Consider the following 42,071-nt stretch of genomic DNA (forward strand, 5'->3'; position numbering starts at 1 on the left):
GGTCTACCGCGAGACCGGCTGCGAACATTGCAACCAGACCGGGTTCCAGGGCCGGATCGGCGTGTTCGAGGCGATCCGGATCGACGACACCTTGCGCAAGCTGATCAATGATGGCGGCGATGAAGCGCGTATCACCGCCCATGCGTTCCTGCGCCAGCCCAATCTCGGCTCCGCCGCCAGAGCCCTGGTCCGCGAAGGCCTGACCACCGCAGAAGAAGGCATCAGGATATCCCGGCGCGAAAGCGAGGCGGCCGGCTAAGGCAGGGTGCTGACGCTGGCTCTTCCCATGAAGGCATCCCGGCGTTACTATCTTGCATGACCGATACATCGAAAATGACCTATGCGCGCTATCTGGCGCTCGACACGCTGCTGGACGCGCAGCATCCCCGGTCCGATCTGGATGACGAGATGCTGTTCATCATCATCCACCAGACCAAGGAATTGTGGCTCAAGCAGATCATTCGGGAGATGCGTTTCGCCAAGCAGCAGATAGTGACGGACGCGCTCGTGCCGGCCTATAAGGCGCTGGCCCGGGTCAGCCGCATCCAGGCGGTGATGACCCTGAGCTGGGATGTGCTCTCGACGATGACGCCCAGCGATTATACGCGGTTCCGCCATGTTCTGGGTCCCAGTTCAGGCTTTCAGTCCGACCAGTTCCGAACGGTGGAATATATGCTCGGCCTGAAGGACAAGGCATTTCTGAAATATCAGGAGGATCGCCCGCAAGCGCTGGCAAAGATGCGGGCGGCACTCGATCAGCCAAGCATCTGGGATGATGCCATAGCGGCGCTGGCGCGCGCCGGTTTCGAGATTGCGCCAGAGTTGCTTGACCGGGACTTTGCCAAGCCTCACCAGCCGTCCGACCAGGTCGAGGCGGCCTTTCTGAAAGTGTACCGCAATCCCGAAACCTATTGGGAGCTCTATCAACTGGCCGAAAAGCTGGTCGATCTGGACGATGCCATGGCCACATGGCGGCACAAGCATGTGCTGACGGTCGAACGGATCATCGGCGGGAAAATGGGCACTGGCGGCACTTCCGGCGTTTCCTATCTGCAAAGCACGGTACCGAAGCGCGCTTTCCCCGAACTATGGTCGCTGCGGACGCAATTATGAGCTGGAAACATCTGTTTTCAAAATCGCTCGCAGCCAATCCGGACCGCCTGCATTTTGCCGCGCACAGCCACCATCTCTGGCCCGATGCCAGCCATGCCGGTCAGCTGGCGGCCTGGGAAGATGCCGCCGCCCTGGCCGACCATAAATGGGGCAGGATCATGGGACCGGTCTGGTCCGAAGCGCAGCAGCATGTTGCCGGTGAATTGAAGCTGCCCGACCCGGCAACAGTCTGCTTTGCGCCCAACACCCACGATTTCATCGTCCGAATTGTGTCGGCGATTCCGGCTCGCCCCGTCCGGGTGCTGGCGACCGACGGCGAATTTCATAGCTTTCGCCGGCAAATGACGCGCTGGGCAGAGGCCGGGAAGATACAGTTGGAAACAGCATCACCGGCGACCTTGCTTGAAACCGCCCGGACCGGTAAGTTTGACCTGATCTTTGCCAGCCATGTGCTGTTCAATTCCGGAACCATTATCTCCGACCTGAACGCGCTGGCTGCACTGGCCGACCCCGCGGGCCCCTGGCTGGTGATCGACGGCTATCACGGCTTCATGGCGGTCGAGACCGATCTTTCGCCGGTTGCCGACCGCATATTCTATCTTTCCGGCGGTTATAAATATGCGATGGCGGGAGAGGGAGCCTGCTTCCTGCACGCGCCGCCCGGCTTTGCCGAACGGCCGGCGGTGACCGGCTGGTATGCCGCTTTTGACGATCTTTCGCTGCCGCCCGGAGATGTCGGCTATGCTCCCGATGGCCGCCGGTTTCTCGGCAGCACTTTCGATCCCTCCGGCCTGTACCGGTTCAATGCCGTACAGAATATGTTGCGCCGCGAAGGACTGACGACGGCGACCATTTCGGCTCATGTTGCTGATCTTCAGAAACAGTTTCTCCTGGACGCACCGCTGGCAGACCTTGCCTTGCTCAACCCGATTGGTACCGGTGCCCATGCGCGCTTTCTGGCCTTCAAGGGCGACCGCGCAGCCTCGATCCATGAATCATTGGCCGAGCAAAATGTCATGACCGATGTCCGCGGCGATGTCCTGCGCATCGGCTTCGCGCTTTATCATGATGCCGGGGATGTGGCGCGCTTGACAAAAATATTAGGGCGGCTGGCCTGAGCCATCCGCCGCTACGGCTTCATTGCCCGAACGCCTTTGCCCGCCTGATAGCGCCTGCCGCTGTTGATTTTGCGATTGACCTGCAGAAAATTGCCCATAGGTTTAATTGATCGATTAAACTGATGAAGGGAAAACAGACCATGAGCATTTCCGTCGATATCCAGAATGATGTGGCCCTGATCACCTTGGACGATGGCAAGGCCAATGCGGTCAATTTCGCATTGATGGAAGCGCTCAACGAGGCGCTGGACCAGGCCGAGGCTGACGCCAGGGCGATCGTGCTGGCTGGCCGTGAAGGGCGCTTCTCCGGTGGCTTCGATCTCGGCATGATGGGCAGCTTTACCCGCGATGATTCCGTCCGACTGCTCGACCGGGCCTCCGAACTGGTCCTGCGCCTGTATGGCGGCCCGGTTCCCGTCGTCGCTGCCTGCACCGGTCATGCGATAGCCATGGGCGTCTTCCTGCTGATGGCTTGCGACACGCGGATCGGGGCGGCCGGGGAATTCAAGCTGGGTGCGAATGAATCGATCACCGGCATGACGCTGCCCGTGTTTGCGGTCGAGCTGGCGCGTACACGGCTCAGCCCGCTGCATCAGACCCGGGCCATGATTCAGGCGTTCATCTATGATCCGAAAGGCGCAATCGAGGCCGGATATCTTGATATGCTGGTGGAACCCGACCAGGTGGTCAGCGAGGCGACCGCGCTTGCCGGTCAGCTCGCCAAACTGCCGGGCCATGCCTATGCCTATCAGAAATCCGCGATGCGCAAACCGGCACTGGATGCGATCCGGGCGAGCATCGGCAACCACCCCAATTTACGGAACTGAAACAGAATCTTACCGATGCTGGTCGATCAGGATCGGATTGCCGTCCGGGTCAGTCAGCAGGATGCTGGCCGGACCTTCACTGCCTTCGGCCTGGCTGTCGAGCTGCACGCCCGCAGCCAGCAGTGATTTCTGGATCTCGCGGACATCGTCAAAATCATCGAGATTTTGTGCATCCTGATCCCAGCCCGGGTTGAAGGTCAGCATATTTTTCGGGAACATGCCTTCGAACAGGCCGATCACCGTATCGCCGTTTTTCAGCATCAGCCATTTCTGGTCTGCCTCCCCATGAAATTTGCTGAAGCCGAGCTTTTCGTAAAAGGCTCTGGAAAGGGCGAGGTCCTTGACCGACAGGCTGATCGAAAAGGCTCCGAGATTCATATCCATTCTCCTTGGTTGCATCATTGGCGAGCGGGCAGGATTTTCGGGTTCCGCAGCAGCGCTGCCGACAGAATCGCGATGATCAGACCGACCGGAAAAATCTCGAGAAAGGTCATCGGCATGCGAATATATATTTTCCCGTAACTGGTTCGCATCTCATCCAGTTCGGCAATTTCCTGCGCCAGAGTTTCTCCGGTCAGACCGGCTGCCTTTTTCGCATCGATCGCGCTGTTCACATAACTGTTGATGAAACGATAATCGCTGCTCATCAGATATAATTCCCATACGACCGTATAGATGATTGCGGCAATGACGGTGATCGCTATTCCCATGGTGGCCGCCGGAAGAAACCGGATCACCCCGCCCCTCTCCAGATCACGGAAACGCTTGATGCCGATGAATATCATCGACAGCGCGACCAGCATGGTTAGATAGCCGAACAGCTCCGATGTCAGGAAGCTGCCCCCTTCGCTGACGACCAGGCCGAGGATCAACACGGCAATGGTGATGGTGCCCGACAGCATACCATAAGTTAAGGCGATTTTCTGCATGACTTTGCCTCCGTTCTGCGCGCGGTTATGGCACTGGCGAAGGGTTTTGAAAATCACCCGGAAGGGTGATTGGGCCGGAATCACCCGAAAATATCAGGGGATCAGATGCAAGGCCCGCGCTTCCTCGATCGCCCGGACCCGGCCGCTCACGTTCAGTTTCGCATACAGATTGGCAATATGGGTCTTGACCGTATTGGGTGAGATACCCAGCGTGCGCGCTATTTCCTTGTTGGATTGGCCCCTTGCCAGCGCTTCCAGCACTTCCCGCTCCCGTAGCGATATGCCCAGCGATTGCTGCGCAGCAAAATTCTGCTGAAACGGTTCCCCCGATTCTCGTGCGGTCAACCGGTGGCCCACCCAGATGCCGAGCGCGGCAAAGCCAATGGCGACCAGAACAATATAAATTTCGATCGAATAGGCCTTGGTAAAATATTTATATTGCAGCCACTCGAGCGCGAAGGCGGCGGCAGCCAGAACAAGCGCATAGAGAACGACAGTCCGGGCCATCGACCGCCGGACCGTCACGCTACGCGCTCGACATTGGGGATGGCGTCTCGTCTCATTATCTTGCCACCGGTTTCCTATCCTATTGCGTCTGGCCCAGCAGATATTTTTGCCAGAACAGCAGGCTCGCCCAGAACTGATAATCGGCATTGGCCTTCTTGCGGAAGCCATGGCCCTCATTTTGCGCAAGCAGATGCCAGGCTGGGCGACCGTTGGCGCGGACGGCGGTGACGATCTGCTCGGCCTCGCTCGCTGGCACGCGCGGGTCATTGGCGCCGGTCACGACCATCAGCGGGATCCGGATCTCGTGGGCCCGGGCGAGCGGGCTGATCTCTTCCAGTTTGGCCCGTTGTTCGGGGTCGCGCTCGTCGCCATATTCCGCTCGCCTTAGATCGCGGCGATAGGCTTGGGTATTCTCCAGAAATGTAACGAAATTGGAAATGCCGACCACTTCCAGCCCGGCTTTCAGTTGCTTGCCATAGCGCAGCATCGCGGCAAGCGTCATATAGCCGCCATAACTGCCTCCGGTCACCGCGATGCGGTTGCGGTCAATATTCCGGTCCCCGCGCAGCCGGTCAAGAAAGGCGCCGATATCCAGCACGCTATTCTCCCGCAACCAGGGACCGTTGTCGAGCGCCACGAATCTTTTGCCAAAGCCGGTTGACCCACGGACATTGGGATAGAATAGCGCGATGCCAAGCTCATTGACCAGATAATTGTTGCGCCCCAGAAAGCGCGGATTGGCCTGTCCTTCCGGACCACCGTGGATGCTGATGATCAGGGGCCGCTTGCCCTTGTGTCTGTCCGGATCGGGACGGTAAAGAAATCCGGACATTTTTTCCCCGTCAAAACTGCTGATCTCGACCAGTTCCGGTGCCACATTGGCGGCGGCATCCAGACCGCCGGTTTCGCTTCTGGTCCAGCGTGTGAGCGCCAGCGTTTCCGGGTTGACGCTATAGGCATCGGTGCCGGTCTGGTTGCTGTTGAGGGTGATGCCGAGATCTCCCCACGGCGCGAAGCGGATGCCGCTGATCACTCCAGCCGGCAAGGCATCTACGTCGCGCACGACGCCAGTTTTCGTGTCATAAAATTTCAGGAGCGAACGTCCCGCCTGATTGACCTCATAAGCGATCCAGCGGCCGTCCTTGCTGATATCAAAAGCGCTGATATCCCAGATTTTTTCGTCAATCAAAGGCTCGAACAGCGCCGTTTCCAGATTGACCACACCCAGCCGCTTGATATCGCTGCCATCATCCGATGCTGCCCAGAGCCGCCCGTCAGGCGCAAATTGCAGCCCGGCATAGCCGACCGGCTTGCTGCTGTCGGTCAGCTTGCGTGAACTGCCTTGTGCGATATCGATCAGATAGAGCTGATTGTCGGAGACCGACACATAGTTGAACACCAGCAAATATTTGTCGTCGGGCGAAAAATCGATCGGAAACCAGCCGCCGCCGGTGGAAGCGACCAGCAGCTTCGCGCTGTCGGGATTCGCCGGATTCATCAGATAGATGTCATTATAGAGGCCGGTGCGCTTGTTCGACCCGAAGGCGAGCAACTGGCCGCTGCTCGACCAGGGGCCGAGATTGTTGCGGCTCTCGCCATCGCTGAGCAACCTGGGGCGGTCGCTTTCCAGCGCATAGATCTGGTTGACCTCGTTGCCGCCGCTGTCTTTCTCGAACAACAGCGATGATCCATCCGGCGCAAATTGGCCGGAGTACACCGGTTCGCTGGCAAAGGTCAGTTGCTCGCGCTGCCCCATCGGCGTCGCAACCCGGTGCAACTGGCTGGTATCGGCAAAACGCGTCGACACCAGCATCGCCCGGGTCTTCGGGTCCCAGTCGACAAAGCTGGCGGTGCGATATTCCATATAGGGCCGGGTCCGCTCCACCATGTCGAGCGTAATTGGCGGGATCTCATCGGCGACCAGCGCAGCAGGCTGGGGTGCGACTTCCTCCGCCAGGCTCGGTCCGTGTCCTGCGATCATTGTTGCCGCCACCAGCATCCCGGCCAACCATTTGCACGTCATATGTTCATCCCGCTGTTCTGTTTTGCGATGTTTATGGACGAAGCGTAGCAAAAGCAATTAGAGGGAGCGATGTTTTGCGCTAACCGTCCTTTTGTGCTGCTCGATGATGCGCGCGCGCATGAAGCCGCCCCGGCCCGGCTCTATCAGGATCCGGTGACGGTGCTCCGAGCCGACAACGCGACCGAATTGCAGGCCTGTCTCGGCCAGATTTCAGCCGCGCGCGATCAGGGTCTGCACGCGGCGGGCTATTTGTCTTATGAAGCCGGACTGCCGCTGGAAGCGCGGCTGGCCGAACGGCTGCCCGACATCCTGCCGACCCCCTTGCTCTGGTTCGGACTGTTTGAACGATATGAAGAACTCCCGCCCGCCGCGCTGGCGGACCTGTTGCCCCCCGCCGATGGGGCCTGGCTCGGCGCTCTGCGTCCTGCAATATCCCGCGCCGACTATGACCGCGCCTTTCGGCAGGTGCAGGACTATATCGTCGCTGGCGATATCTATCAGGCGAACCTGACCTTCCGCGCCATCGCCGGCTATGCCGGTCACCCGCTGGCCCTTTACGCCGCGATCCGCGACCGCGCCCAGGCCGGCTATGGCGGCGTGATATTCGATGGCAGCAACTGCATGCTGTCTTTCTCGCCGGAACTATTCTTTGCGATCAAGGACGGCCGGATCACCGCCAAACCGATGAAGGGCACGGCCGCGCGGCTTGCCGATGCGGAAGCCGACGCCGCCGTGCGCGCGCGGTTGCACGGGGATCCCAAGCAACGCGCCGAAAATCTGATGATTGTCGATCTGCTGCGGAATGACCTGTCACGGGTGGCGGAGCGGGGCAGCGTGCAGGTGCCGGACCTGTTCCAGATCGAAAGCTATCCGACCATCCACCAGATGACCTCGACGGTGACCGCGCAGCTGCAAGACGGCCTCGACGCGGTCGACGTGATCCGCCAGATTTTCCCTTGCGGCTCGATCACCGGCGCGCCGAAAATCCGGGCGATGGAAATTATCGACCAGCTGGAGCCGGACGTGAGAGGCATTTACTGCGGCTCGATCGGGCGGATCGACGCCAATGGCGACGCTGCCTTCAATGTCGCGATCCGGACCTTCTTCCTCGAGCAGGGCAAAGAAACCCTTTCCATCGGTCTTGGCTCTGGCATAGTGGCGGACTCGGACGGGGAAGACGAATGGCGGGAATGTCTTGCCAAGGGGAGGTTCGCAGCCGTGAAAAATGAGGGGAGCGGGGGCGTGACCGGAGATTTGATCGAGACCATGGCGTTCGAACCGGCAACCGGCATTGGCCGGCTGGAAGGGCATCTGGAACGGATGAAGGCCAGTGCCGCCGCCCTCGAGTTCGAGTTCGACCGCCATGCCGCGCGCAACACCATCCAGGCGATCACATTCCATCAGGACACACCGGCGCTTGTCCGGCTGATGCTGGCAAAATCCGGCGCGATTGCCATCGAGCTCCGGCCGCTGCCTGGGCCGCTGACCGAACCGGTCCCCTGCCAGCTGGTGCCGATGTCCGCCAACGCGCAGGACTATCGTCTGCATCACAAGACCAGCGACAGAAGAGTCTATGCCGCCGCCGGCCTGGCATACGGCACGCACCCGGTGTTTGTTGATCACGACGGCTTCGTCACCGAAGGCGCCATCTGGAACATATTCGTCGAACGTGACGGCCAGCTGCTCACGCCCAGGCTTTCGCGTGGCGTGCTGCCCGGCGTGCTGCGCGCCGATTTGCTTGAACAGGGCAGGGCGGTGGAAGCGGACCTCACAGCGGATGATCTGGCGGACGGCTTCTGGCTGGGCAATAGCGTGCGCGGACTGGTCCAGGGCGCGCTGCGCCGCAACGCTTGATCAGTCACGACAAGAGGCACTGGCACTTCATCTTCGTTATCCTGAACTTGTTTCAGGACCTCGGGAGAACGGGCGCTGCCGACAGGGGGCCTCAAACAAGTTCGGGATGACCAGCATGGTAAATCGCCCGCCCAACACACATTCGTCGCCCCGCAGCACCCGCTCGACCGATATTTCTCCGTCAAACCAAAATTTCCGCATTCTTCTGGAACGATCTGCCCGAACGGTCGTTGGTTCTGTATAGCCAGACGACACCGGCCTCCCCCACCCAAAAGGCCACCGGACGGCTAGCCCTGAAACCAAGAGGAGAGAAACATGTTACAGGAACAGACAGACAGCACAGTGATTGGCAGTGACCGCGTCGACGGCACGACCGTTTATGGCGTCGACAAGGGCAAGATTGGCTCGGTCGACAAACTGCTGATCGACAAGCGCGGCGGCAATGTCACCGATGTGGTGATTTCCGCAGGCGGTTTCCTCGGCCTCGGCGATGAGAAGCACAGCATTCCCTGGTCAAAGCTCGACTACGACACCGATCTCGGTGGCTATCGCATCGACGTGACCAAGGAGCAGCTGATGGACGCACCGCGTTTTGGCAATAATGAACCGGATCGCGCCTATGACCGTGAATATCAGACCAAGGTCTATGATTATTGGGCCGTGACCCCGCACTGGTAAACCGCTGCGATAACTTCAGAAAGCCGGGCGAAGCCATTTCGCCCGGCTTTTTGGTGCCCGGATCGCATGGCGGCAGCTGTCGCTAGTCGTCACCGTCCACTTTCTCCGGCAGATCGTCATGGCCGGTGCTGGCATAATCCTCCAGCTCCGCTTCGGTCATGCTGTCATACATGTCTTTCGATGCCCCCTTGAGGTCGCCGACCTTGGCCTCGCCGCGCTTGACGGACAGGGCCGCTCCGGCGGCACGTTGCTGGGCTTTGGATTGGGCTGGCATATCTTCCTCCTTGTTGAATGGGGTTGCTGTCCGGTTCAGGGCGCGGGTTCTTCCCTATCCTGCTCGCCCGGGTCCCAATGGGCGGTGTACGGCGCGCTGGCGATCAACACGGTCAGGACAACAAAGGTCACGATCGCGGCCAGCCAGACCTCCCCGAAGCCGCAGATCAGTCCGATCGCACCCGCAACCCAGATCGCGGCGGCCGACCCGGCACCCTGGACAAAGCTGCCTTCCCGGAACATCGCCCCGGCGCCGAGGAAACCGATACCGGTGATCACCCCTTCGAATATCCGGCTGGGATCGATCTGGGTTTGCGGATCGACTGTCGATTCAACCAGCTCCATCGCCCCGATCGCCAGCCCGCAAGCGCCGACCGAAATGATGACAAAAGGCCGGAAATCAATCGGCTTGCGGCGGATGAATCGCTCCAGCCCGATCAGGAACGGCAATAATGTCGCCGCCCCCAGCCGCCACAGCGCCTCCGCCCAGGATATCGCTTCCGGTCCGTTGAAAATATCCGCCATGATCGTCGAACGCCCCGACGGCGGATTTGTTGCATGGGGTGGGGCATGTGGAATTCCGGAGTCAATAATCCATAGTCGTCGCCCCCGACGCTATTTTCTCGCCATCGCCTTGTTCCATGCTTTTATCCCGGCCAGGGCGCCGGGCACATGGCCCTTGACGTTGAGTGACGAATGGCTCCAGATTATCGTCCCGTCGGGCGCGATAATATAGGTGGTGCGGTTGGAGCCACCCATTACCGGCAGATTGGCGTCATAGGCGCTGATCACCGCCTTGCTGCCCACTGCGACCGCAAATTTGCTGCGGCATTCCTCGACCGAGAATTTTTTCAATGTCTCGATATCGTCAGCGCTGATCCCGATCACGGTGGCCCCCAACGCGTTAAACTCATCGGTCGCCTCGGCAAACTGGTTCGCCTCGATCGTGCAGCCCGACGTGAATGCCTTGGGATAGAAATAGAGCACGACCGGACCATCCATCAGCGCCTTTTTCAGACTGAAAGTGAACGGCTTGCCGCCGAGTACCGCCTGTGTCGTGAAATCCTGGGCCTTGGCGCCGCTTTTCAACGCCGCCAGGACCGGCGATGCCGCGACCGGGGCGAGGGAACAGGTGGCCAGCGCTAGCATCAGTGCGGATCTACGAAAATTCATGATCATTCTCCGTTTCGGAAAAAGAGGGTGCAGGCACAGGTTGCGCCTGCGGGCAAGGCGGCGAGGGCACGATAAGCATGTTTCCAGACTAGAAGGGAACGCGCTGCAATCATAGCTGTATCAAAGTCCGTAATCGCTCCCTGCCGGCAAAGCCGCCTTCCCCGAACGGCCGATCGGGCGATGCGCTAAATCGCGGCGAGATTCCAGCCTGCACTGGAAAGTCGGCTTTGCTCGAAATCCTTTCCTACACCGTCCCGATTCTGGTAGAATTCACCTCATGTTTCTTCGGCATCATAACCCGGCTCGTATCATTGACAATGACACCAGTGGAACGCTGGCCGCACGTCGCACACCCCTTGCCATCAAGAGGAAACCCACGGCCACAGACCAAAATGACCCCTATTTGCCCCAGCAGCTTTTTCCGATTCAGGGGGTGTGACCCGTGTGACCCCAATTTAAATTTTCGCGGCGGACGGTCAAAGTCTCTGGTAAACCACGCAGCGATCCCATAACCCGCGAGCCACATCACCAACGGAGCCGCTCATGACCGATCCCCTAGACACCGCCCGTCTCGAAACTCTCGCTGTCCACGCCGGGACCGCGCCCGACCCGACCACGAACGCGCGGATCACGCCGATTTACCAGACGGCGTCCTATGTATTCGACGATGCCGGTCATGCCGCCGACCTGTTCAATCTCGACGCGTTCGGCAATATCTACAGCCGCATCATGAACCCGACCAACGGCGCGCTCGAGGGCAAGATTGCGGCGATGGAGCGCGGCATCGGGGCGCTGGCGGTGGCCTCGGGCCATGCTGCGCAGCTACTCGTCTTTCACGTGCTGATGGATCCCGGAGCCCATATCGTCGCCGCGAAAAAACTTTACGGGGGTTCGCTCAACCAGCTTGGCCACAGTTTCAGGAAATTCGGCTGGAACGTAACCTTTGTCGATGCCGATGATCTGATGGCGGTCGAGGGCGCGATCACCGACGACACCCGCTGCATCTTCATCGAGAGCCTCGCCAATCCCGGCGGGGTGGTGCAGGATATCGCCGGTCTCGCCGATCTGGCCCATGGTGCCGGCATTCCGCTGGTCGTCGACAATACCATGGCCTCGCCGATGCTCTGCCGCCCGTTCGACCATGGCGCGGATATCATCGTCCACAGCGCCACCAAATTTCTCGGCGGCCATGGCAACAGTCTTGGCGGACTGATCGTCGATTCGGGCAGGTTCGATTGGACGAAGAGCGAAAAATTTGCCTTTCTCAACCAGCCCAATGCCTCTTATCATGGCAAGGTCTTCACCGAAGCCTTCGGCGAAATGGCCTTCATCCTGGCGGCGCGGGCCCTGTCATTGCGCGATCTCGGACCTGCGCTGGCACCGTTCAATGCCTTTCAGATCCTGACCGGCATGGAAACGCTGGCGTTGCGGATGGAACGCCATTGCAGCAATGCGCTCATGCTGGCGACCTGGCTGCAGGGTCATGAAGCGGTGGCCTGGGTCTCCTATGCCGGGTTACCGGACAGCGATTATCACGCGCTGGCGCAGAAATATCTCGATGGCCATGGCGGGGCGGTGTTCACCTTTGGCCTGAAGGGCGGCTATGATGCCGGGGTCAAGCTGGTCAGCGCCGTGAACATGTTCAGCCATCTTGCCAATATTGGCGACACCCGCTCGCTGATCATCCATCCCGCCTCGACCACCCACAGCCAGCTTTCGGCCGAAGAACTGGTCGCCGCCGGTGCCGGTCCGGACGTGGTCCGGGTCTCGGTCGGGATCGAGCATATTGACGATATCATCGACGATATGAAACAGGCGCTAGGGTCGCTGTGATGACTGAAGGCGCAGGCGACTATATCTATGACGAGGAAACCGGCGAGTGGCTTAGCCCGGATGATGCGGCAGAGCGCACGGTCGGCCCCGAAGTTGTAGATGCGGTCGGCAACTTGCTGGCCGACGGCGATGCCGTCACTCTGATCAAGGATCTGAAGGTCAAGGGGGCCGGACAGACGCTGAAGCGCGGCACGCTGATCAAGTCGATCCGGCTGACCGGTGACGCCCAAGAGATCGATTGCCGGCACGAGGGCATCAAGGGTCTCGTGCTCCGCGCAGAATTTGTGAAAAAACGCGGCGGCGGTCAATAGTGGTGTTGCAGCGCAGCAAGTTTCTGATTAGGCATGCCCGCGCCATCTCCTTGCGACAGGACCTCTTATGACCAATATTTCCAAAGCTCTCGGCCGCATCCAGCCCTCGGCGACGCTCGCCATGTCGGCGAAGGTCTCCGAACTGAAGGGGCAGGGCGTGGATGTCATCGGCTTGTCGGCGGGTGAACCGGATTTCGACACGCCGGATTTTGTCAAGGATGCGGCCATCCAGGCGATCCGTGATGGCGATACCAACTATACGGTGGTGGACGGCACTCCGGCGCTGAAAGCGGCGATCATCGGCAAATTCGAGCGTGAAAATGGCCTGACCTATGCGCCCAACCAGATTACCGTGAACAGCGGCGGCAAACACACATTGTTCAACGCGCTGGTCGCGACGCTGGACGAAGGCGATGAAGTCATCATCCCGGCGCCTTATTGGGTCAGCTATCCCGACATTGTCAATTTCACCGGCGGCACACCGGTGATTGTCGAGGCGGGCGCGGATCAGGGCTACAAGATGACCGCGGCACAGCTGGAAGCGGCGATCTCGCTAAAAACCAAATGGGTGATCCTCAACTCGCCATCCAATCCAACCGGTGCCGCCTATAGCGCGGAGGAACTCAAGGCGCTGGGCGATGTCATTCTGCCGCATAAGAATGTGATGGTGATGACCGACGATATGTATGAACATATCTGGTATGCCGACTTTCCTTTTGCGACCATCGCGCAGGTCTGCCCGGACTTGTATGACCGCACACTGACGGTGAACGGGGTTTCCAAGGCCTATGCCATGACCGGCTGGCGCATCGGCTATGCCGGTGGTCCGGCATGGCTGATCAAGGCGATGGGAAAATTGCAGTCGCAGTCGACCTCGAACCCGAGCTCAATTTCGCAGGCCGCCGCCGTGGCCGCGCTCAACGGCCCGCAGGATTTTCTGGTCGAGCGCAATGCCGCTTTCGAACGCCGCCGGGATCTGGTGGTGTCGATGCTGAATGACACGCCGGGCCTCGAATGTCCGACACCGGAAGGGGCCTTTTATGTCTATCCCGATGCCAGCGCGCTGATCGGCAAGACCACGCCCAAGGGACAGGTAATCGGATCGGATGAGGATCTGATCAACTATTTCCTCGAGGAAGCGCAAGTCGCTGCCGTGCATGGCGCAGCCTTTGGTCTCTCGCCCGCCTTCCGGATCAGCTATGCGACCTCGGAAGATATATTGACCGAGGCCTGCACCCGGATCCAGCGGGCCTGCGCGGCATTGCGCTGATCAGCGATCGATAGATAATCTTGTCGCCCGAAAACTGAATATGGCCATGTGATCAGGTTCACAGCGGCGACAGGAAAACTATATTAAGAGCTGTAACCAACAGGCGGATTGTTTCGAACAGACAAAGATCCCCAAGGAACAGAGCATGAAGAAATTATTCAAGTCCGATTTGACCTACAGCCTGGGTGGCGGCTTCGTCGCCGGTGCCTTGATGCTGTTTCTGATGCAGCCCGCAGAGCAGCGTCCGGATGCCGCCGATAACCTGTCGTCTACAGTGAGCGCGGCCAGCCAGCTGCTGAGCTAGGCCGTCATGAGCCCGGTCCTTTCCAGAACAATAGCATTTGGCGCTGCCTTCGCTGCGTTCGGCGCGGTATGGGCGGGCCTTCAGTCGACCCTCCCCGCAGATCAGGCGGCACGTTCCGCCTTGGTCGGTGAAGCCCATGCCGCCGAAAAAGCCACCATCATCCCGGTACCGCGACTCGATGCCAGGGAAGCCGGAACGCGCGCCGTCGCGATTTTTGCCGGCGGATGCTTCTGGGGTGTTGAAGCGGTTTTCGAGCATACAAAGGGGGTGATCAGCGCATCCTCCGGCTATCATGGCGGCATCAAACGCAGCGCCTCCTACGAGCTGGTCAGTGCTGGCCTCACCGACCATGCAGAGGTCGTCCGTGTGGTCTATGATCCGCAGCAGATCAGCTATGGCAAGCTGATGCAGATTTTCTTCTCGGTCACGACCGATCCGACGATGCTCAATGCCCAGGGTCCCGATCGCGGAAAACATTATCGCAGCGCTCTGGTGCCGATGAATGCCGGTCAGGCGAAAGCGGCGCGCGCCTATATCGCGCAGCTGGACAAGGGTCGCTACTGGCCGCAGCCGATCGTGACGCGGATCGAGCCGTACAAGGCCTTCCATCCCGCCGAGACCTATCATCAGAATTTTCTGCAGAAAAACCCGCGTCAGGCCTATATCGTCCGCTGGGACAAGCCCAAGCTGGCCAATCTGAAGCGGCATTTCCCAGCTCAGTACCGGACCAGGCCAGTCACCTGAGGCCTGCCGCCATTTAACCGGCTGTTAGCTTCGCTATGCTATCGGAAAGGGCAAATGCAGAGGGCAGAATGGTAAACCACGAATTTGAAATCATGATCGCAATCACCGCTCTGGTGGTTGGTCTGGTATTTCTGTGGATCGCCCGATTCGATGCTTGCTAGCCGAGGATCCTATTTCGGGCTTAGTACCATCAGCATCTGACGGCCTTCCAGCTTCGGATAGGCTTCGACCTTGGCGGTTTCCTTCATGTCTTCCTGCACGCGAACAAGCAAAGCCATGCCGAGTTGCTGATGCGACATTTCGCGGCCACGGAAGCGGAGCGTCACCTTCACCTTGTCGCCATTGTCGATGAACTTGTTCACATTGCGCATCTTCACGTCATAATCATGATCGTCGATATTCGGACGCATCTTGATTTCCTTGACGTCCTGCACCTTTTGCGTCTTGCGCGCGGCATTAGCCTTTTTCTGGGCCTCATATTTGAACTTGCCGACGTCGAGATATTTCGCAACCGGAGGCTGCGCATTGGGGGAAACTTCGACAAGGTCGAGTCCAACCTCTGCTGCTCGCTCAATCGCTTCGCTGGTTTTCATCACGCCAAGGTTTTCGCCCTTGTCGTCGATAACCCTGACGGTGTCGGAAATGATCAGATCGTTGAAGCGCGGGCCGCCCTTGACGGGCGGCGTGGGGCGGCGAGGGGGTGCAGCTATGTTAAATACTCCTGAGTGGTTGTCTATGCAGGCTCATTAGCCGCAAAGCTTATTGGAATAAAGCCCTGTTGATGGCGAAAGACATATTAGCCATATAAGCCGTGGTTTGGATGCAACAGCGTCAAAGCCAATATCGTCACAATGCTGCTGATTTCAAGTCTGGTGCCAGTGCCTCGTCCTGTAACAGGGTCACGACTTCATCGAGCGTCAGAAACTCCTGTTCCTTCTGCCCGAGCCGGCGCAACGCCACCCTGCCTTCCTCGGCCTCGCGCATGCCGACCACCAAGATATTGGGTACCTTGCCTACCGAATGCTCGCGCACCTTGTAGTTGATCTTCTCGTTGCGCAGATCCGCCTCGACTCGAATTCCGGCGGCTTTCAGTCTTTCAACGACATGCTCGGCATAAGGATTTGCGTCAGTCACAATCGTCGCGACAACGGCCTGAGTTGGTGCAAGCCACAGCGGCAGCTTGCCGGCATAATGTTCGATGAGAATGCCGATAAACCGTTCAAAAGTTCCCAGAATTGCACGGTGCAGCATGATCGGCCGGTGGCGGCTGCCGTCTTCGCCAATATAGCTGGCGTCCAGCCGTTCCGGCAAAACCGTGTCGGCCTGTATCGTGCCAACCTGCCATGTCCGGCCAATCGCGTCGGTCAGATGAAATTCCAGCTTGGGCGCATAAAAAGCCCCCTCACCCGGCAATTCTTCCCACCCATAATCGTCGGTCGCGCGGCCCGCCTTGGCAACGGCCTCGCGCAATATCTGTTCGGACTTGTCCCATTCCTCATCCGATCCAAAGCGCTCCGCAGGGCGGAGCGCCAGCTTGATCTGATAATCTCCGAACCCAAGGTCGCGGTATATCGCGTCAAGCAAGTCACAAAAGGCAACAATTTCATCAATCAACTGGTCTTCGCGGCAGAAAATATGCGCATCATCCTGCGTAAATTGCCGGACGCGAAGCAGGCCGTGCAATGCACCATGCGGTTCGTTGCGATGGCAGCAACCAAATTCCGCCATCCGGATCGGCAAGTCGCGATAGCTTTTGATGCCCTGCTTGAACACCAGCACATGGGCAGGGCAGTTCATCGGCTTCAGGGCCATCATGTCTGCGGTACCGGTGATCACCGGTCCGTCGCCTGCGGCATCGGGAACTTCGTCGGGAACCGCGAACATATTCGCCGAATATTTGCCCCAATGGCCTGATTTCTCCCACTGGTTGACATCCATCAGCTGTGGCGTCTTGATCTCGTCATAGCCGGCATTGTCGAGCTGGCGGCGCATATAGCGTTCCAGCTCGCGCCAGATGAAATAGCCCTTGGGATGCCAGAAGCAGGAGCCTTGCGCCTCGTGCTGGAAGTGGAACAGATCCATTTCCTGCCCGAGTTTGCGGTGATCGCGCTTGGCCGCTTCCTCGAGCCGCATCAGATGGGCAGCGAGCTGCTTCTTGTTGAGCCAGCCGGTGCCGTAGATACGCGACAGCTGCGGGTTGCGCTGGTCGCCGCGCCAATAGGCGCCCGACACACGCATCAGCTTGAACGCGTGTGGATCGAGCTTGCCAGTCGAGGCAAGGTGCGGGCCGCGACACATGTCCATCCAGTCATCACCGGACCAGTAAACCGTGATCTCGTCGCCTTCCGGCAACTCGGCGGCCCATTGGGCCTTGAAGGTCTCGCCATCCTTCTGCCAGCGCGCGATCAGGGCATCGCGTTCCCACACCTCGCGGCGCAGCGGCTTGTCAGCAGCGATGATCCGCTTCATTTCCTCTTCGATTCGGGGCAAGTCCTCATCGGTAAACGGATCACCGGCGGGCGCGAAGTCATAATAGAATCCGTCGTCGGTCGAAGGGCCAAATGTGATCTGGGTCCCCGGGAACAGGTTTTGTACCGCTTCGGCCAGCACATGAGCATAGTCGTGCCGCGCCAGTTCCAGCGCGTCGGTTTCGTCGCGCGACGTGACCAAAGCCAGTTCGGTGTCTTCATCCAGCGGCCGCATGATATCGCGCAACTCGCCGCCAATCTTTGCGGCCAGTGCCGCTTTGGCCAGACCGGGACCAATGTCCGCCGCAATTTGCGCAGGGGTAGTGCCCGATGCCACTTCGCGCGTGCTACCGTCGGGAAGGGTGATTTTGATCATCTGGGTCATGGGCTCGGGTCATCTCAAAGTTTGTCAAAGTTGGGGCCAATGAAGCATGAAAGCAGCGTCCATCGGATTGGACCGGACTTAGTCTTTTGGGGTTTCAAGTCAACCAAATCAGCGGGATCCCGCAAGGTTGGAAGCAAGGCAAAGAGAAAGCATGTAATGGTCACTTGACTTTTGCAGGAGAATCAGGAAAAGAAGTCAAGTAAGCATGACATAATGTCTATGTAACTTGATGGAGATTTACCATGAAATCGAAACGTTGTACGGGCCGGACGATGACCCCCCGTGAAAATATCGCCATGTGGGCCGCTCTGACGATCCTGTTTTTGTCGGTCTTATGACAGAGGGAAGCGGACGGCGGGGTTTGTGGCGGAAGCTGTGCAAGGCGATCAAGCCGGACTGGCTGTTTGGTTTGCTGCTGCTGTTCAGCATGACCCTTTTGGTCCTGAGTCATTCAAGCACGAGCGAAACAGACATTTTCCCGGCCCCCCTATACCCCAAATTGCTATTCTTGAGCGGCATCGTGATTTTTCTGGCACTTGTTGCGACTTTTGGTGCGGCGCTGGACCGACGCAAGCTTGATGACTATTATTTTCAGTTGATGGCAAATGGCGCGATCATTGCCGTGGTAACAACCCTTTTCACGAACGTGATCTGGGGTTTGCTGGATGATGGATTCGCCCCCTTGTCAGGAGATGAGTTGGTGGCTGTTCTAATGGGAAGCTGGAGCCTTGGTTATTTCTTCTATCGTCTTCGCGGGCTCACCGCATGAAAAACCGTCTCAAGGTGCTGCGCGCCGAGCGGAACTGGTCGCAGGCTGATCTTGCTGAACAGCTAAAGGTTTCGCGGCAGAGCGTGAACGCGATCGAAACTGGCAAATATGATCCTTCGCTGCCACTCGCTTTCAAGATTGCCGATTTGTTTGCCATGCCGATTGAACAAATCTTCCTGCGTCATTGAAGGCTGCAAAAATTGTGGTGCGTCGGGCGTCAAGTTGATTTAGGTTCAGCCCATGTCTGGTTCTTCGAATGTCTGGCTTGCTGACGGCGACAGCGCGTTGAAACGGCGCGTGCGGATCGAGGTGATTGGTAAGACATTCGCGCTGTATGAACAGCAATGGCGGAGCGAAGTCTATTTTTTTGGCGATCTAGTTTACCGCGGTAAAGAACGCGAAACCCATGTCTTTGCCCTGGAGGACGGGATCAAGGCCCGGCCAGCATGGAAACTTGGTATCAGAGGTGAAATCCCGGCCGAACTGACCGCTTTGCTTCCGCGCGCGAAGCCGCCGCTGATATCCAATATCGGCCTGCTGGTCATTGCATTTCTCTGTCTGGCGATAGTCTACTTTGCCGCCACTTAGTGTGCCTATGTCGACAGGGTTCTAATATTGCTCCTGAAATGGAGGCGTTGGGCGTTTGCGCTCAGACTTCTGACCACTGCATCTTCTCACATCGCATTTATTGGTTATAGGGCAGGAGATGGATCCCCGCCTTCGCGGGGACACAGGCGGACAACATTATGGATGACGATATTCTATATCTCGATCGGCCCGGCGGCGCTTCGCTGGCTTATTGTTATACTCCGCCCAAGCCAGACGTGAAGGGAACAACACTGGTTTTTCTGCCGGGCTATATGTCGGATATGGAGGGTAGCAAGGCGTTGGCGCTTGATGCATGGGCGAAGCAGCAGGGACGAGCCATGCTAAGATTAGACTATAGCGGTTGCGGTGCAAGCGGCGGGGAATTCGAGGAACAGAGCCTGACCGACTGGCGGGAGGACGTACTGTTTCTGATCGACCAGGTCACTTCAGGTTCCATCACCCTCATCGGATCGTCGATGGGAGGGTGGCTGATGCTGCTCGTCGGATTATCACGACCGATGCGGGTGAGAAATCTCGTTGGCATCGCCGCGGCACCCGATTTCACCGACTGGGGTTTCACCCAGGAGCAGAAAATGACCATTTTGCGCGATGGCAAGCTGGAGGAAGCAAGTGAATATTCGGATGATCCCTATGTCACCACCCGGACCTTCTGGCAGTCGGGGGAAACCAGCCGCCTGCTTCACAAGGAAATTGCCGTTGATGGCGCGGTGCGTTTGCTGCACGGACAAAAGGATAGTGATGTGCCGTGGGAATATAGCCTTGAAACGGCCAAGAGAATCCGTTCAGATGATGTGCAGGTCCATTTGGTAAAAGACGGCGATCACCGCCTGTCGCGGGATCAGGACATTGCCTTGCTGATAGACGTGGTTTCGCGACTGGGGTGACCTCTGGCCAGGCTATCGCAAGCAAAAAACGGAAATTTCATCCATGATCTCGTCGCTACTTCTGCCATTATTGATGCAATCGGCTACGCCATATGGTTCCCCGATCGACCCTGTGCTGCGTCCGTCGGAAGCCAAGCCCGAGTCACCGGTCAATCCCCCCCCGCGCAAATTGAAGAGTCCCGAAGACATCCGGTTTGATCAATGTCTGGAGCAGGCGGCGGACGATCCGGACAATGGTTTGCTGGCAGCCAACAGATGGCAGATCGAGGGCGGCGGATTTTTGGCACGCAATTGTCTGGGCTTCGCTTATGCAGAACTGCAGGATTGGACCAAGGCAATTCCAGAGTTTGTCCAGTCGGCAGAGGGAGCGGAAGCTGCAGCCGACGACCGCGGAGCGATTTTCTGGTCGCAGGCCGGCAATGCGGCGCTCGCCAATGGCAAATATGCGGACGCGTTGAAATATCTGGGGTCCGCGCTTGAGCAAGATACGCTTGATCAGCTGTTAGAAGGTGAAGTGCATCTCGACATGGCGCGCGTGTTTGTTGCGCTAGATCGATATGACGAAGCAAAGCAACAATTCGCCCTGGTTCACGAACTTGTCCCAGAAGATCCGCTTGGCTGGCTGCTGTCGGCCACGTTGGCGCGGCGGATGGGTGACCTGGCATTGGCCAAATCGGATATTGCGGAGGCCGCGAAGCGGGCCTTCGCCGATCCGGCCATCGCACTGGAGGCGGGGAATATCGCCTATGAAGCCGGCGACATGGTGAACGCCCGGAGCAATTGGGAGCAGGCAATCAAATTCGGACCCGAAAGCCCGTCAGCCAATGCTGCAACCCGTTATCTCGCTCAGCTTGGGACCACTGTCGAGGAATAGTCGGAGCCGTTACCGGGTCTGATCGCCGCCTTGTTCACTCCAAATAGAAATCCACCGTCGTCACCACTCGCACTTTCTTATAGGGTGTATCGGTGACGCCGTAACCGCCGGCATCACCGTCGCGGCTGTCGATGCTGAAATAACCCTGGGTGGCGGATTTGATGCCGCCGACACCGGTGCCGCTATCCTTGGCAAATTGTTCGGCTGACTTGCGGGCGTCCTTGGTGGCTTCAGCGACCATGGCGGGCTTGATCTCGTCCAGTTTGGTGAAGGTGTAGCTCATCCCGGAACCATCTTCGAGCACGACCCCGCGGCGGACTAGATCGAATTGCCGGGCAACTGCGGCCTGGGCCTTGTCGATATCATCGGTGCGCAGGCTGAGTCGCTGACGGATGGTATATTGGGGAATGCCATCGTTGCTATATTGGTTCACGTTGGCACCGGTCGGCTTCAGCGCATCCGCCTTGAAGCCGAGCTCCTTGAAAAAATTGGTAATGGCATCGGTGTCACTGTCGATATCGGTCTGCGCGCTTTGCAGGTCGGCGGACTGCGCGCTGTAAGCGATGGTCCAGGTGGCGAGGTCGGCAGTGACCTCGCGTTCTGCGAGACCGCGGACGGTCACGCTGCGATCCGCCATCTTGGAACGCAACAGACCGTCACCAAGCAAATAGCCACCCGCAATCAGGCCCATCGTCAACAGGCCGGCACTCGCCAGCCAGACCTTGTTTCTGCTCCCGATAAATTTCTCGCTCATCACTCTTGTTAGGGGACTAGAGGTTCTGGAGTGCCGGGACAAGGCGGCATATCGTGGGATTGCGCTGGATGATTGGCTGTTATCGGCTCTGTTTCGGACCTCGCTCAAAAAATTGGCATTTCGATCTGTTGTCTAGAGTGAATGGTTAATTAGACAGTCGTGGACAGGACTGATTGGAGTCGAGGCGTTTTCAGAGGTTTTGTGCATGTGCCCCTCTTAGGCCGCAAAAATGGCTCTTAGAAGGGGTTTAGAGGCCTCTCAGCGGATCAGGAATCGCCGCGTCGTTCATAAAAATCGCTAGAAGAAGTGGGACTTAGCGAGTCCCAGTTCGGAAAACTGCGTACATGGCGGAAAATAAGGAAATATTGCAAATCGCCGCCCGGTCTTGGCAGCGCGAACTGGGACGATTTTATTCGGCCGGCAGAAGATCGTTCAACTGGGTCGCATCGGTGATGATGGTCACGGTGCAGCTGTCCTGATCGAGCGCACCGATCGCGGTGTCCACGTTCATGCCGCCGAAACCGTTAGCTGCTCGATATTCCATCTTTATCGGCCGGTTGCCATTGGACAGAAGCTTGCCGACTTCTGTGTAGCTATGCTCGAATGAAGCCGGATCACGCAGGTTCAATTTCACCTGATCGACCAGAGGGGAGCTTGAGCCATCGTTCGCACTCAGGCAGTGGAAGCCCTTTTCCTTGTCCGCTTGCTGGCGGTCACGATAATTTTTTGCATATTGTGCAAGTTCGAGCGATTCCTGATCGGAATTGTCAGCAGGCTCGTTTGCGCCTGAGCAGCCGATCAACGCCAAGAATGGCAAAATAGAGAAAATTTCAATCTTCGACAGCCGCATGATAATTCTCCCTATAATCTTCGTACCACGGCGATCACGCGGCCTATTATATGCAATTCATCATCGGCGGTTCTGCGCGGCGGGACGAGTTGGTTATCGCTAAGCAGTTCCACCGTGCCATCCGAATGATGGCGCATGCGCTTTATCATGCCGATCTCTCCATCGACAACAGCCCAGATGGCATCGTCGATCCGCGGTGTTTCCTGGCTGCGGTCGATCAGCACAATCTCTCCGCTGCGAATGGTTGGTTCCATGCTGTCACCGTCACCGGTTGCCCAAAACAGGTGGCGCGGCGGCGTTGCAGTAATGGATCGCAGCCATTCGCGCGAGAAAGCGCGCTTCTCCACCTCCACCGGACCATCGGTATAGGTGCCACCCATGCCATATTTCAAATCGATCTGATCCAACTCGACGAGCTGAGCCAGTTTTTCTTCTGCCTGGGCTTCCATTTCATCAACAAATTGGCCGGCCATTCGCCGGTTGTCGTCCTTGCTCCGCTTGCGGGAAGGTTTTGAAGTGTCAATCTCCAGCAGCGGTCGGCGCGGATCGTCGGTTTCGCCGAGTAAATATTCCGGAGTTGTGTCTAATTCTCTAGCGATTTGAGGTAGATAGGTAGTCCCACTACCGCCGCGCTTAATCAGATGATTGATGGCTGTGGCGGTTACGCCAACACGGCGCGAGAGTTCAGCCTGCGACATTCCACGCTTTTGCAATAGTGCCGTCAATCTATCTGTATCGATCACACAACTGCCTTATCTTTTACGGCCGCGCCTTGCATTATGACAATAGTCATTGACGATAATAAACAATTGTCATAGTCGGCGTGACTATGGAAACACATTCAAAAGCTCGCCGCGCCCTTAAGCGGGCGATAGAAAAAGCAGGATCGCAGGCAGAAATGGCCCGTCTCTGCGGAAATTCTCAGCCTGCAGTGTGGCAATGGCTGAAGCGCGGAAATGTTTTGCCTGCTGAATATGTTCTGCGGGTCGAAGCGGCGACCGGTGTCTCCCGCCACGATCTGCGGCCCGATATTTATCCGGTCGAGGAATCGCGAACGGCGGTGGGCGCATGAAAAATTTATCCCCGATTGATGCACTGAAAATGGCCATCGAAAAGGCTGGTTCTCAGGCGAAGCTCGCCAAAATCTGCGGTGTTTCAAGTACATCAGTGTGGAAATGGGTAAATTATACCGGCGAGATGCCACCGACGTTCGTATTGAAGGCAGAAGCGGCGACCGGCGTGTCCCGCCACGAATTGCGGCCCGACATCTATCCGGCTGAGGACATAATCGAAGACAAAGGCTTTGCCCTTCCAGATATAGAAACGATGCGCGCCGATCGTGCCGAACGGGAACGTCGCGCAATCGAAGATATCGCGCGTGAGTTGGGCGAAAAAACGGTTGAATGTGCCGATGATCCAGCATCAGTCGTTAGACGGGATGCCGAGTTTATTCGTCGTCATCGAGCAACCCTTCGTTCAGTGGATCGGTTCCGTCATCAAACGGCCAGATCGCAATCTCATCAGCAGCGATCTGCGAATACGCCTCGGCCGCGCGCGACATCATCGTCAGCGGATGAATGTCGATCGATGGGTCAACCGCATGATCGGAAGCTAACCGGAGCCATCGGACACCACATTGCGTTCGATATGCCGCCATTATCAACAGAAGATGCCGCTCTCGAGCATCCGGAAATTCAGCCAGTAAAACGGACCGTTCGCGAGCGGGAAAAATCGCCAGCTGCCCAAGCTGAGTTTCATATTTTCGGCCCCAATCGCGGACCTCATCCGCCGAAAGGCCAGCGCAACTGTGTCGGAGTTCCTCCATGCCTTCGTGTGCAAGCATTTCTAGAAGCTGCTGCAAATGGTCTTCAGCCGGATCCACATAATCGTCTATTCGCACCTTGCTACCTCCGTCTCTCGACTCGTTCTCGGTTTTTCATTTGCGAGGATATCGAAGCTTGCATCGCCGCGCATCGTATAAATGAGCGGGGCCGATAGACATGGCTGCCATTAAACAAACTCCGCCGATGCCGGGCACGCTTTCCGGACCTGCTGTGCCGATTGAAGGCCTGATGCGCATACCGATTGATGAAATCGAGATGGGCGAGCGGCTCCGGCCTCTGGATGAGGACTGGGTCATGCGACTGGGCGAAATCATGCTGGCCGAAGGGCAGCGGATGCCGGTGGAAGTGTGCAAGCTGCCAGGGCGCAAGAACTTTACGCTGGTTTCTGGCGCGCACCGGCTGGCGGCGGCACAGGCGTTTATGGATCTGTCGCCGATCAAGGCCATTCTGGTCGGACCCGATGCGCTTGATCGCAAACTTGGCGAGATCAGCGAGAATATCTGGCGCAAAGACCTGGACCCTTATGACCGGGCGGTTTTTATCGCCGAGCTGGTCCGCACATTAAAGCTGAAGCGCGGTGTTGATCCCGATGCCGATGGGCGTTCGGTATCGGCCCTGACGCGCTGGCAGGATAAGCTTTCCGATGATGCCAATGATGCAAACGTCACAATGACGGTTGCATATGGCTGGACAGAAGAAGCCGCAGAAAAACTTGATCTTTCAAAGGCTACGATCGAGCGCGCTTTAATGATTTTTCGCCGTATTCCGGCACAAAGGATCGCGACAGTTCGCAAGCGGTCGCACCCGATCCTGAAAAATGCCAGCGAGTTGAAGGCGTTCGCCAAGTTGGAGGAAGATGAGCAGCAGCACGTCTTCGGGCTTCTTGTCCATGCCAACGCCAAATATGCCGAAGCCCCATTCGCGAAGGTAGCAGATGCGCTTGCCGCCAGTAGGGGCAAAGGCCCTCATCCCGTCGAGAGCGAACGGAAATATAACAAGTTTACTGGACAAATTACCAGCGCCTGGAGCCGTCTAAGCACCGCCCATAAAAGGCGAATGATCCCAGATTTTGCTAAAAGCGTACCGGCCGGGATGCGCCAAGAATTTAGGGATGAGTTTGACCGTCTGGATGCTGAGGATGCGGCAGATGAATAGTCGCGAGCGCCAAGAAACCGCAATGGAATGGTTTGAGCGCCAGCCTGCTGATAGGAAGCTGGAGGCTTTATTTCGGTCCGAGGTCATGAGTCGCTGTGAGCTTTATAATCGGAAGGCTTATCTCAATTATACCGCAGCCATAAACGAGACCGCACGGGATTTTCGGATCAACAGCAGCACCATCTGGCGCTGGAAGGCGCTGATTGAAGGCGTCAGCAAGATCGATTGGCTGCCCTATCTATGTCCGCGCAAGACGATGCCGGTACTGAACCTGCCATCGGCTTGCATCATTGCGGATGGTGTAAAATGACCACCTGCGCAGCCACCCATTGCCGCAAATCGGTGCCTTATGGCCATATGATGTGTCGCGACCACTGGTTTGCGCTTCCCGCCGATCTGCGCCGCAACATTCACTGGAACAACAACCCGGGCCGGAAAGCGGCCTTTGCCAACAATATCCGCGCGGCGATCGACCATATCGATCAGGCCGAGCAGAATTTCAAAGACGTGTTTCCTTCGGGTCGCAGCGCCGATGCTCCAAACCGGCGTCCGAAGGCAAGGGAGGCTGGTGTTTTACCGAGCCAGCCTCCCGCATATTTCACGCTGCCCTATCTGGGGCGGGCGTCATGAGCGGCGGTGAGCTGACTGGCGGCGTTGATACGCCGAAGGGCAAGGACAAGCCGGATCGCCATCCATGGGACTGGTATGTCGAGCAGGCATGGGTGACCGAGCAGCTGATTGAGACGCTTGGTCATTTAGCTTTCAAAGGACATGTCGTTTGGGATCCGGCATGTGGCGCCGCAAATATTTGTGATGTTTTCTGGCGGAACCCCTTGGAAGATATTTCAATTACGGTTCTCGGCAGCGACATCAGAGTAGGTAATTCCCAATACCACTGGACCTTGGATGAAAAAGTTGAGAGCGTCGATTTTTTAAGCGGCGAAGCAGACTTTGTTGCTCTCGAAATCGCCATCGAAATTGGCAGCGATGTCAAATTATCGATCGTCACCAACCCGCCCTATTCGCAGCAGGACGGTAAGCTGGTCCGTGGACTTGCTGAAAAATTTTGTGAAAAGGCCCTGAGGCTTGCAACCCATAAGGTCTGTGCGCTTTTGCCAATCAAATGGCTGGCCGGTGAAGCGCGCCATGCCTTTTTGACCAAATATCCGCCACGCTTCTATCTGATCCTCAACGAGCGGCCATCGATGCCGCCGGGCAATCTGATCGAGAAGCTGGGAGACCAAGCGTTCAAGCGCGGCAAGGTCGATTATATGTGGGTTGTCTGGGACAAGCAGGTGGTCACTCTGCCCGGAGAAACCCGCACCATCCATATCGCACCGCGCCCGAAAGAGGAGCGGTCATGATGCCCGGTCTGACCGCAGAGGGACGGCGATATCGCCGGTGCCGGATCGCGATGCAGATGGCGCTGCGGCTGAATATCACGCCGGCAGAAGCGCAGCGGCGGATGCGGCATGCGCGCCGGGAATCGCGCAAGTCGCGCCAACTGGACCGGATCGACAATTCCGCCGTCGGGCAGGACGCCGCGATGATCGACCAGTGTGGCACCCGGTTCGAAGATTTCAATGCTCAATGGATGTTGAGGGACTGATGGCCGGAAATCTAACAAACCCTCCGCTTTTCCTGAAGCCGCAGGTTGTCCGCGGGCTTCTGGGCATCGGCCATCCCAAGCGGATCGTGGAAGGGCCGGTTCGCAGCGACATCCATCTGGCTGATCATTGTCCGCCGAGCAGAATTTATCCCAAGAAAGGTGCCGCCAATGACTAGGTTCAATGCCCCAAAGGGTACACCGCCAGCGATCCAGTATGTCGAGGTTTCCACTCTAAAAATTGTCGATCACTATCAGCGCAGCGCCGATACGTCTCGTAGCCAGACGCTTATCAAAAATATTGCCGAATACTGGGATTGGCGGCTTTGCGTGCCATTGACAGTTTCACAGCGGTCAGAGGGTCTTTATGTGCTCGACGGCCAGCATCGCCTCGCTGCGGCCAGAATGCGGGGTGATATTGTTCACCTGCCCGCTTCGGTATCGCTTTTTTCGAGCATTGCGGAAGAGGCTCTGCTGTTTGTCCAGGCGAATGCGAATCGCAAGAAATTTACACCATTTGATGAATTCAGAGCGCGCATAGCCGCCGGTGATCATGCTGCCATCGAAGTGCGCGATTTAGTGGAAGATGCCGGTCTAAAAATTGCACCGCATAGCGCGCGGGTGAACTGGAAGCCCGGTGAGATAGGAATATTCAAGGCCGTCGAGCGGGCGGTTAAGCTTTACGGTCGGCCAGTCGTTTCGGCGGCACTCACACAGATGGGTGAAGCCTTTTCTTATCAGAAAATGACAAAATGCAGCCCAGTATTTGGCGGTCTGTGCCTGGCGTTTTTCAGACCAAAACATGCCGTCGATCCTGATGAGCTGGCTGATATTCTTGGCATCATGGAATGTGATGAATGGGCTGAACACCCTTTCCTTGAGGATCAGCGCAGCGGCGCAGGCAGAAGTGAGGCCATGCTGAAGGCCATTCTCCATGAAATGAGTGAGGTCGGCCAACTCAATGGTTAAAAAACGCCGCCCCTCCCTCAGCGCAGATCAGCTGATCTTCTCTTTCGATGCGCCGAAACCGGCGCGCGATGCGTCGGCTTTGGCCGGGCTGGACCGGATGGTCTCTTCCGGCGTCGCCACGGCGCTGAAGGAAGATGGCCGGTCCCGGTTCGAGATTGCGGGCAAGGTTTCCGAGCTGCTCGACGAAGATATCTCAAAATTCATGCTGGATGCCTATGCCGCCGAAGCGCGGGAAGATCACAACGTGCCCATGCACCGCTTTCTGGCGATCATGGCGGTGACCGAGCGGGTCGATATTCTCGACGCATTGCTGCGCCGGATCGGTGTCGCCTGCCTGTTTGGCGAGGAAATCAACACCGCGCGGCTGGGTCACCTGCAGCGGCAGCTGGCCGAGATCAAATCAGAAATCAGAGCGATGGAAAAATCGACAAATCCAATCAAGCGGGGCGGTCAATGAAGCATATTGGTACCAAAATCTGGTATAGCGCAGCCGAACTCGCGGATATGTCGCTGCCCGGCCTGCCCAGGGACAAGCGCAAGGTGAACATGCGCGCGAAGGACGAGCGCTGGGCGCTGGCGGTCGATGATACAGGCCAGCCCCTGATGCGGCGGCGCAGCGGCCGGGGCGGCGGTACCGAATTTCATATCAGTGTTTTGCCGCAATCGGCCAGAACCGAGCTGATCAAGCGCGGCATCGCCATGTCCGGTGATATCGTCGAGGCACCGGGAAGCGCGAGCCAGCTTTGGAGCTGGTACGATTCGCAGAATGACACGGTCAAGACCGAGGCGCTGCGGCGGCTGGCGGTGGTTGATCAGGTCGATGCGCTGGAAGCGGCCGGGCTGAAGCGCAGCGCAGCGGTACCGGCAGCGGCGGATCATCACAAAATCGGCGCATCGACGCTATGGGGCTGGCTGAGCGATGTCGAGGGCATTGCCCATGATGATAGGCTGCCGGTGCTCGCGCCAAAGCGCAAGGGCGGCGGCAAAGAGGCCGAGATCGATGCCGATATCTGGCAATATTTCAAATCGGACTATCTGCGGGCGGAAAAACCTACGCTGACCAGCTGCTATTACCGGGCAAAGGAAATCGCCGACGCGCGGGGAATCGCGCTGCCGATCCAGAAGACATTTGCCCGCAAGCTGAAGCGCGAGGTTGATGCCCGCGTGATCATGCTGAAGCGCGACGGCGAAGAGGCGCTGCGCCAGTCAATGCCCGCCCAGAAACGGACCGTCGCCGGTCTCCATGCGCTGGAAATGGTCAATATCGATGGCCACAAATTCGATGTTTTTGCCAAGGGACCAGACGGCAAGGTGTTCCGGCCATTGATGGTCGCCACTCAGGACATTTACAGCCGAAAAATACTCAGCTGGCGCATCGGTGGCAGCGAAAGCGCGGTGCAAACCCGGCTGACCTTTGCCGATCTGTTCCGCGATTTTGGCATCCCCAAGGCCTGCGTTCTGGACAATGGCCGGGCCTTTGCGTCCAAATGGATAACGGGCGGCGCGAAATCGCGTTTCCGCTTCAAGATCCGCGAAGAGGAGCCAACCGGCATCCTGACCGCGCTCGGCATCAAGATCCACTGGGCGCTGCCTTATCGCGGCCAATCAAAGCCGATTGAGAGGGGTTTCAGAGACCTTTGCGACACGATTGCAAAGCATCCGTCCCTGGCCGGTTGCTATACCGGCAACAATGTCGATGCCAAGCCGGAGAATTATGGCGACCGCGCGGTCGATATCGAGACATTCAAGCGGATCGCCGCAAAGGGAATCGCACTTCACAACGCGCGCCCCGGTCGTCGGACAGAAATGGCCAGGGGCCGCTCGTTCGACGATGCTTTCAATGAAAGCTATGCGGTCGCGCCGATCGGCAAGGCGACACCGGAGCAGCTGCGTATGGCATTGCTCGCCGCCGATCAGAAAAAGGTCGACCGTCGCACCGGCGTGATCGAACTTTACGGCAATATGCCGAGCTCGAACGGGCGATGGCGCGGGCCGATAGCATCTGCGACGAACAGATCGATCAGGCCAAGGCGCTGCGCGACGAAAATGTCGCGGTTCTGAAGCCAAAGCTGGGAATCGCATTCGACAAGCTGCAGGCCTATTATTCGGCCAACGAGGATGCCCTGACCGATGGTAAGAAGCGATCGGTGGAGCTGGGCCCGGTGACGATCGGCGAACGGCTGACCACCCCGAAGCTGAAACTGCCGAAAGACCAAAAGGACGTCGATATCATTGTCTGGTTGCGATCATTTCCGGACGCCGACCGTTTTGCAAAGCGCTTCCTGCGGGAGAAGGTGGAACTGGATAAGCAGGCGCTGATTGCAGCCCTGAAATCGACCGAGACACCGCGTGAAGGGCAGGATTTAATGGACAGCGAGGAGCTGGCCAAAAAAGGCCTGACCATCAAGCAAAAGGACGAGTTTTTCGTGAAGCTGCCGGAGGAGGAATCGTCCGGCCAGGACACACCGCCAGCCGCCAGCGAATAGAGGGAGGCCGCAGCGCGTCAACGCTGCGATCCGCAGGGTACAAGCCTGCATCTCGGGCAGCTGCAGCTGCCGTCAATTCCCTCACCGGACACCCGGCGAGGGCGCTTATGGGATGCAAAGATGAAGAATAGATTGAACAAGATGACGCCGGCACTGCCGGCAAAGCCGGTCGCTCCCTATCTGGGCGGCAAGCGCGCACTGGCCGGCCGACTGGTCGAGCGGTTCGACGCGATCGATCACGCGCGTTATGTCGAGGTGTTTGTGGGCATGGGCGGACCGTTCTTTCGCCGCAAAATGCGGCCGAAGATGGAAGTGATCAATGATATCTCAAAGGATGTGACCACGCTGTTCCGGATCCTGCAGCGGCATTTTCCGCAGTTTATCGAGACGCTGAAATATCAACTCGCCGGCCGGGCGGAATTTGAGCGCCTGAAGAACAGCAACCCGGACACGCTGACCGATCTCGAGCGCGCGGCGCGATTCCTTTATCTGCAGCGGATGGGCTTTGGCGGCATGGGCCGCAATATGGGTATCGACTTCCATGGCGGTGCCCGTTTTAATCTGACCAAGCTGGAGCCAATGCTGCAGGACGTCCATGAACGGCTGGCACCGGTGATCATTGAATGCATGGGCTATGCCGAGCTGATCACCAAATATGACAGCCGGCCGGGCACGCTCTTCTATCTTGATCCGCCCTACTGGGGGTGCACCGATGATTATGGCAAGAACATCTTCTCAGAAGCGGATTTTACCGTGCTGAGAGACCTCTTAGCGGCCATCCAGGGCCGGTTCGTTTTGTCGATAAATGCCGTGCCGGAGATACGCGAGCTGTTCGCCGGCTTCGATATCGAAGAGGTCAATCTGAACTATCGGGTCAGCGGGCAGGTGACACCGGCAAAGGAATTGATCATAAGCAACTGATGATGAGTCGCAGCGAGATCGAGAAGGAAGTCCAGGACGCCTACCGCGCCGTGCCCGTGCGTATCACGCATCACAGTGCCACCAAGATGTCGGCCGACAGCAGCCACCAGGTTGCGGCCGCATGGACGCGCTTCCTCGAGCTGGCCGACCAGGTTCCGACCGGGCTCAACTTCCATGATCTGCTGACGACAGTGCATATGAAACCCGGCATGTCGCGACCAGGCGTGGGCTAGGTCAGGATGGGCAAAAATTTCGCTACAGGCATGCACAAAACGGGATTTCTAGTGCTCCAGAACCTCTTGTCCCTGACTCCAGAAGGTTTTGTCCCGCTACAACTCTTTCCCTCAGTTCAAAAGCCGCATAGGCTATCGCAAATGACCCGGTTCCGCATTGCAATTTTTGCGATGAACCGTTTCTGAATAGCGATGAATGGAGATTCTCTGTGTCTATAAAATTTCTGCATACCATGATCCGGGTTAGCGATCCGGACGCAACCGTTGCGTTTTTCGGTCACCTGGGACTGGAAGACGTCCGCCGTTATGAAAGCGAACAGGGGCGCTTCACGCTTATTTTTCTCGCATGTCCTGGCCAGAAGGATATTGCCGAAGTCGAGCTGACCTATAATTGGCCACCGGAAGATGGCAGTGCACCGGAGAAATATCAGGGCGGTCGCAATTTTGGCCATCTTGCCTATGCGGTCGACGATATTTACGATTCATGCCAGAAGCTGATCGATGCCGGTATCACGATCAACCGGCCGCCGCGCGACGGGCACATGGCTTTCGTGCGCTCGCCGGACAATATTTCCGTCGAACTGCTGCAGAAGGGCGGGAATCAGCCGGTTCAGGAACCGTGGGCGAGCATGGAAAATATCGGCGAGTGGTAGTCGCCCGGGCGCTTTAAACCGAAGCTGTCCCAGCGGGCCTTGCCGCTTTGGTCGCGGATATGTCGATCCAGACAATCTGGTTGCGGCCATTACGTTTGGCATCATACAGGCGTCGGTCCGCAGTCGCCATCACCTTGCGCAGCGAAATTCTTTTGGTAATCGGCGCAACCCCGACAGAGAATGTGACCGATTCCTGGATTTCCGGAACTTCGTCATGAACGAGCTTAATCAGGGTTTCACAAATTTCGGATAATGCAATTGCCGGGTAGTTTTTGCGCTTGTCCCGGCTATCATTCTGCATCAGCAGGGCAAATTCCTCGCCACCGATCCGGGCGGCGAAATGCGGTGTCGCATCAAGCTCTCTGCCTACCACCCGCAGCACCTCGTCACCGATTTCGTGGCCATAGCGGTCATTGACCCGCTTGAAGAAGTCAATGTCGAAAATCGCAAGGTGACTGTAGCGATAATCGCGCTGGTTGCTCTCAAACTCCCGGTCAAAGGACCGGCGATTGTTCATCGTGGTCAATCCGTCGGTATCGGCGAGCAACGTTAGTTCGACCTGCTTGCTCAATGTATTTTCATGCTGTTGGCGCAAGCGGAGAATGCGGTAGGCAACCCCGAGCGCGAGGATGATGGTTTCCATGACCAGTGCGAAATAGAGTCCGTAATCGAGCACCGGCCAGCCGATATAAAGATCCAGGCCGCGCGCCACCCGGTCCAAGCTGAAAAGGATGATCGGCGTCCAGCCGGCAATCTGAAACCAGATAGCTATGCTGCCGCGTCGCAGCGCATGGCCCATCGAATAGAGCACCAGGAAGAAAACCGGCAGAAAAGAGGCGTGGTAATAGTTGCGGGCGTCCATGCTATAGCCGCCATCAAGCCGCATGACGATCGCGGTTACAAAGAGCGGCAGCATGGCGGTCACGAAAAGGGTGGATTGCAGCCAGGGAGCAATTTTTCCTGACTCGACAAAGCGGAGCAGAAAAATGCCGCTGACGGCAACCCCGATCGCCAGCGACCAGTAGTTGATGAGCATCTTGGTGATCAGGCTGGTTTCCGGGAAGCTGATAAACATCAGGCCTGAGGAACTGTAGGTATAGACCACGGTCGCGCCGATCATCAGGCTGTGCCACAGCATGAAATTGTAGCGCAGCGCTCCGTAGAAGAACAGATTATAGATCAGCGGCATGATCGCCATACCGCAGAGAAGGGCGAACATGATCGACAAGGGCAGTTTCCGGTCATCCCATTTCTGTTTCGATGCCAGCTGGATCAGCGATATCGAGCTGACCACCTTGGGATTGTCCATCGCGACATAGATCGTCTTGATCCGGCTGCGGATGCCGGGGTCTTCCGAACCCGGGACGGGCAGGCCATAATGGCCTTTGGGCCGCCAGCTATCGACCACCGCCTGTGGCGAAAAATCCGATGACAGAAGTGTCCCGTCATCGAGCAGCGCATGCACCTGCATCCGGCTCAGGCCATTATTGTCCCCCTGGACCTCGACCGTTCCAGGTGGCAGCGTTTCCGCGAGAAACGGAATCCTGACCCAGACCCGGGGCCCGTCGAGGGCATATTTATTGTCTGAGCAATCAAAGGCCTTGCCGGACTTCACCACTGTCGCTGCGGTCACATCCAGCGCGCTGCTTTGCGTGCACAGCTGTTCCGACATCGGCACTTCGGCAAGCGCGGGGGACCAGAGGAACAGAAAGGCAAGGCATGCGGCAAGCAAACGCAATTGATGGTACCTTCCCATGGTCACTGGTGCACAGCCTGGCTCAATAGGGTAGAACTCCTATTGAACGGTTAATCATCGACAGGATTAGATTGGCAGTGTAAATTGACTGCCATGCTTGAAATCATCCGAATTCCCGTATTGTCCGATAATTATGTCTGGCTGGTCCACGAGCCTGAATCACAGGAGACCATGGTCGTCGATCCGGCGGTAGCCGAGCCGGTGCTGGCCGAGGCGGCTGCGCGCGGCTGGACCATTACCCAGATCTGGAACACCCACTGGCACCCCGATCACACCGGCGGCAATGCGGCGATCAAGGAGGCTACGGGATGCCATATCACCGGCCCGGAAGCGGAGCGGGAACGGATTCCGACGCTCGACAGTTTTGTGAAAGAGGGGGATACGGTCCGGCTCGGCGAGGTGATCGCCGATGTCATCGACGTGCCGGCGCATACCGCTGGCCATATCGCCTTTCATATCCCTGCCGAAAAGGTCGCGTTCGTCGGCGACACCCTGTTCGCGATGGGCTGCGGCCGGCTGTTCGAGGGCACGGCGGCGCAAATGTATGACAATATGCGCAAACTGGAGAAGCTGCCGGACAACACCAAAATATATTGTGCCCATGAATATACGCAGAGCAATGGCGAATATGCGCTGGTTGCAGAGCCGGATAATCTGGCGCTGAAGGAGCGCATGGCCGAAGTTCTGACGCTGCGCGCCCGCGGCGAGGCCACGGTCCCGACCACGATCAAGCTGGAACGCGCCACCAATCCGTTCATGCGGGCAGACTCGGTGGCGGAACTGGCGGCGCGGCGGCTGGCCAAGGACAATTTCTGAATCCGCTTCATTCGGGGTTCAGCCATGCCGGCGCATCATTGCCGGTTCATGGACGACTGGAGACAGGTTATGAAGAAACTGCTTTTCGCAATCCCTGCCGCACTGTTGCTGAGCGCGCCCGCTGTCAGTAGCGAGCAGATCACGCTCACCGAGAAACAGCAAACCGAGCTGGACAAAAGGCTCGAAGGCCGGACCGCAGGGGAACCCCGGTCCTGCATCAACCGCAACGATCAACGCAATATGACGGTGATCAGCGATGACATCCTGATTTTCGGGTCGAACCGCAACGCCAAGACGATCTACGTCAACAAGCCGCACGGCGGATGCTACAATGCCGACAACAGCATATTGTCCTACAGCAAACCGACATCCTCGCTGTGCCGGGGCGAGACGGTCCAGCTGATCGACCATGGTACCAGAGCATCGATGGGCAGCTGCGCCTTTGGCGAGTTTGTGCCATATACCAAGGATGCCGACTGAGCTTTCGCAATCGGTGCGAGCCGGGGTCATCCGGCTTAGACCCGCCAGTCCTGGTCAGAACAATGGTGCGCTGTCACGCCGTTCATGGCGCGTTGGGTTGCGGGCATCACTATTTCGAAAAGTTGCCTCCTTTCCGACATGGCTAACTGGCACGCGCGAAGCCACCAAGACGCCAAGCGCCAAGACACTGAAGAGGGGTCGCGCGCAATATTCAAATTCTTGCGGCTTTGGATCTTCGTGCCAACCTGATCATTGTTGACGCTCGCGGACAGCTTTACACCACCAGCCGGTTTTATTTTCTGTGACCTTTGGCCCGAAGCCCCAGATTTACTAGCTTTGCGGGTTATCGGCTTGGCGCCGAGTGTGACCTTGCAGAGGTGTCCGCATAGTTCATGAAAACTATGCAGACATGACGCAGCGTCGTTCCGATTAAATTGTCAAAGAGCCTTTCCCGCGCCTGCCGTGGGACCGGTTACGATAATATACCATTGGCACTGGTGTAGGAAAGCGCTTTTCCGGAGATGAATTTGGGGATTGCGGTATCAGGGCGTTGGGATGCGCTGTTACCAGGAACTATTTTCCAAAGATAAAGAAGGAAGCCGCATCTCATTCCGGCGGGGGAATGAGGCGGTCGATGCGATAGACCACATCATTTCCGGCGACAATGGGCGCACCGACTATTCGGGGCGCTTCTTTGCCTTGCCCAAGCGTGATGGTCTGGCCGTCCCGCTGCAATGTAATGGGCATTGCACCCATGGTCGTCAGTGTCACCGATCCGTCCTTCTCGGACAAACCTTTTTCCAGATCCGATTCAAGGACATATCCCGGCGCGATATGTTGCCGCAAAACCGAAATCAGCTGGGGTCGGTTCTCTGCGCTTTCGATAGCCTGGCGCTCAGCCGTCTCGAGAGACTTCCAGGCGTCATCAACCGGCAGAAACACGGTGTAGCTTCCTTCGCCGTCGAGCGCAGTCCCAAGCTGGGCTGTGCCGATGAGTTTGGCTGATATCGAAAGGTCAGCGGCATCGCCAATCGCGGTCGTCACCATTTTGCTATCAACACTTGCGTCGACACCTGTATTATCGGCTGCTTGCTGGTCATTGTCCTGGCAAGCCCCAAGCATGGCGGCAAGCGCGACAACCATCGACAATTTCCGGACCGCCGGACGACAAGATTTATGACCGCGCGCCATCAGACGATCAATTCAATGACTTGACGGACCAGCCGGGTTGTCGGATCAATTTCGTAAACATAGCCATCGTTATAACGGTAGGAACTCGCCCTGGTGTCGGCGTATCGGTCGCGATAATTATAGGGGACATTATAAAGTTCATACCCCTTTGGCGCCGGCGAGCCGACATTCCAATTGTCGCCGGTCAATAAACCGGCGATGGAACCAATCATCCGGGTTTCGGGATCTACCCTGAAAATCGCTCCGTCGGCATAGCGAACGCTGTCGGTGATGCCCGATCCGTAGTAGCGCTCATAATAAGACGGGACTTTGTAATTCGTATAACTCTGGGGCCATGTATTGCCGCCGAATAAGGCGCCGCCCAGAAGCGGCACAATGCCCCCGACGAGGCCTGTCACCGGATCAACGCGATAAGCATAGCCCCGGTCGTAACGCCAGTCACCGCCGCGATTTCCACCAAACCAGTTAGCATAACGCAGCCAACGCGTTCCCCGGTCATCAATGCCACCAAGCTTGCGGGCCTGACCGGGAGGCAGGCAGCCATTGCCCTTCTTCGCGAGGCCCGGAGGACATCCCTGAAAGCCTGGTTCGCGCCAGACATAGCGGCCATCCTTCAAGCTACGCATCCGAAAATTCTCAACGACTCCATCTTGACCGCGCGGAATATTTGCCGCTCGGTCACTATTGCCTCGCTGGTCACTCTTGCGATCAGCAGGCCCCCGATCATTTGCTGGCGATGCAGGTTTTTTGCCATTGCCGGCATCAATCTTGCCGACAGCTCGAGCGTTCTGACCGGTTATTTTCGGTGCCCGATCCTGCGCCTTGTCTGCCCCTCTATTGGCAGGGCCTGCTGCTTTGCCAGGGCCGCTGTTGCGCTCGCCTGATTTGCTTTTCTCACTACCCTGTCCGCTTTTCCCCTTATCCTGCGCGTGAGCAGGCATCGAGAGCGGAAGACTAAGCAACGCAATTCCGGCTAAGAAAAACTTGGTTTGCATATCGGGACTCCTTGACCACATCAAACGCCACAAAGGCAATATGGTTCCGTTGAATTAAAATAGCGGCGCTTTAAATTCCAAAAACAGTCTATTTTATTTTAGTCTCCGGAAAGAACTTTGGCACTGTTCGCTTGAACCCACTGTGAACCCAGATGCACTTTCCAAAAATAAGCGGCTACAAATATTGGATTTTCTTCTCTGTGACGGCCTGCTGCAGCATTGTAAGATCTTGACCGCATCGAAACCGGGCCTGATCCTAGCGGCAATAGCGGGAACCACCGCGCCGCGCCTGATCCAGATGCAGATGGTCGGCGTGCGCCTTGTTATAATCCGGCGACAGGGTCGTCGCAAACAGCGTGCAGGCGCCGTCCCGCACCTCTTTCAGAAACCGGGACCGCTCGTCATCCGCGCCCCAGTGGCCGGCGACCGAGATGGTGCGCCCGTCGGCAAGACGGAAAGCGGCGATATCGATCGCATTGGCCCCGGCATGTTCGCTGAAATTGCCGCTTCGCCCATTGCCGATCCGCCGGCAGCTGTAGCTGCCATAGGTGGTGATTTCCTCCACTGAGGTGCCGAGATGGCGCGTCGCCGCAGCGTTGACGATCTGCTTTTCCCACAGGACCAGGCTGACCGCCACTGGACAGCTGGCCTGGGCGGCCGGGCTGTAGGCGATGGCCTGGGGCTGGTCCTGGCTGAGAGCGACGCCATTGTCATAGCCGCAATCCGGACCGCCATCGACCGGCGGCAGCGGCGAATAGCCGATGGCGGCTTCTTCCAGCAGCCGGTGGCAGCGCGGGGTATCGTCGGCGAGTGCGCCAATTTTCCGGGTGGTGAACGGGCCGATCGGCGCGGCCAGCGACAGCGGCGTCCATGGCATCCGGTAATCGCGCGCGACCCATTCATAGCCGCGCAGCAGCAGCGCCAGGGCGATGACAAGGAGAACCAGCCGCATCAGCAGGCCCGTTCAGGAAGATCGGGGTGGCGCAGGGCGAGGGACCCGCCGGGACCAGCGACCGGCGCACGCCTTGACGCGCGCGGTCGTGCTTTGCAGCCATTGGCGGTGATCGGATTAAAATTCAGGGGGTCTCTCCGTTTGGGGGCCTCTCTGTTGCAACGGCCGCGGGAGGGAAAAGTTCCCCCTGATGCGCCGTTTGCGGTGACGGAGGGATCATGGGCTTGGGCGAAGCCACGAAGACGCAAAGTGGAAGACGCCAAACGCTTTTGACCCTTCTCCCGCACGGGAGACGGATAGGAAATCTTGCCGCCGTAATCCTGGCGGAGGCGACCAGATGCAGTTGGATGAGGGTGCACCGATGGTGGGATGTGGTGCCACAATCGCCAGCATCCGAATGCTCGCCCGCAGAATCGCAAGGCGCTCAACCAATGGAGGCATTTTTGCATCAGCCCCTTGGAGCCGTCATGATCTGCAAGTTGGCATTGTGATCAATTGTGTTTCAACAGGAACCGATTGGATATCAGCAAGTGCGGAGCAAGCAAAGCCACTAGTAAGGCGGACGGTTTTTTGTATAGGAAATGTCATGGGACCACGCATTCTTTGGGCAAATCTATATTGTCTGCTTGATCGCAGTAGTGGCGCCTCGATGTCTGTGAGGGAACAATTGCTAGCTTTGGCTATGCAAGGGTTTGACATCCGCATTCTCGGCGCAACGGTCTTCGACGTTGCCGAAGGCGCGGAAGTACTTGGAGCAACTTGGGACAGGATCCGTGAGCATAAAGGCCGACGGGTTGAAATTAAGGATGGCCCGCTCACACATGAGCTCCTGGTTACCTGTTCAACCCAGCGCGGTGAGCTGCTGGCGAGAGAAGAATTCGCCTGGTACCAGTCATATCGCGAGGCGATAAAGACCTTCAAGCCCGACATAGTTTATTATTACGGGGGTCTGCCATTCGACTTCCTGATAGCAGACGAGGCCCGTCATGCTGGAGCCAAGGTCGCGTTTTACCTGAGCAATGGCAACTATCGCGCCGCGCGTTGGCACCGGGACATAGACCTGATCATGACCGACACGCAGGCCACCGCCGAACTTTATGCCGGACGGCTCGGCATCAATGTCAAGCCTGTGGGAAAGTTCATTGACAGGAGGATGGTTGTGGCATCCGAGCACGATCGACGGCACGTCCTCTTTGTCAATCCGTCATATGCCAAAGGCGGCGCTTTGGTGGCGCGGCTGGCGATCCTCATGGAGCAGCGCCGACCCGACATCATGTTTGAAGTGGTTCAGTCGCGCGGAGGCTGGGACGAGGTCAAAGATCATGCCTTCCGGTGCCACGGCGAAGAGCGACGTCTGCTTCGCAATGTGATTGTCAGCCCCCTTTCCACTGACATGCGCCCCATCTACGGCCGCGCGCGCCTTCTTCTGGCGCCCAGCCTTTGGTGGGAAAGTGGCGGCCGCGTCATCGTCGAAGCGCTGATGAATGGAATTCCGGCAATTATCACCACCAAGGGCGGTGCTCCCGAAGTTCAGGGCGGGGCCGGGACTCAAGTCAGCCTGCACGAGACCTTGTACGAACCACCCTACACGCGTCTGCCTGCCGATGAAGCGCTATTGGCTCTGGTTGAAGAAATCGAGCGAATCTTCGACGACGAGAACGCTTACCAAGCGATGTCGCGGCAGGCGCTCCACGTAGCCGAAGTGAAACACAATCTGCAAAGGAATGCTGAAAACCTGGCTGCCACTCTTCGCTCATTGGTCGGGTGAAATCTTAGAGCCTGGCCACCTCAGGAATTATTTCGCGCTGTCCAATTCAACACCCTCACTTCTTATAAAGCGCGTCCATCCGCTCCAGATATCTCTCCCGGATCACATGCCGCCGTATCTTCATGCTCGGGGTGAGTTCCTCATTCTCGATTGCGAACGGCTCGTCGGCAAATTCGAAGCGGCGGACCTTTTCGATGACCGACAGGCCTTCGTTGACCCGGTCGACGGCTTCGCGCACCGCGGCCTTGAACACGGGGTTGGCTTGCAGCTCGATGAAATCATAGGGCAAGTCCTGTTCGCGCGACCATTCCAGCGCCCATTCCGGGTCGGGGACGATCAGGCCGACCATATAGGGCTTGCGGTCGCCGGCGATCATCGCCTGCAATATTTCCGGCTGCAGGGTGAGCATGCCCTCGACCTTTTGCGGGGCGATATTGTCGCCCTTGTCGTTGACGATCAGGTCCTTCTTGCGGTCGGTGATCGCGACCCGTCCGGCTTCGTCGATATGGCCGATATCGCCGGTGTGCAGCCAGCCGTCCTTGAGCACCTTGTCGGTTTCTTCCTGGTTGCGCCAGTAGCCGTGCATGACCAGTTCGCCGCGGACGAGGATCTCGCCGTCCTCGGCGATCTTCACCTCGGTGTCGATCATCGGCGGGCCGACGGTGTCCATCTTGAGGCCGGTGCGCGGGCGGTTGCAGGCGATGATCGGACCGGATTCGGTCTGGCCATAGCCCTGCAGCAGGGTCAGGCCGAGCGACTGGAAGAAGGTGCCGATTTCCGGGTTGAGCGGCGCGCCGCCGGAGACCATCGCCTTGATCCGGCCGCCAAAGCGCTGTTGCACCTTGGGGCGCAGGGTCCGGTCGAGGATGAGATCCATCAGCTTGTCACGCCGGCGCGCTGTGCCTTCGGTCTGGCGTTCGCCGATCGCCAGCGCCTTGCCGAGTAGATAATTGGGGAGCTTGCCCTGTTTCTCCACCGTCTTGATCAGCCGGGCGCGCAGCACCTCGAACAGGCGCGGGACCACGACCATGATCGTCGGGCGCACTTCCTCGATATTCGAGGCGAGTTTCTCCAGTCCTTCGGAATAGAAGATCTGGGCGCCGAGGCCGATCGGGAAAAACTGGCCGGCGCTATGTTCATAGGCGTGGCTGAGCGGCAGGAAGGAGAGAAACACTTCCTCGTCCCAGCCGAAGTCGGTCTCGATCACCTCTGCCGGTCCCTTGGTATTGTGCAGGATCGCGCCATGATGCTGCATCACGCCGCGCGGCTTGCCGCCGGTGCCGCTGGTGTAGATGATGCAGGCGGTCTCGTCGCGGGTGATGCCGGCAACCTGCTCGGTCACTTCGGCGACATCCGCGTCGCTGCCTTTGACGAGATCGTGCCAGCGGTAGAGATCGAAATCACCGGACTGGCCGATCCGCAGGTCGGCGATGCCGATGATGATATTGGCGTCAGAGGAGCTAATCACCGAGGGCAGCAGGTTCTTCGCCAGCTTGCTGTCGGAGACGATCACTGCGCGGGAGCCACTGTTGTCGAGGATATGCTGATGATCGGAGGCGGTGTTGGTGGTGTAGGTCGGCACGGTGATGCAGCCGGCGGCCATGATGCCGAGATCGGCGATGCACCATTCGGGACGGTTTTCGCATACCAGCATCACCCGGTCGCCCTTTTTCAGGCCGATGCGCTGCAGCGATTT

The 42,071-nt window shown here is 57.9% G+C and carries 50 protein-coding genes and 1 pseudogene; 34 read left to right on the forward strand and 17 right to left on the reverse strand.

Translation table 11 applies throughout. The features are described from left to right. The 4 genes and pseudogenes from ACEW8J_RS01970 to ACEW8J_RS01985 all read left to right on the forward strand — a co-directional run. Positions 1–259 (forward strand): annotated as a pseudogene (locus tag ACEW8J_RS01970) (type II secretion system protein GspE); the annotation flags it as partial. Between the two features lie 56 nt (positions 260–315). Beyond that, positions 316–1,113, forward strand: coding sequence for a tryptophan 2,3-dioxygenase (locus tag ACEW8J_RS01975; RefSeq protein WP_373489948.1), 798 nt, complete (start codon positions 316–318; stop codon positions 1,111–1,113). Then, positions 1,110–2,231, forward strand: coding sequence for a class V aminotransferase (locus tag ACEW8J_RS01980; protein WP_373489949.1), 1,122 nt, complete (start codon positions 1,110–1,112; stop codon positions 2,229–2,231). The genes ACEW8J_RS01975 and ACEW8J_RS01980 overlap by 4 nt, the downstream gene beginning before the upstream one ends. A gap of 140 nt (positions 2,232–2,371) precedes the next feature. Then, positions 2,372–3,058 (forward strand): crotonase/enoyl-CoA hydratase family protein, encoded by a 687-nt coding sequence (locus ACEW8J_RS01985; protein ID WP_373489950.1) that lies wholly within the window; start codon positions 2,372–2,374, stop codon positions 3,056–3,058. Positions 3,059–3,067: 9 nt separating this feature from the next. Here ACEW8J_RS01985 and ACEW8J_RS01990 read toward each other — a convergent pair whose 3' ends face one another. From ACEW8J_RS01990 to ACEW8J_RS02005, 4 genes are all read right to left on the reverse strand, one after another. Beyond that, positions 3,068–3,436 carry a VOC family protein gene (locus ACEW8J_RS01990; protein ID WP_373489951.1) on the reverse strand — a complete coding sequence of 123 codons (369 nt, stop codon included), beginning with the start codon at positions 3,434–3,436 and terminating at the stop codon, positions 3,068–3,070. A gap of 20 nt (positions 3,437–3,456) precedes the next feature. Next, positions 3,457–3,987 (reverse strand): DUF4199 domain-containing protein, encoded by a 531-nt coding sequence (locus ACEW8J_RS01995; protein ID WP_373489952.1) that lies wholly within the window; start codon positions 3,985–3,987, stop codon positions 3,457–3,459. A gap of 93 nt (positions 3,988–4,080) precedes the next feature. Further along, entirely contained in the window at positions 4,081–4,494 is a 414-nt protein-coding gene (locus tag ACEW8J_RS02000; protein WP_373489953.1) for a LuxR C-terminal-related transcriptional regulator, read from the reverse strand. A gap of 79 nt (positions 4,495–4,573) precedes the next feature. Further along, positions 4,574–6,517 (reverse strand): prolyl oligopeptidase family serine peptidase, encoded by a 1,944-nt coding sequence (locus ACEW8J_RS02005; RefSeq protein WP_373489954.1) that lies wholly within the window; start codon positions 6,515–6,517, stop codon positions 4,574–4,576. Between the two features lie 69 nt (positions 6,518–6,586). On the opposite strand from ACEW8J_RS02005, the gene pabB reads away from it, so the two are divergent. After that, on the forward strand, positions 6,587–8,371 hold the full coding sequence (gene pabB, locus ACEW8J_RS02010; RefSeq protein ID WP_373489955.1) for an aminodeoxychorismate synthase component I: 1,785 nt from the start codon (positions 6,587–6,589) through the stop codon (positions 8,369–8,371). Positions 8,372–8,686: 315 nt separating this feature from the next. Further along, on the forward strand, positions 8,687–9,049 hold the full coding sequence (locus ACEW8J_RS02015) for a PRC-barrel domain-containing protein (protein ID WP_373489956.1): 363 nt from the start codon (positions 8,687–8,689) through the stop codon (positions 9,047–9,049). Between the two features lie 82 nt (positions 9,050–9,131). Here the strand turns inward: ACEW8J_RS02015 and ACEW8J_RS02020 are convergent, their stop codons facing one another. From ACEW8J_RS02020 to ACEW8J_RS02030, 3 genes are all read right to left on the reverse strand, one after another. Further along, positions 9,132–9,323, reverse strand: a complete 192-nt coding sequence (locus ACEW8J_RS02020; protein ID WP_373489957.1) for a DUF3008 family protein — start codon at positions 9,321–9,323, stop codon at positions 9,132–9,134. A 35-nt stretch (positions 9,324–9,358) separates the two neighbouring features. Continuing rightward, the gene (locus ACEW8J_RS02025; RefSeq protein ID WP_373489958.1) at positions 9,359–9,847 is read right to left on the reverse strand and encodes an MgtC/SapB family protein; all 489 of its coding nucleotides are present in this window, start codon (positions 9,845–9,847) and stop codon (positions 9,359–9,361) included. A 90-nt stretch (positions 9,848–9,937) separates the two neighbouring features. Beyond that, a complete protein-coding gene (locus ACEW8J_RS02030; protein WP_373489959.1) occupies positions 9,938–10,495 on the reverse strand; it encodes a peroxiredoxin in 558 nt (185 codons plus the stop codon). A gap of 543 nt (positions 10,496–11,038) precedes the next feature. Here ACEW8J_RS02030 and ACEW8J_RS02035 point away from each other — a divergent pair. The 5 genes from ACEW8J_RS02035 to msrA all read left to right on the forward strand — a co-directional run bounded on the left by ACEW8J_RS02035 (position 11,039) and on the right by msrA (position 14,957). Further along, on the forward strand, positions 11,039–12,328 hold the full coding sequence (locus ACEW8J_RS02035; RefSeq protein ID WP_373489960.1) for an O-acetylhomoserine aminocarboxypropyltransferase: 1,290 nt from the start codon (positions 11,039–11,041) through the stop codon (positions 12,326–12,328). Continuing rightward, the gene (locus ACEW8J_RS02040; protein WP_373489961.1) at positions 12,328–12,639 is read left to right on the forward strand and encodes an alkylphosphonate utilization protein; all 312 of its coding nucleotides are present in this window, start codon (positions 12,328–12,330) and stop codon (positions 12,637–12,639) included. The genes ACEW8J_RS02035 and ACEW8J_RS02040 overlap by 1 nt, the downstream gene beginning before the upstream one ends. 67 nt (positions 12,640–12,706) lie before the next feature. Continuing rightward, a complete protein-coding gene (locus tag ACEW8J_RS02045; protein ID WP_373489962.1) occupies positions 12,707–13,909 on the forward strand; it encodes a pyridoxal phosphate-dependent aminotransferase in 1,203 nt (400 codons plus the stop codon). 145 nt (positions 13,910–14,054) lie between these two features. Beyond that, positions 14,055–14,213 (forward strand): hypothetical protein, encoded by a 159-nt coding sequence (locus ACEW8J_RS02050; protein ID WP_373489963.1) that lies wholly within the window; start codon positions 14,055–14,057, stop codon positions 14,211–14,213. Positions 14,214–14,219: 6 nt separating this feature from the next. Beyond that, positions 14,220–14,957 (forward strand): peptide-methionine (S)-S-oxide reductase MsrA, encoded by a 738-nt coding sequence (gene msrA / locus ACEW8J_RS02055; RefSeq protein WP_373489964.1) that lies wholly within the window; start codon positions 14,220–14,222, stop codon positions 14,955–14,957. 170 nt (positions 14,958–15,127) lie between these two features. On the opposite strand, the gene infC is transcribed toward msrA, so the two are convergent. Together infC and thrS are read right to left on the reverse strand one after the other, a co-directional pair. Next, positions 15,128–15,667 carry a translation initiation factor IF-3 gene (gene infC / locus ACEW8J_RS02060; protein ID WP_373489995.1) on the reverse strand — a complete coding sequence of 180 codons (540 nt, stop codon included), beginning with the start codon at positions 15,665–15,667 and terminating at the stop codon, positions 15,128–15,130. Between the two features lie 136 nt (positions 15,668–15,803). Further along, entirely contained in the window at positions 15,804–17,810 is a 2,007-nt protein-coding gene (gene thrS / locus ACEW8J_RS02065) for a threonine--tRNA ligase (protein ID WP_373489965.1), read from the reverse strand. A gap of 298 nt (positions 17,811–18,108) precedes the next feature. Between thrS and ACEW8J_RS02070 the strand changes: the two genes are divergently transcribed. The 5 genes from ACEW8J_RS02070 to ACEW8J_RS02090 all read left to right on the forward strand — a co-directional run bounded on the left by ACEW8J_RS02070 (position 18,109) and on the right by ACEW8J_RS02090 (position 20,946). Continuing rightward, positions 18,109–18,579: a hypothetical protein gene (locus tag ACEW8J_RS02070; protein WP_373489966.1), complete on the forward strand. Its 471-nt coding sequence runs from the start codon at positions 18,109–18,111 to the stop codon at positions 18,577–18,579. Continuing rightward, a complete protein-coding gene (locus tag ACEW8J_RS02075; RefSeq protein ID WP_373489967.1) occupies positions 18,576–18,767 on the forward strand; it encodes a helix-turn-helix transcriptional regulator in 192 nt (63 codons plus the stop codon). Before ACEW8J_RS02070 ends, ACEW8J_RS02075 begins: the two co-directional genes overlap by 4 nt. 52 nt (positions 18,768–18,819) lie before the next feature. Beyond that, a complete protein-coding gene (locus tag ACEW8J_RS02080) occupies positions 18,820–19,167 on the forward strand; it encodes a hypothetical protein (protein ID WP_373489968.1) in 348 nt (115 codons plus the stop codon). A 158-nt stretch (positions 19,168–19,325) separates the two neighbouring features. Next, the gene (locus ACEW8J_RS02085) at positions 19,326–20,072 is read left to right on the forward strand and encodes an alpha/beta hydrolase (RefSeq protein ID WP_373489969.1); all 747 of its coding nucleotides are present in this window, start codon (positions 19,326–19,328) and stop codon (positions 20,070–20,072) included. A gap of 43 nt (positions 20,073–20,115) precedes the next feature. Beyond that, entirely contained in the window at positions 20,116–20,946 is an 831-nt protein-coding gene (locus tag ACEW8J_RS02090) for a tetratricopeptide repeat protein (RefSeq protein ID WP_373489970.1), read from the forward strand. 34 nt (positions 20,947–20,980) lie between these two features. Here ACEW8J_RS02090 and ACEW8J_RS02095 read toward each other — a convergent pair whose 3' ends face one another. The 3 genes from ACEW8J_RS02095 to ACEW8J_RS02105 form a co-directional block, all read right to left on the reverse strand. Beyond that, entirely contained in the window at positions 20,981–21,700 is a 720-nt protein-coding gene (locus tag ACEW8J_RS02095; RefSeq protein ID WP_373489971.1) for an SIMPL domain-containing protein, read from the reverse strand. Positions 21,701–22,109: 409 nt separating this feature from the next. Then, complete coding sequence (locus ACEW8J_RS02100; protein WP_373489972.1) at positions 22,110–22,550, reverse strand: hypothetical protein; 441 nt, start codon at positions 22,548–22,550, stop codon at positions 22,110–22,112. Between the two features lie 11 nt (positions 22,551–22,561). Continuing rightward, entirely contained in the window at positions 22,562–23,293 is a 732-nt protein-coding gene (locus ACEW8J_RS02105) for an XRE family transcriptional regulator (RefSeq protein WP_373489973.1), read from the reverse strand. Positions 23,294–23,379: 86 nt separating this feature from the next. Between ACEW8J_RS02105 and ACEW8J_RS02110 the strand changes: the two genes are divergently transcribed. The 15 genes from ACEW8J_RS02110 (at position 23,380) to ACEW8J_RS02180 (ending at position 32,417) form a co-directional block, all read left to right on the forward strand. Then, positions 23,380–23,622: a transcriptional regulator gene (locus ACEW8J_RS02110; RefSeq protein ID WP_373489974.1), complete on the forward strand. Its 243-nt coding sequence runs from the start codon at positions 23,380–23,382 to the stop codon at positions 23,620–23,622. Next, entirely contained in the window at positions 23,619–24,548 is a 930-nt protein-coding gene (locus tag ACEW8J_RS02115) for a transcriptional regulator (protein ID WP_373489975.1), read from the forward strand. Before ACEW8J_RS02110 ends, ACEW8J_RS02115 begins: the two co-directional genes overlap by 4 nt. Before the next feature lie 74 nt (positions 24,549–24,622). Further along, positions 24,623–25,549 (forward strand): ParB N-terminal domain-containing protein, encoded by a 927-nt coding sequence (locus tag ACEW8J_RS02120; protein WP_373489996.1) that lies wholly within the window; start codon positions 24,623–24,625, stop codon positions 25,547–25,549. Then, the gene (locus tag ACEW8J_RS02125; protein ID WP_373489976.1) at positions 25,512–25,859 is read left to right on the forward strand and encodes a hypothetical protein; all 348 of its coding nucleotides are present in this window, start codon (positions 25,512–25,514) and stop codon (positions 25,857–25,859) included. The genes ACEW8J_RS02120 and ACEW8J_RS02125 overlap by 38 nt, the downstream gene beginning before the upstream one ends. Next, the gene (locus tag ACEW8J_RS02130) at positions 25,856–26,179 is read left to right on the forward strand and encodes a hypothetical protein (protein WP_373489977.1); all 324 of its coding nucleotides are present in this window, start codon (positions 25,856–25,858) and stop codon (positions 26,177–26,179) included. The genes ACEW8J_RS02125 and ACEW8J_RS02130 overlap by 4 nt, the downstream gene beginning before the upstream one ends. Then, a complete protein-coding gene (locus tag ACEW8J_RS02135; protein WP_373489978.1) occupies positions 26,176–26,913 on the forward strand; it encodes a hypothetical protein in 738 nt (245 codons plus the stop codon). The genes ACEW8J_RS02130 and ACEW8J_RS02135 overlap by 4 nt, the downstream gene beginning before the upstream one ends. Next, on the forward strand, positions 26,910–27,158 hold the full coding sequence (locus ACEW8J_RS02140; protein ID WP_373489979.1) for a hypothetical protein: 249 nt from the start codon (positions 26,910–26,912) through the stop codon (positions 27,156–27,158). Before ACEW8J_RS02135 ends, ACEW8J_RS02140 begins: the two co-directional genes overlap by 4 nt. Next, entirely contained in the window at positions 27,158–27,334 is a 177-nt protein-coding gene (locus tag ACEW8J_RS02145; protein ID WP_373489980.1) for a hypothetical protein, read from the forward strand. The genes ACEW8J_RS02140 and ACEW8J_RS02145 overlap by 1 nt, the downstream gene beginning before the upstream one ends. Then, positions 27,327–28,124: a DUF6551 family protein gene (locus tag ACEW8J_RS02150; RefSeq protein WP_373489981.1), complete on the forward strand. Its 798-nt coding sequence runs from the start codon at positions 27,327–27,329 to the stop codon at positions 28,122–28,124. The genes ACEW8J_RS02145 and ACEW8J_RS02150 overlap by 8 nt, the downstream gene beginning before the upstream one ends. Beyond that, a complete protein-coding gene (locus ACEW8J_RS02155; protein ID WP_373489982.1) occupies positions 28,117–28,581 on the forward strand; it encodes a hypothetical protein in 465 nt (154 codons plus the stop codon). The genes ACEW8J_RS02150 and ACEW8J_RS02155 overlap by 8 nt, the downstream gene beginning before the upstream one ends. Next, positions 28,578–30,185: a transposase domain-containing protein gene (locus ACEW8J_RS02160; protein ID WP_373489983.1), complete on the forward strand. Its 1,608-nt coding sequence runs from the start codon at positions 28,578–28,580 to the stop codon at positions 30,183–30,185. The genes ACEW8J_RS02155 and ACEW8J_RS02160 overlap by 4 nt, the downstream gene beginning before the upstream one ends. Beyond that, positions 30,107–30,610, forward strand: a complete 504-nt coding sequence (locus tag ACEW8J_RS02165) for a host-nuclease inhibitor Gam family protein (protein WP_373489984.1) — start codon at positions 30,107–30,109, stop codon at positions 30,608–30,610. Before ACEW8J_RS02160 ends, ACEW8J_RS02165 begins: the two co-directional genes overlap by 79 nt. Positions 30,611–30,730: 120 nt before the next feature. Then, positions 30,731–31,531, forward strand: coding sequence for a DNA adenine methylase (locus ACEW8J_RS02170; protein ID WP_373489985.1), 801 nt, complete (start codon positions 30,731–30,733; stop codon positions 31,529–31,531). Further along, positions 31,531–31,764: a hypothetical protein gene (locus tag ACEW8J_RS02175; RefSeq protein ID WP_373489986.1), complete on the forward strand. Its 234-nt coding sequence runs from the start codon at positions 31,531–31,533 to the stop codon at positions 31,762–31,764. The genes ACEW8J_RS02170 and ACEW8J_RS02175 overlap by 1 nt, the downstream gene beginning before the upstream one ends. Positions 31,765–31,997: 233 nt before the next feature. Next, a complete protein-coding gene (locus tag ACEW8J_RS02180; protein WP_373489997.1) occupies positions 31,998–32,417 on the forward strand; it encodes a VOC family protein in 420 nt (139 codons plus the stop codon). A gap of 13 nt (positions 32,418–32,430) precedes the next feature. Here the strand turns inward: ACEW8J_RS02180 and ACEW8J_RS02185 are convergent, their stop codons facing one another. Then, positions 32,431–34,155: a diguanylate cyclase gene (locus ACEW8J_RS02185; RefSeq protein ID WP_373489987.1), complete on the reverse strand. Its 1,725-nt coding sequence runs from the start codon at positions 34,153–34,155 to the stop codon at positions 32,431–32,433. Between the two features lie 111 nt (positions 34,156–34,266). On the opposite strand from ACEW8J_RS02185, the gene gloB reads away from it, so the two are divergent. Together gloB and ACEW8J_RS02195 are read left to right on the forward strand one after the other, a co-directional pair. Continuing rightward, entirely contained in the window at positions 34,267–34,989 is a 723-nt protein-coding gene (gloB, locus tag ACEW8J_RS02190) for a hydroxyacylglutathione hydrolase (RefSeq protein ID WP_373489988.1), read from the forward strand. Positions 34,990–35,058: 69 nt separating this feature from the next. Next, entirely contained in the window at positions 35,059–35,469 is a 411-nt protein-coding gene (locus tag ACEW8J_RS02195) for a hypothetical protein (RefSeq protein ID WP_373489989.1), read from the forward strand. A gap of 606 nt (positions 35,470–36,075) precedes the next feature. Here the strand turns inward: ACEW8J_RS02195 and ACEW8J_RS02200 are convergent. From ACEW8J_RS02200 to ACEW8J_RS02210, 3 genes are all read right to left on the reverse strand, one after another. Beyond that, the gene (locus ACEW8J_RS02200; RefSeq protein WP_373489990.1) at positions 36,076–36,612 is read right to left on the reverse strand and encodes a fasciclin domain-containing protein; all 537 of its coding nucleotides are present in this window, start codon (positions 36,610–36,612) and stop codon (positions 36,076–36,078) included. Between the two features lie 47 nt (positions 36,613–36,659). Continuing rightward, a complete protein-coding gene (locus ACEW8J_RS02205; protein ID WP_373489991.1) occupies positions 36,660–37,286 on the reverse strand; it encodes a hypothetical protein in 627 nt (208 codons plus the stop codon). A 625-nt stretch (positions 37,287–37,911) separates the two neighbouring features. After that, positions 37,912–38,607, reverse strand: coding sequence for an extensin family protein (locus ACEW8J_RS02210; RefSeq protein WP_373489992.1), 696 nt, complete (start codon positions 38,605–38,607; stop codon positions 37,912–37,914). A 586-nt stretch (positions 38,608–39,193) separates the two neighbouring features. On the opposite strand from ACEW8J_RS02210, the gene ACEW8J_RS02215 reads away from it, so the two are divergent. Continuing rightward, a complete protein-coding gene (locus tag ACEW8J_RS02215; protein ID WP_373489993.1) occupies positions 39,194–40,375 on the forward strand; it encodes a glycosyltransferase family 4 protein in 1,182 nt (393 codons plus the stop codon). A 55-nt stretch (positions 40,376–40,430) separates the two neighbouring features. Here ACEW8J_RS02215 and ACEW8J_RS02220 read toward each other — a convergent pair. After that, positions 40,431–42,071 (reverse strand): long-chain fatty acid--CoA ligase (locus ACEW8J_RS02220; RefSeq protein ID WP_373489994.1); only part of this gene is annotated, 1,641 nt, incomplete at its 5' end.

This window comes from Parasphingorhabdus sp. (genome assembly GCF_041748495.1).
Classification (GTDB): domain Bacteria; phylum Pseudomonadota; class Alphaproteobacteria; order Sphingomonadales; family Sphingomonadaceae; genus Parasphingorhabdus.

Bases quoted from the DNA above. Each gene is read 5' to 3' on its own strand.
- ACEW8J_RS01975 (WP_373489948.1), top strand. From the start codon at position 316: ATGACCGATACATCGAAAATGACCTATGCGCGCTATCTGGCGCTCGAC.
- ACEW8J_RS01980 (WP_373489949.1), top strand. From the start codon at position 1,110: ATGAGCTGGAAACATCTGTTTTCAAAATCGCTCGCAGCCAATCCGGAC.
- ACEW8J_RS01985 (WP_373489950.1), top strand. From the start codon at position 2,372: ATGAGCATTTCCGTCGATATCCAGAATGATGTGGCCCTGATCACCTTG.
- ACEW8J_RS01990 (WP_373489951.1), bottom strand. From the start codon at position 3,436: ATGAATCTCGGAGCCTTTTCGATCAGCCTGTCGGTCAAGGACCTCGCC.
- ACEW8J_RS01995 (WP_373489952.1), bottom strand. From the start codon at position 3,987: ATGCAGAAAATCGCCTTAACTTATGGTATGCTGTCGGGCACCATCACC.
- ACEW8J_RS02000 (WP_373489953.1), bottom strand. From the start codon at position 4,494: ATGGCCCGGACTGTCGTTCTCTATGCGCTTGTTCTGGCTGCCGCCGCC.
- ACEW8J_RS02005 (WP_373489954.1), bottom strand. From the start codon at position 6,517: ATGACGTGCAAATGGTTGGCCGGGATGCTGGTGGCGGCAACAATGATC.
- pabB (WP_373489955.1), top strand. From the start codon at position 6,587: ATGTTTTGCGCTAACCGTCCTTTTGTGCTGCTCGATGATGCGCGCGCG.
- ACEW8J_RS02015 (WP_373489956.1), top strand. From the start codon at position 8,687: ATGTTACAGGAACAGACAGACAGCACAGTGATTGGCAGTGACCGCGTC.
- ACEW8J_RS02020 (WP_373489957.1), bottom strand. From the start codon at position 9,323: ATGCCAGCCCAATCCAAAGCCCAGCAACGTGCCGCCGGAGCGGCCCTG.
- ACEW8J_RS02025 (WP_373489958.1), bottom strand. From the start codon at position 9,847: ATGGCGGATATTTTCAACGGACCGGAAGCGATATCCTGGGCGGAGGCG.
- ACEW8J_RS02030 (WP_373489959.1), bottom strand. From the start codon at position 10,495: ATGAATTTTCGTAGATCCGCACTGATGCTAGCGCTGGCCACCTGTTCC.
- ACEW8J_RS02035 (WP_373489960.1), top strand. From the start codon at position 11,039: ATGACCGATCCCCTAGACACCGCCCGTCTCGAAACTCTCGCTGTCCAC.
- ACEW8J_RS02040 (WP_373489961.1), top strand. From the start codon at position 12,328: ATGACTGAAGGCGCAGGCGACTATATCTATGACGAGGAAACCGGCGAG.
- ACEW8J_RS02045 (WP_373489962.1), top strand. From the start codon at position 12,707: ATGACCAATATTTCCAAAGCTCTCGGCCGCATCCAGCCCTCGGCGACG.
- ACEW8J_RS02050 (WP_373489963.1), top strand. From the start codon at position 14,055: ATGAAGAAATTATTCAAGTCCGATTTGACCTACAGCCTGGGTGGCGGC.
- msrA (WP_373489964.1), top strand. From the start codon at position 14,220: ATGAGCCCGGTCCTTTCCAGAACAATAGCATTTGGCGCTGCCTTCGCT.
- thrS (WP_373489965.1), bottom strand. From the start codon at position 17,810: ATGACCCAGATGATCAAAATCACCCTTCCCGACGGTAGCACGCGCGAA.
- ACEW8J_RS02075 (WP_373489967.1), top strand. From the start codon at position 18,576: ATGAAAAACCGTCTCAAGGTGCTGCGCGCCGAGCGGAACTGGTCGCAG.
- ACEW8J_RS02080 (WP_373489968.1), top strand. From the start codon at position 18,820: ATGTCTGGTTCTTCGAATGTCTGGCTTGCTGACGGCGACAGCGCGTTG.
- ACEW8J_RS02085 (WP_373489969.1), top strand. From the start codon at position 19,326: ATGGATGACGATATTCTATATCTCGATCGGCCCGGCGGCGCTTCGCTG.
- ACEW8J_RS02090 (WP_373489970.1), top strand. From the start codon at position 20,116: ATGATCTCGTCGCTACTTCTGCCATTATTGATGCAATCGGCTACGCCA.
- ACEW8J_RS02095 (WP_373489971.1), bottom strand. From the start codon at position 21,700: ATGAGCGAGAAATTTATCGGGAGCAGAAACAAGGTCTGGCTGGCGAGT.
- ACEW8J_RS02100 (WP_373489972.1), bottom strand. From the start codon at position 22,550: ATGCGGCTGTCGAAGATTGAAATTTTCTCTATTTTGCCATTCTTGGCG.
- ACEW8J_RS02110 (WP_373489974.1), top strand. From the start codon at position 23,380: ATGGAAACACATTCAAAAGCTCGCCGCGCCCTTAAGCGGGCGATAGAA.
- ACEW8J_RS02115 (WP_373489975.1), top strand. From the start codon at position 23,619: ATGAAAAATTTATCCCCGATTGATGCACTGAAAATGGCCATCGAAAAG.
- ACEW8J_RS02120 (WP_373489996.1), top strand. From the start codon at position 24,623: ATGCGCATACCGATTGATGAAATCGAGATGGGCGAGCGGCTCCGGCCT.
- ACEW8J_RS02130 (WP_373489977.1), top strand. From the start codon at position 25,856: ATGACCACCTGCGCAGCCACCCATTGCCGCAAATCGGTGCCTTATGGC.
- ACEW8J_RS02135 (WP_373489978.1), top strand. From the start codon at position 26,176: ATGAGCGGCGGTGAGCTGACTGGCGGCGTTGATACGCCGAAGGGCAAG.
- ACEW8J_RS02140 (WP_373489979.1), top strand. From the start codon at position 26,910: ATGATGCCCGGTCTGACCGCAGAGGGACGGCGATATCGCCGGTGCCGG.
- ACEW8J_RS02145 (WP_373489980.1), top strand. From the start codon at position 27,158: ATGGCCGGAAATCTAACAAACCCTCCGCTTTTCCTGAAGCCGCAGGTT.
- ACEW8J_RS02150 (WP_373489981.1), top strand. From the start codon at position 27,327: ATGACTAGGTTCAATGCCCCAAAGGGTACACCGCCAGCGATCCAGTAT.
- ACEW8J_RS02155 (WP_373489982.1), top strand. From the start codon at position 28,117: ATGGTTAAAAAACGCCGCCCCTCCCTCAGCGCAGATCAGCTGATCTTC.
- ACEW8J_RS02160 (WP_373489983.1), top strand. From the start codon at position 28,578: ATGAAGCATATTGGTACCAAAATCTGGTATAGCGCAGCCGAACTCGCG.
- ACEW8J_RS02165 (WP_373489984.1), top strand. From the start codon at position 30,107: ATGGCGCGGGCCGATAGCATCTGCGACGAACAGATCGATCAGGCCAAG.
- ACEW8J_RS02170 (WP_373489985.1), top strand. From the start codon at position 30,731: ATGAAGAATAGATTGAACAAGATGACGCCGGCACTGCCGGCAAAGCCG.
- ACEW8J_RS02175 (WP_373489986.1), top strand. From the start codon at position 31,531: ATGATGAGTCGCAGCGAGATCGAGAAGGAAGTCCAGGACGCCTACCGC.
- ACEW8J_RS02180 (WP_373489997.1), top strand. From the start codon at position 31,998: ATGATCCGGGTTAGCGATCCGGACGCAACCGTTGCGTTTTTCGGTCAC.
- gloB (WP_373489988.1), top strand. From the start codon at position 34,267: ATGCTTGAAATCATCCGAATTCCCGTATTGTCCGATAATTATGTCTGG.
- ACEW8J_RS02195 (WP_373489989.1), top strand. From the start codon at position 35,059: ATGAAGAAACTGCTTTTCGCAATCCCTGCCGCACTGTTGCTGAGCGCG.
- ACEW8J_RS02200 (WP_373489990.1), bottom strand. From the start codon at position 36,612: ATGGTTGTCGCGCTTGCCGCCATGCTTGGGGCTTGCCAGGACAATGAC.
- ACEW8J_RS02205 (WP_373489991.1), bottom strand. From the start codon at position 37,286: ATGCGTAGCTTGAAGGATGGCCGCTATGTCTGGCGCGAACCAGGCTTT.
- ACEW8J_RS02210 (WP_373489992.1), bottom strand. From the start codon at position 38,607: ATGCGGCTGGTTCTCCTTGTCATCGCCCTGGCGCTGCTGCTGCGCGGC.
- ACEW8J_RS02215 (WP_373489993.1), top strand. From the start codon at position 39,194: ATGGGACCACGCATTCTTTGGGCAAATCTATATTGTCTGCTTGATCGC.